Source organism: Rhizobium sullae (genome assembly GCF_900169785.1).
GTDB classification, from domain to species: domain Bacteria; phylum Pseudomonadota; class Alphaproteobacteria; order Rhizobiales; family Rhizobiaceae; genus Rhizobium; species Rhizobium sullae.
In genome coordinates this window covers 1-57,515 of the sequence record NZ_FWER01000011.1, presented here as the reverse complement: position 1 = coordinate 57,515, position 57,515 = coordinate 1, and the positions used below count along the sequence as shown (strand labels likewise).

The following is a 57,515-nucleotide window of genomic DNA, read 5'->3' as shown; positions in this document are numbered from 1 at the left end:
ATCCCCGGCAAGCAGATGTCGATCGACGCCGATCTTTCGGCAGGCATCATCGACGAGAAGGAGGCGCAACGCCGCCGCAAGGAGCTGGAAGAGGAAAGCTCCTTCTTCGGCGCCATGGACGGTGCCTCCAAATTCGTCCGCGGCGATGCGGTTGCCGGCCTTATCATCACCTCCATCAACATCTTCGGCGGCATCATCATCGGCTATTTCCGCCACGGCATGCCGATCTCCGAAGCAGCCGATGTTTTCGTCAAGCTTTCGGTCGGCGACGGTCTGGTCGCTCAGATGCCGGCCCTCATTGTCTCCCTGGCCGCTGGCCTTCTCGTTTCACGCGGCGGCACCGTTGGCTCGACGGACCAGGCCGTCGTCAATCAGCTGAGCGGTTATCCGCGTGCACTTTCAGTCTCAGCCGTGCTGATGGCAGTCCTGGGTCTGATGCCCGGCCTGCCGATGCTTCCGTTCCTATCCCTCGGCGGCCTTATGGCATTCGGCGCATGGTTCATCCCGCGTCAGATCGAAGCGGAAAATAAGGTCCGCCGCGAGCAGGAGGAAAAGAAGGTCGTTCAGACCAAAGAGCTCGAAAAGGACTCCGTCAAATCGGTCTTGCGCACCTCGGAAATCGAACTCGCGCTCGGCAAGATGGTGTCGACCCGCCTCCTCGGCGCGCATCAGGAACTCGCCTTCCGCGTCGGCAAGATGCGCAAGAAATTTGCGACCCAATACGGTTTCGTCGTTCCGGAGATCAAGGTCACGGACGATATCAACATTCCCGAAAAGTCCTACCAGATCCGCATCCACGGCACGACGGTGGCGTCGAACGCACTGCGCGTCGGCGAAGTCTTGGTCGTCACCGGCTCCGGTCGCAAGCCGCGCATTCCCGGCGACGAAATCCGCGAACCGGCCTTCGGTATGCCTGCGGTTTCCATTCTTGAGGCTTTCGCGGAGGACCTGAAACGCGAAGGCTTCCAGCCGATCGACAACGTCTCGGTGGTCCTCACCCACATGAGCGAGGTCATCCGCAACAACCTGCCTCAGCTTCTATCCTACAAGGACGTGAAGGTGCTGATCGATCGTCTCGATCCCGAATACAAGAAGCTCGCGGACGAGATCTGCACCTCGCATATGTCCTATTCGGGCCTGCAGGCCGTCCTCAAACTGCTCCTCGCCGAGCGCGTCTCGATCCGCAACCTGCATCTGATCCTGGAAGCCGTGGCCGAGCTTGCTCCACATGTCCGAAAGACGGAACAGATCGTCGAGCATGTGCGCATCCGCATGGCACAGCAGCTCTGCGGAGACCTGGCGGACAACGGCGTATTGCGCGTCCTGCGGCTCGGCAGCAAGTGGGACATGGCCTTCCACCAGGCCCTCAAGCGCGACAACAAAGGCGAGGTCGTCGAATTCGACATCGACCCGCGCAGCCTTGAGGAGTTCAGTGAGCAGGCAACGAAGGTTATCCGTGAATTCATGGATCGCGGGTTGCCGTTCGCCCTTGTCACGTCGCCGGAAACACGCTCCTATGTGCGCATGATCATCGAACGGCTGTTCGCCACGCTTCCGGTTCTCTCGCACGTCGAACTTGCCAAGGGCATCGAGATAAAGATTTTGGGCTCTATTTCATGATTTCCGACCCGCAGGGGACTGTCCTGGCGCTCTTTCTGGTTTTCTGCCGCATTGGCGGCTGTATCCTTGTGATGCCGGGCTTTTCTTCAGCGCGCGTGCCGGAATTGCTGAGAGTCTTTGTCGCCGGCGGCCTGTCGATCGCCGTGCTGCCGGTTCTTTGGGATACGGTCTATCCGGCAGTCAGCAATACCGGCGCGACCTATATCGGGCTCATCGTCAGCGAATCGCTGATCGGCGTCATGTACGGCCTGCTGGCACGTTTTTACACGCTCGGCTTTCAGTTCGCCGCCAGCATCATCGCCATGATGGTCGGATACACCTCGCCGGGGGCGTCGGATATCATCGAAGATTCGGTGGAAACGAGTCTTTCCGGCTTCATTACGTTTGCGGGAATGATGATCCTCTTCATGATGGACTTCCATCACGTCGTGTTCCGGGCGCTGATCGATTCGTACACGACGATGCCCTTCGGCGGCATCGCAGATATGCGCGCCAATCTGATTTCGCTCACCGATACGCTGCAATCGACGACCTACATCATGCTCCGGCTCGCAAGCCCGTTCCTCATCTATAGCATGATGTTCAACGTCTCGATCGGCTTCATCAACAAGCTGGCGCCGCAGATTCCGGTTTATTTCATCTCGACGCCCTACATGCTGCTTGGCGGCCTGTTCCTGTTTTATTTTGCGGTTGCCGCCTTGATCAGCCAGTACGCGCAGTCCTTCCCGAGCGTATTCATCGGAAGGTAGCGTGGATGACGGACAAAACGCGTTCCGAAAAACTGAAGCGGCTCGTCGCAGTCCAGCGGCATCTGGAGCAGATGGCGGAATACGACCTTGCCGAAACGAGCCGGCAGCGCACCGAGGTCAACCAATCGATCGACAACGTCGTCACGGCGCTCGGCTCCTTGGATCCCGTCCATCGCGCTTTTTCGCAAAGCTATGCCGATCGCTTCGAGCGATTGAGCACGAAGGACAAGCAACTGACCGGCATGCAGCAGCTGCACGAGATGCGCCTGCAGCGCGAGCGGGCAAAGGGCGACCGGCTGGAAGAGGGCATGAAGGAAGCCCTTGAAGCCGAAAGGCGCGAGGCCGATGACAACGCGGTCTACGACGTCATCGATCAGAAATTTGCAACACCAGCCTCCAGCAAGCTTCAAAAACCATAATCCCTACAACTTAATTTAGAGGATTGTGACATTGGCTATTTCACCCCCGAGTGATCTGGTCCTGGATGTTGTCAAAGCCGCCGACCCGATGGAGGTTCAGGTGGCCCAGGAAAAATTGAAAGCGAGCCGCGCCGCGTTCCGCGCAACGAGCCTTACCGAAAACGGCGACGGCTTCTCTGCTAAGGTCGACGTGCTTGACGGCGCCACCGCGAAGACCGGTCTCGACAACGTCAAGAATCGCGCCAAGACCGAAGAGATTCCGGAAACCTACCGGAAGTTCGAGGCCATGGTGCTTCAGAATTTCATCAAGAACATGCTGCCCAGCGACAGCGAGCAGGTTTACGGCAAAGGCGCCACGGGCGACATCTGGAAGGGCATGATGGCCGAGCAGCTCGGCAACGTGATCTCCGAAGGTGACGGCGTCGGCATAGCCAAGCAGATGTATAACGAGGCTCTTCGCAAGAAGGAAGGCGCCATCGTGAACGCGTCGGCGGACCAGGATGACCGCAAGGTCGCCTTCAGCATGATCGACGAGTTCCAGCGCAAGACATTCGGCACGCCGACGGCGGATGCCAAGATCAATAATGAAGCATAGCCGAGGATAAAATGGAAATCATCTCGAACGAATATCGTATCAAGTCGGTCCTCGGCCGCCTGGAAATGATCATTGACAACGAGAACACGCGGATCGGCAGCGACCCGCAATTCGATCTCAAGGTCTCGAATGCGCATAAGAGCCGCTGCCTTTATGAGCTGTCGACGCTCTTTCGCGATACGGATCCGGCCGAGCTTGCCGCGTCGCATCTCGAACAGCTTCACGGGCTGAAGCAGAAGCTGACGCTCAACGCCCGGCGCGTTGAGGCGCATCTCGAAGCCGTTCGTGCGGTTGCCGACCTTCTGAAGAACGCCGTTCAGGATGCGGACGCCGACGGCACCTATTCCCAGGAACAGTTCGTCGCGCGTGATGCCTGATGGTGAAGCTCGTCCTGACAGGCATGTGGGTCTGCGCCATCACGCTGGCTTCGGTCTATTTCTCCGTGAAACTGGCGACGGCGCCGGCGCCGCCGGCTGACGATTCGAAACAGGGCCAGCTCGAGCTTGTTAAGGGCGAGACGATTACCGTTCCGATCATCGGCGATGGTGCGGTGACCGGCTATTTCCTCGGGCGGGTGTCCTTCATGATGAACAAGGACACGGTGAAGGGAATGACCCTGCCACTGACCGAAATGACGACCGACGAGCTCTTTACCCTGCTCGTCGGCAACAAGATGGTCGATATCAGCAAGCTGAAATCCTTCGATCCCCAAGCCTTCCGCGAGGCGATCAAGAAAGGCATGAACGAGAAACTCGGCGGCGAATATGTCTCCGAGGTCATGCTGGAGCAGCTCGACTACCTTTCCAAGGACGACGTCAAAGCCAACGCCTCCGGTCAGCAGAGGAAAACGGCCGATCCGGTCAAGATCATCGAGCCCCCGCCGCCTGAAGCTGCGGCGGCCGCTGCCCACTAGTCTCGCCGGCTTCGCCTGCGCCGTTCACGTGAAGTGCAAAGCCGGACGCGCCCGGTTCGCCCAGCTCGGGGCGGAGCTGCATGCTGGGGATCAGATAGTCTCCGCCATTCTGCTGCCGGTAAGGGATGGGCAGGGTGGACTCGAGCGTGCGCATCCTCTCGCGCAGGTGCTCGGCGGCGCGCTCGAAGCCGGCCTCGTCGAGACGATCGACCCTGTAGGCCACGAAAGGCGGAAGGACGTCATAGCCCGGGTAATAAAGGATCCCGTGATTGATCGGGAACAGCAGGTCGTCGATCGGCCCGTTGACGCCGCGGGCCGAGTAATGCTCCTCCCAGCCGCCGGCGGTTACGATCAACATCGCCCGCTTGCCCGCCAAAGTTCCTTCGCCGTAGCGATCGCCCCATCGGTTGTCGCTGTGCTCGCCGACGCCATAGGCGAACCCATAGGCATAGACCCGCTCGACCCAACCCTTGAGGATGGCCGGCATGCTGAACCACCAGAGTGGAAACTGGAGGATCAGCATATCGGACCATAGAAGCTTATCGATCTCGATCTTGACGTCTTCCGTCAGCTCACCGGTTTCAAAGGCCTTCTTGGATGCCGCAACCGGAATGAACCGCGTCTCGGATGCCAACGACGGAAAGTCGGCGCGGTCGACCTCGGATTTCCAGCCCTTGGCATATAGGTCGGACACGCGCACCTCGTGGCCTTGGGCCTCGAGCTCCTTGATGGCGATGTCGCGCAGCGCACCGTTGAGCGAGCGCGGTTCGGGATGAGCGAAGACAAGCAGAACTTTCATGGTCAGTGATCCTGTGAGTGTGAGAACTGGCTCATAGGTAGACAGGACATAAACCATCCAGTAGATGTTCATAATGCATAAGATTATGCCGAATAATGGATAATTCAGACGTCACATTGGAACGTATGCGCACATTCGTCCGCGTTGCCGAGCGTGGCAGCCTGTCGGCAGTTGCGCGCGAGTTCGGCGTCGGTCAGTCGACTGTCACGCGGCATTTGCGGGAGCTTGAAGAGGCCGTCGGCGTGCCGTTGCTCAGTAGGACCACCCGGCGTGTGACGCTGACAGACGAAGGCAGCCGTTATTATGCCAATAGCCTCCAGATTCTGCGCCTTGTGGAACGGGCCGGCGATGAGGCGCGGGGGACGCGCGGCGCGCCGGCCGGCACGATCCGGATATCCTGTACCGCGGCTTTCGGGGTTCTGCACGTCAGCCGGCTGACCTTCGCGTTTCAGGACCGCTATCCAGATATAGGGATCGACCTCAGCCTCACCGATGAGCGCGTCGACCTTGTGCGGGAAGGCGTCGATATCGCGCTTCGGTTAGGCCCGCTCACCGACAGTTCCATGAAGCTGCGGGCGCTCGGCCAGTCGCGGCGCTTACTGGTCGCAGCGCCGGACTATCTGGCAGCGCGGGGCAGGCCTGCCGTCCCGCAGGATTTGTCCGCCCATGAGGGCATCCGCATGTCGAACGTGGCGGGCAGCGACACGCTTGCCCTGCAAGGACCAAGCGGCGAGCGCCATGTCGTGCCGTTCGGCGGTCGCTTCCGGGTCGACCATGGGCTCGCAGCGCGCGAGGCCCTCGTCGCCGGACGCGGCATTGCACCCGCCCATCGGTGGCTTGTCGATGACCTCCTGGCAGCCGGCCGGCTTGAGGCGATCCTGCCGGACTATTCGCTGCCGCACATCCCGCTGAGCATGCTGATCGTTCCGGAGCGGGCAGGCGTCGCCAGAGTCCGGCTGCTGGTCGATTTTCTCGTCGGGCAGATTGGCGGCATTCCGGGGATCGGGAAGCCGCAGCCGGAGCGTTAATCGGTGTGCATCGATAGCGCCTCAATACAGTTTTGCTTTGGCGCATAAATTTAACAAAACCTTGACGGCAGCAGCGAAATTCGAGCGACTTTCCTAAAGGTTGCTTGAAACAGACCTGCTATAGCTCGCTTCATAGGCTTGGCGCAGCATTCGGGACTTGCGGCGGCGGGCGGGACGCTGCTGGTTCATGAAACCTGCTGGTGCAGAATGGATCTTATGTTTTCCGGGATGCTGGGCGCATGAAGCACCCCTGGCTGGAGGTTGGAATGAACCTGATCGCGAATTTCGCGGTTCTCGCATCGCGCCGCACGATCTTCGACGTGCCGGTATGCGACCTCGGATGGGACGACGCGCTCGTCTTCATCAACGAGCTTGCGTCGCTTCCTGTCGGCCAGACCGTCATTTCCTTCGTCAATGCTCACAACATGCTGATGACGCTGCGCGATGGTGAATACCGGGATATCCTCCTGCAGAATCTCGTTCTGCCGGACGGCATCGGCATGAACATCGCTTCACAGATAGCGCACGGCGCTCCGTTTCCTGCCAATCTGAATGGAACGGACTTCGTTCCCGCGTTTCTGACCTATATGGAAAATCCGCGCCGTGTCGGCTTGATCGGCGGCCGGCGCGAGGTCGTCGAAAAGGCGGCGGCGAATCTCCGCAAGCATGCGCCCTGGCACGAATTCGTGGTCGTTTCGGACGGTTATTTCGACAAGGCAAACCCGGCGGAGCTCATTGACGAGGTCGGGCGCCAGAAGCTCGACATCCTGATCATCGGCATGGGAACACCGCTGCAGGAGAAGTGGGCGCATCATCACATTCGCGCCGATCACGCCCGGCTTGTTCTGACTGTCGGGGCGCTTTTTGATTTCATCTCGGAGGCTGTTCCCCGCGCTCCGGAAACGGTTCGCGTGATGCGTCTGGAATGGGCTTACCGTCTGCTGCAGGAGCCAGCCAGGCTGTGGCGGCGCTATGTTCTCGGCATCCCGGTTTTTCTGTTTTACGTGATGCAGTACCGCTTCAACCGCCGCGAGCGCATCCTTAGCCAGGTGGGCAGCAACGTTCCCTTGCCCTTACCGCAGGAGCAGAACGAGGCAGCTCACTGAAACCCTGCTTCTTGCCTCGCACGGTTAACCATTTCTTTGCCATGAATATTTAGAGTGCCTTAATCATCCGCTTCCTGCGGACAGGTGACTCGGCTCGTGCGCATGAGATAATGGCGTCATGTATGACAGCAGGTTAAGAAGCAGCACTCAGGGACGGTCTGCAGCGACGATGCGTGTCGATGTTCGAGGCCGCGATCTCGACACCCTGCCGATTCGCCCCTCGGAGGCCGAACTGCTGAAGGTGATCGGGAAAGCACTCGAAGAGCAGCGCCAACAGCGGAGCGCACTGCCGGAGCCGCCGCATCTGGTCGACCGCATCGAGACAATCCTCGGAACCCGGCCGCATGCCGCAAACGATGTCCGTCCCCCAGAGCCGCCGCAGCCCAAATCATCTGCGCCTGTCGACGTCCGGCCGGTAGATGAAGCAAATCTCAACGCGCGTCCCGTCCGTCGCCGCAGTTTGACAAAGCCGATCGGCGCGATCGCCGTTGCTGCCTCGATCGGCGCGGGCGTTCCCTTGCTGATGCCGGCGGAACCCGCGCATTATGCGGCGGAGGCGGCATTTCATGTGCAGGCGGACAATGCGGAGCGCGGCGCCATGACCGCGGCAGCCGTGAAACGCCTGCTTTCCGCCCGCACCATGTCTGCTGCCGTCGGAGCTTTGAAGCTCGATCGCGATCCGGAGTTCACTGGCAGGCAATCCACGATCGGCGTCGCGCTCGATCTCCTTTCGGGCAGCGGCGCGGCGGCCGACTCGGCGTCGCGCGCGGAAGCGGCTCTTGCGGGAATGGTCGAGGTTAATGCGGATGGAACGCAGGGCACAGTCCGTCTGAACGTCACGACGGCCGATAGCGCCAAGTCTTCGCGTATCGCTTCCTGGCTTTCCGGTATGCTGACGTCCGGCGGCACTCCTGTATCGGCGGAAGCAGGTGCCGGGTTGCGCAAGGCCTATGACGATGCGAAGGCGAAACTGGCCGCCTTCACCGCAAGCAGCGGCGAAGGCAACGTCAAAGTCGCAAGCGACCTTCAGCAGCGCATCAACCAGCTTGACGCCGATCTTAAGATCGCCGAGCAGCGAATCGCGCTTGCCAAGCAAGAGGCCGATCGCCTGAAGGCGGCCAAGCCCGGCGATGTGCTAAATGGCTCCTTGGCGCTCGAAGCGATCTCGCCGGCGCTGCAGGACGCGCGCGACAAATACGTCACCGAGAAGGCGACGCTGTCGCTGCTTTCGACCGAGCTCGGCCCGCGCCATCCGCGCCTTCTCGGACAGCAGGCTGTCGTTGATGGCCTCAAGGACAAGGTCACGAAAGAGTTGGCGCGTCAGGCACAGGAGGCAAATGCCGCTCTCAAGGCCGTCGCGGAAGCACGAAAGACGCTGAACGATCAGCGCAATGCGCTGATCGCTCAGAGCCGGGACACCGGCGTCGATCTCGCGAAGCTGACGGAACTGCGCGACAAGACGGAGGCGGCGAGATCGCGGATGGCGGATGCCGTTACGGTGACGGCTTCCACCGCCGCTCCGATCACCGCCGTGAAGCCGATAGAAACCACTACCGTTGTTGCCGGCCCCGGACTGCTGGTTCGCTCCGCCGCCGGGATTGCACTCGGAATGGCGATCGGTCTTGCGGGCATGCTTGGTTTCCGCCGCGTGCGACGGCGCCCCGTACCTGTAGCGGAGACGCTAACGGTCCCGGAACAGCCGGAGGCGATAGCCGGCGAACTCGAACTGCTGCGCGATCGACCCGCCGGCCTGCGCGACAGGCTGCAATCCCACGGCGCAGACTTTCGTTGATCCCTGCCGCGGCATCATGGCTCTTGCATTTGCCGCTTTTAAACAGGATACGGCGTTCTGAGGCAAACAGCGCGGCTGGCGAGAGCCTAGCTTGCGCGCGACGCAGGGCAGGAGAATCGCGTGACGACAGTGATCGATGGCAAGCAGGTAGCGGCTTCGGTAATCGAAACGGTAAAGATGGCGACGGCTTCGCTGGAAAAGCAGAGCGGCGTGAAGGCCGGCCTTGCCGTGGTGATCGTCGGCGACGATCCGGCAAGCCATGCCTATGTCAGCTCGAAGAGCAGGATGGCCAAGGAATGCGGCTTCAAGTCGGTGCAGCACACGCTTTCGGTCGAGACGACGCAGGAAGAGCTTGCCGCACTCGTTTCGTCGCTCAACGCCGATCCCTCAATTCATGGCATCCTCGTGCAGCTGCCGCTGCCGAAGCATCTGAAATCCGAGCCGATCATCCAGTCGATCCTGCCGGAAAAGGATGTCGACGGATTGCACGTCGTCAATGCCGGAAAGCTTGCAACCGGCGACCTTGAAACCGGCCTCGTCTCCTGCACACCGGCTGGCGCGATGGTCTTCGTCCGCCGCATGCACGGCGAGGACCTGTCCGGGCTGAACGCTGTCGTCATCGGCAGGTCGAACCTCTTCGGCAAGCCGATGGCGCAGTTGCTGCTCAATGCCAATGCGACGGTGACGATCGCTCATTCGCGTACCAAGGATCTACCCGCCGTCTGCCGCAATGCCGATATACTGGTGGCCGCCGTCGGCCGCCCCGAGATGGTCAAAGCCGATTGGGTAAAGCCCGGCGCTACCGTCATCGACGTCGGTATCAACCGCATTGCCGCGCCGGAAAGGGGCGAGGGCAAGACACGGCTGGTCGGCGATGTCGCCTTCGAGGAAGCATCCAATGTTGCCGCGGTGATCACCCCGGTTCCAGGTGGCGTCGGTCCGATGACGATCGCCATGCTGATGGCCAATACCGTCATTGCCGCGCATCGCGCAGCCGGACAGACACCGCCGACGTTCTGAACCTATCGCGGGGCAGGGCCGGTCGAGGCCCTGACGACCAGCTCAGCTTTCCACAGCTCCTGCTCCGGAAAGGAGCCGGCCTCTTTGACGGTGCCGATCAGGCGCTGCGCAATGCGGGCGCCGGCGGCACGAAGGGACGAGCGCGTCGTCGTCAGCGGGACCGAAAAGTTCTCCGGCTTCAGAAGCGGCAGCTCGTCGTCATGGGCGATGAGCGAGATATCCTCACCGAGCTTCAATCCGGCCTGGTTCAGGGCGCGGATCGCGCCGAGTGCGAGCACGGTGCTGGAGCAGAGCAGGGCGGTCGGAGGCTTCGGAAGCTGCAGAAACTGCTCCATCGCGATCAGCCCCTGCTCGTCGGTCATCAGCGAGTGGCTGACGCAGGTTTCGGCGAGCGTCAGCCCACGTTCGGAGAGCGCCACGGCGACGCCATTTTTCCGTCGGATCGCAAAATCGAGATGCTCAGGTCCGTTGATCAGCGCGAACCGCGTGTGACCAAGCTGCAGCAGCAGTTTCGCCGCATCGTAGAAAGCGGCCTCGTTGTCGACATCGAGGTAGGGATAGTCCGGCTCCGATCCGAACGAACGGCCATGGACGATGAACGGCATCGCCAGCGATTTCAGCATCACAAGCCGCGGATCATGGGCGCGCATATAGGCGACGAAAAGCGCATCGACATTGCCGCTGATCGCCAGGCGGCGCAGCGCTGCCACTTCATCGTTCGGGTCCGAGGGCATGATGACAAAATGAAAGTCCTGCCGGACGGCTTCCTCGCCGAGGCCGGCCAGAAATTCGCCGAAATGGACGTCTGAATGATGGCCATGCGCCATCGGCATCACCAGTCCGATCGAGCCCGCCTTACCGGTCGCAAGACGCTGAGCCGCCTTGTTTGGCCGGTATCCGGTTTCCTTCACAGCGCGCAGCACCCGTTCGCGCGTTACCTCGCTGACTTCAGGATAGCCATTGAGCGCGCGGCTGACGGTCGTCTGCGAAAGACCAAGCAATTCCGAGAGCTGTTTGAGATTCACCGGCCGCGTTTCCTCCTCAGCGCTTACACACCTCCCATGTGTGCCCAAAGCGCTTTCAATTATGTATCAGCTATGGCGCTTGACTCAAGAAAAATCGCTCCATATTCCCCTTCAGGTGCCGCCGCAATGGGCAATCAAAGCGTCTCATTCCGCGGTATTTTGGAAATGGCTTGACTCTTTTCTGCCGAAAGTGAAATGAGTGTCAAAGCGCTTTGAAAATTCGCTCTCGGGAGGTTGGGAAGCGCCGTTGGGATTGTGATGGGAGGTTGATCACATGAAGAAGATTCTTTTGATGGGCGTTGCCGCGGCGGCGCTGGTTGCCGGGGCAGCTTCTGCTGCCGACCTGAAGTTTCCGCCCGGTCAGGATACGAAGTTCAACTGGAAGAGCTATGACGAGTTCAAAGCTGCTCACGCCGATTTGAAAGGTGAGCCGCTGACGATCTTCGGGCCGTGGCGCGGTGAGGACGAAGCCTTCTTCCGCAGCATTCTCGCTTATTTCACCGAGGCGACCGGCGTTGATGCCACCTATTCGTCCTCCGAAAACTACGAACAGCAGATCGTCATCGATACGCAAGCGGGCTCGCCGCCGAACGTCGCGATCCTGCCGCAGCCGGGCCTTCTCGCCGATCTCGCCAGCAAGGGGCTCCTGACGCCGCTCGGAGAGGAGAATTCCAAGTGGGTGAAGGAAAATTACGGCGCCGGCGATAGCTGGGTCGGTTACGGCACCTACAAAGGCAAGGACGGCAAGGACGGCTACTACGCATTCCCTTACAAGGCCGACGTGAAGTCGCTTGTCTGGTACGTTCCGGAAAACTTCAAGGAAGCCGGATACAAGGTTCCGACCACGATGGAACAGCTTCATGACCTGACGGACCAGATCGTCAAGGATGGTGGCGTTCCGTGGTGCATCGGCCTCGGCTCCGGCGGTGCGACGGGCTGGCCGGCAACCGACTGGATCGAAGACCTCATGCTGCGCATGCAGAAGCCGGATGTCTATGACAAGTGGACTACGAACGAAGTGAAATTCACCGACCCGGCGGTCATTGCCGCGATCGATGAATTCGGCAAGTTCGCCAAGAACGCGAGCTATGTCGATGGCGGCGTTGCCGCCGTTGCTTCGACCGATTTCCGCGACAGTCCGAAGGGTCTCTTCGCCGTTCCGCCGAAGTGCTATATGCACCATCAGGCTTCGTTCATCCCCTCCTTCTTCCCGGAGGGCACGAAGCTCGGCCAGGATGCCGACTTCTTCTACATGCCGACCTTCGCAGCGCACGCCGATCTCGGCAAGCCGGTTCTCGGTGCCGGCACGCTCGTGTCGATCACCAAGGACTCGAAGGCCGCTCGCGCATTCGTCGAGTTCCTGAAGACACCGATCGCGCATGAGGTCTGGATGGCGCAGTCGAGCTTCCTGACCCCATACAAGGGCGTCAGCACCGCGGCCTACGCCAACGAGCAGATGAAGCGCGAAGGCGAGATCTTGACGACGGCCACGACCTTCCGGTTCGACGGTTCTGACCTCATGCCCGGCAAGATCGGCGCAGGCGCCTTCTGGACCGGCATGGTCGATTTCGTCGGCGGCAAGTCTGCGGAAGACACAGGCAAGGAAGTCCAGGCCGCCTGGGATGCCATCAAGTAATCATCGATAACCGGTGCCGCGGGGGAAACCCGCGGCATTGCTGGTATGATGGCCGGAGCTGTGGGGGTCCGGCCAACGCCGGATACTGTGATCAAATGCAACAAAGAAGTTGACGGTAACTGGTGCCAGCCCTTCAAGATAGTCAGGGGTAGCACGGGAGGGACGAATGCTGTCGCAGATAGTTTCCGCGTTGGGCGTTGTGGTCGTGGCGGTATTCGCCTGCTCGGCCTACTTCTATTTCTCGAACAAGATTCTGGATCTGGCGCTGCCAGTCAAAGACGGCGGCATGCGCGCGGCTACGCGCAATCTTAACCGCCGCGCGATGATCCGCCCATGGCTCTTTCTCGGCCCGGCGCTGTTTCTGCTGATCGTCTATCTCGTCTATCCGGTCATCGCGACGCTTATTTTGTCATTCTATGACCGTTCCGGCTCGAGTTTCGTGGGCTTGGCCAATTATCAGTGGGCCTTCGGCGACCGCGAATTCCGCCAATCGATTTTAAACAACATCCTCTGGCTCGCCGTCGTTCCGGCCGCCTGCACGTTCTTCGGCCTGGTCATCGCCGTCATGACCGACCGCATCTGGTGGGGCAATATCGCAAAGAGCATCGTCTTCATGCCGATGGCAATCTCCTTCGTCGGCGCCTCGGTCATCTGGAAGTTCATCTATGAATATCGCGGCGGCAACGACGTCCAGATCGGCCTCCTGAATGCAATCGTACAGCTCTTCGGCGGCACGCCGGAGGTTTGGATATCCGTTCCTTTCTGGAACAATTTCTTCCTGATGGTAATCCTCATCTGGATCCAGACCGGTTTTGCGATGGTCATTCTCTCGGCCGCCCTTCGTGGCATACCGGAAGAAACGATCGAGGCTGCCGTCATCGACGGCGCCAATGGGTGGCAGATTTTCTGGCGCATCATGGTGCCGCAGATCTGGGGCACGATCGCCGTCGTCTGGACCACGATCACCATCCTCGTCCTCAAGGTTTTCGACATCGTCCTGACCATGACCAACGGTCAGTGGGACTCGATGGTACTCGCCAACCTGATGTTCAACTGGATGTTCCGCGGTGGTGGCGACTCCGGCCGAAGCGCAGTCATCGCCCTCATCATCATGCTGGCCGTGACGCCGATCATGGTGTGGAACGTCCGCCGCGCGAACCGCGAACTCGGAGGCAACTGAGATGACATTGTCAGCACGCTTCCTCAAGATCGGCCCGGCGCGTCTCTTCGTTCACGTCTGCGTCCTTCTGATCGTCATCATCTGGCTGATCCCGACGCTCGGCATCTTCGTCAGCGCCGTACGCGATAAGGACCAGATCGTCGTTTCCGGCTGGTGGACGGCCTTTGCCGGCTCGACACGCACGGTTGCCGCCCGTGTCGGTACCGCCGACCAGCAGAAACAGGAAGGCGCCACCTACGTCATTTCCGGCAATCTGCTGGAGGGACAGGATGGTCGCTCTTTGAAGGCTTTCGGCACACGCATCCAGCAGCCGTCAGCCTACCAGGCGGGCGAGACAGCCAATCTCGGCGAAGGCCTCAGCCTCCAGGTCAATGAGGACGGCACTTATCGCTATATGAAGAACGCCGCCTTCACGGATGACGACGCCGGCCGCCGCGTCTATGTCGCGGTTTCCACGCCGCCCGAATTCACGCTGCAGAATTACAAGACCGTGCTCACAGGCGAGGGGATAGGCCAGTCGTTTATTAACTCGCTGACTGTGACCATTCCGGCAACCATTATTCCGATCCTGATTGCCGCCTTCGCGGCATACGCCCTGAGCTGGATGGAATTCCCGGGCCGTGCCTTGCTGATCGCCCTCGTCGTCGGCCTTATTGTCGTGCCATTGCAGATGTCGCTGATCCCGCTGCTGCGTCTCTACAACATGGTGGGCTCGGCTTTCGACGTTCCGTCGAAGACCTATCCCGGCATCTGGCTGGCACACACGGCCTTCGGCATGCCGCTCGCCATCTTTCTGCTCCGCGCCTATATCGCAGGGCTGCCGAAGGAGATCATCGAATCGGCGCGCGTCGATGGCGCAAGCGACTTTGAGATCTTCGTCCGCATCGTTTTGCCCCTATCCTTTCCCGCGCTCGCGTCTTTCGCGATCTTCCAGTTCCTCTGGGTGTGGAACGACCTGCTTGTCGCCATGGTCTTCCTCGGCACCGATCGGCAGCACCTCGTGCTAACCGGCGCGCTGAACGCGCTGCTTGGCTCGCGCGGCGGCAACTGGGAAATCCTGACGGCGTCCGCCTTCGTTACCATCGTCGTGCCGCTGCTCGTGTTCTTCGGGCTACAGCGCTATCTGGTACGCGGGCTGCTTGCGGGTTCGGTCAAGGGGGGCTGATCCATCCCAACACGACACATCCCACAGGAACACACATGAGCATAGCATCCCAATCCACTCTGACGGTCGATAAGGACTGGTGGCGCGGCGCGGTAATCTATCAGATCTATCCGCGCTCCTTTCAGGATTCGAACGGCGACGGCATCGGTGACCTGAAGGGCATCACCGCCCGTTTACCGCATGTAGCAAGCCTCGGCGCTGACGCGATCTGGATTTCGCCCTTCTTCACCTCGCCGATGCGCGATTTCGGCTACGATGTCTCGGACTACGAGAACGTCGATTCGATCTTCGGCACGCTGGTGGATTTCGACACGATGATAGCAGAGGCCCATCGCCTCGGCATCAAGGTGATGATCGATCTCGTCATTTCGCACAGCTCGGACCAGCATCCGTGGTTCGCCGAAAGCCGTTCCAGCAAGACGAATGCAAAGGCGGACTGGTATGTCTGGGCGGATGCCAAGCCGGACGGCACGCCGCCGAACAACTGGCTGTCGATTTTCGGCGGCTCGGCATGGGCGTGGGATCCGCGGCGCATGCAGTATTATCTGCACAACTTCCTGACCTCGCAGCCGGACATGAACCTGCACAATCCGGAAGTGCAGGACCGGCTGCTCGACGTCGTCCGCTTCTGGCTAAAGCGCGGCGTCGACGGCTTCCGTCTCGACACGATCAATTTCTATTTCCACGACCAGCAACTGCGCGACAACCCGGCTCTGCCGCCTGCACGCCGCAATGCTTCGACCGCGCCGGCGGTCAACCCCTATAATTTTCAGGAACACGTCTACGACAAGAACCGCCCTGAGAATATCGCGTTCTTGACGCGTTTGCGCGCTGTCTTGGAAGAGTTTCCAGCAATTGCAGCCGTCGGCGAAGTGGGCGATAGCCAGCGGGGCCTGGAGATCGTCGGCGAATACACGTCCGGAAACGACAAGATGCATATGTGCTATGCCTTCGAGTTCCTCGCTCCCGATCCGCTTTCCCCGGAGCGTGTCGAGGAGGTGATGAAGGATTTCGGCGCCGCCGCGCCCGATGGCTGGGCCTGCTGGGCATTCTCCAATCACGACGTCATGCGTCATGTCAGCCGCTGGGGTTCGCTCGTCGCCGATCATGACGCATTTGCCAAGCAATATGCCTCGCTGCTGATGACCTTGCGCGGCTCCGTCTGCCTCTATCAGGGCGAGGAGCTCGGCCTGACCGAAGCCGATCTTGCCTATCAGGACCTGCAGGACCCCTACGGCATCCAGTTCTGGCCGGAATACAAGGGACGCGACGGTTGCCGCACGCCGATGGTCTGGGACTCGCAGGTTTCCCAGGGCGGCTTCTCAACCGTCACGCCGTGGCTGCCGGTTCCGGTCGAGCATATCCTGCGCGCCGTCAGCGTGCAGCAGGGCGACGAGAATTCCGTGCTCGAGCACTACCGCCGCTTCCTCGCCTTCCGCAAGCATTACCCGGCTTTTGCCAAAGGCGAGATCGAATTCGAGCAGCCGCAAGGTGATGCGCTTGTCTTCACACGCAGACATGGCAACGAGCAATTGCTCTGCATTTTCAACATGAGCCCGGTCGAAGCTGCCGTAACATTGCCCGCAGGCGATTGGCAGACATTGACGGGGCATGGGTTCACCAGCAATAACTACGGCGGGAAGATCGATATTCCGGCTTGGGGGGCACACTTCGCCCGCCTCGCGTAAGGATCAGAGGGAGGCATTCGATGACGGGACTGACGCTTAAGGAAATCCGCAAATCTTATGGATCGGTGGACGTGCTGCATGGTATCGACCTGGAGATCAATCAGGGTGAGTTCATCGTCTTCGTGGGACCGTCCGGATGCGGCAAGTCGACCCTGTTGCGGATGATAGCCGGCCTGGAGAACATCACCGGCGGCGACATGTATATCGACGGCCAGCTCGTCAATGACGTGCCGCCGTCGAAGCGCGGCATCGCCATGGTGTTCCAGTCTTATGCGCTCTATCCGCACATGACGGTTTACGACAACATGGCCTTTGGCATGAAGATCGCCGGCGAAAGCAAGCAGGAGATCGACAGGCGGGTGAGGGCCGCTGCCGAAAGCCTGCAACTTACCAATTATCTCGATCGCCTGCCGAAGGCGCTTTCCGGTGGCCAGCGCCAGCGCGTTGCGATCGGCCGCGCCATCTGCCGCGATCCGAAGGTCTTCCTTTTCGACGAGCCGCTGTCGAACCTCGACGCCGCGCTACGCGTCGCAACCCGCATCGAGATCGCCCGCCTCAACGAGCAGATGGCCGATACGACGATGATCTACGTCACCCACGACCAGGTCGAGGCGATGACGCTTGCCGACCGTATCGTCGTGCTATCGGCCGGCCACATCGAACAGGTAGGCGCGCCGCTGGAGCTCTACGAGCGTCCGGCAAACCTCTTCGTCGCGAAGTTTATTGGCTCTCCGGCCATGAACATCATTCCCTCGACCGTCAGTGAAGCGGGTGCCACCACGACGATCACGCTGACAGGCGGAAAGTCCGTCACGCTCGACATTCCGACCGCCGCTTCCGAAAAGGGCAAGACGGTAAGCTTCGGCGTGCGCCCCGAAGACCTTCAGATCGCCAATGGCGACGACTACATCTTCGAAGGCAAGGTCTCGATCGTCGAAGCGCTCGGCGAAGTCACGCTGCTTTATATCGAAGGCCTGGTGCCGGGAGAACCGATCATCGTCAAGCTTCCGGGCATTACCGACATCAAGAAGGGGCAGAACATGAGGTTCGCCGCCGATCGCTCGAAGCTGCATCTTTTCGATGCGGAAGGCCACACTTACAGAAAGTAGGAAGCCATTTTTGGGCGCTTCTTTTGTGAGCGCCGGAAACGCCGCGATCATCACCTTCTGTTAAACATCCGCTGCTAGCTTCGCCTTATAGTTTTAAGGGGAATTAGGGTCGTGGGTGCATCCAATCCATTGCCTCCAGGGCATTTTCTGAACAAGGAAGAATCCTTCATGTACGACCGCGAACAGCGGTTCAAAATGGAGGATACGATGAACGCGGCGCGAATCGAATATACCGAGAAGGGCGTCATGCACATGGCGTCTCGGCGCTGCGATATTATCCGAATCTCGATGAGCAGCGCGGTCCTTGCGATCCTGACGCAATTCACTCTGCCGAAGCAGTTTTATCTGGATATTCCGGACGCGCGCATCACCAAGGTCGGCTGCATGCTGATGCGGGTGAATACCAACAACACCATCGAAGTTCGCTTTCTGCGCCTGCTGACGCAGAAGGAGATGAACAAGATCTTCGTCTACAGCACGCATCCGGCGCACCGCGACTACGTTCTCGACGTCCGCGCCTGATCGGACGGCACTGGAATTAAAAAAGCCCGCGAGCGCGGGCTTTTTTGCGTTAGTGGAAGAGGACGCTGGCGCCGTGGTCCGAGGCGCCGACGGCGCGGCGGAACGGGGCGAAGAGCTCGCGGCCCATGCCGAATTCGTTGTCGGAGAGGTCGGCCGTCACCGGCTCGCGGTCTGCGAGGGTGGCGGCATCGACGAGGACTTCCAGCGTGCCGCGGATCGCATCGAGCCGGATGATGTCGCCGTCCTGGATGCGGGCGATCGGCCCGCCTTCGACGGCCTCCGGCGTGACATGGATCGCAGCCGGCACTTTGCCCGACGCACCGGACATGCGTCCGTCCGTCAGCAGCGCGACGTGGAAACCGCGGTCCTGCAACACGCCGAGCGGTGGCGTCAGCTTGTGCAACTCTGGCATGCCGTTCGCCTTCGGACCCTGGAAGCGGACGACCGCCACGAAGTCGCGGTTGAGCTTGCCTTCCTTGAAGGCGTCCTGCAGTTCCTGCTGACTGTGGAAGACGATCGCCGGCGCTTCGATGATATGGCGGTCCGGCTTTACCGCGGAGATCTTGATGACCGCCTTGCCGAGATTGCCGCGCAGCATCTTTAGGCCGCCATTCGCCTGGAACGGCGTTTCAATGGTGGCGAGCACCTTGGCATCGTGGCTCTTCAGCGGCGCCGGTTCACGAACTATCGTTCCGTTGTCGCCGAGGCGGACGTCGATCGTGTAGGCTTCGAGACCTTGGCCGGCAACAGTGCGCACGTCATCGTGCAGCATGCCCTTCTTCAAAAGCTCTTTGATGAGGAAGCCCATGCCGCCTGCGGCGTGGAAATGGTTCACATCCGCCAGACCGTTCGGATAGACGCGGGCAAGCAGCGGGATTTCCTCGGAGAGCTCGGCGATGTCCTGCCAGGTAAGCTGGATGCCGGCAGCGCGCGCCATGGCGACGAGATGCAGTGTATGGTTCGTGGAGCCGCCGGTCGCATGCAGGCCGACGACGCCGTTGACGATGGAACGCTCGTCGATCATTTCACCGGCCGGCGTGAATTCGTTGCCGAGCGCGGTGATCGCCAGCGCGCGCTTTGCCGCCTCGCGCGTCAGCGCTTCGCGCAGCGGCGTGCCCGGATTGATGAAGGAAGAGCCGGGCAGATGGAAACCCATGATCTCCATCAGCATCTGGTTCGAATTCGCAGTACCGTAGAAGGTGCATGTGCCCGGGCCGTGATAAGATTTGGACTCTGCTTCGAGGAGCTCGGCGCGGCCGACCTTGCCTTCCGCATAGAGCTGGCGAACACGCGACTTCTCGTCATTGGGAAGCCCGCTGGTCATAGGCCCTGCCGGAACGAAGATCGAGGGCAGGTGGCCGAAGGAAAGCGCAGCAATCACCAGACCCGGCACGATCTTGTCACAGACGCCAAGGAAGAGCGCTGCGTCGAACATGTTGTGCGATAAACCGATGCCTGCAGACATGGCAATCAGGTCGCGGGAAAAGAGGGACAGCTCCATGCCCGGCTGGCCCTGCGTGACGCCATCGCACATGGCAGGGACGCCGCCGGCGACCTGGGCAATGCCGCCGGCTTCCGCCGCAGCTTCGCGGATGATCGCCGGATAGGTCTCGAACGGCTGATGGGCTGAGAGCATGTCGTTGTAAGCGGTGATGATGCCGAGATTGGGCACGCGATCGCCCGCCAGTGCATCCTTCTCGGCGGGGGAACAGATCGCAAACCCGTGCGCGAGGTTGGCGCAGCCGAGGATCGAGCGGTTCACGCTCTTGGAAGCTGCGGCGCGCAGGCGCTCCAGATATCGTTCGCGCGTCGGTTTCGATCGTTCGACGATGCGGGACGTGATCGCGGAAATGCGTGCGTTAGCGGACATGGGAGGTATCCTGCCTTAGTTGCTCTCAAGTTTTATGTTCGCCGGCTCTGCCTTACGGCGCCCAGTAGATTTCGACCGGGGAAGCCGCCCGGCGAAGAACGGCCCGGATCGGCATCTCTGCGTCTTCTCCGGCATCTTCCGCTTTCGCCAACGTATCCTTCTTGCCCGCGCCTTCGATGTGAAGCACCAGGAGCGCGGCATCCTGAAGGCTGGAGAAGGTGAAGGTCAGGCGCGGCTCGCCGGCGCCTTTGGCTTCCATTGTGATGATGCCACGCGGCGTTGCCAGATCGAGTGCGGCAGCAAGGTTGCTGCCGCCGGGAAAGAACGATGCGGTGTGGCCGTCGCCGCCCATGCCGAGGATCACCACGTCGAACGGGTTGCTGATCGCTTTCGTCTCGGCAGTCGCGAGCTTTGCCGCATATTCGGCAGAGTCCGTCTTCTGGTAGAGCGGCACGAAGCGCGCTGCCTTCGCCTTGTTCTGCAGCAGGTTGTTCGCGACCAGCAGATGGTTCGAACGTTCATTGTCCGCGGGAACGAAGCGCTCGTCAACAAGCGTGACCGTCACCTTGCTCCAGTCGAGGCCGCGGGTGGAGAGCTCCTGGAAGAAGGCTTTCGGGGTCGAACCGCCGGAAACGGCGATGCTGGCCACTCCGCGGGCCGTGATCGCTGCAGAAAGCCGCTCCGTCACCTTGTCTGCAAGGCTGCTTGCGAGTTCCGCGGCATTGGTAAAAGCATGCAAGGTGGCTGCCATCGCTCGCGATCCTAGATGTTGTCGTGCCAGGTGCGGCCTTCACGCTCAATGAGCGCGATGGCCTGGCTCGGGCCCCAGGTGCCGGCGGTATAGCCCTGAACGAGCTGGCCGGTCGTTTCCCAACCCTTGAGCATCGGGTCGACCCACCGCCACGCGGCTTCAACTTCGTCGCGGCGCATGAAGAGCGTCTGGTTGGAACGGACGACGTCCATCAGCAGGCGCTCGTAGGCGTCCGGATTGCGCACGTTGAAGGCTGACGCAAAGCTCATGTCGAGCGAAACGTTGCGCAGGCGCATGCCGCCGGGGCCGGGGTCCTTGATCATCAGCGATTGCTTGACGCCTTCGTCCGGCTGCAGGCGGATGATGAGCTGGTTCTGGTTGATGCGTCCGGCCGCCTGATCGAAGATCGCGTGCGGGATGGGCTTGAAGGTGATGACGATTTCCGACATGCGGCCGGCAAGGCGCTTGCCCGTGCGTATGAAGAAAGGAACGCCTGCCCAGCGCCAGTTGTTGATTTCGGCCTTGATGGCAACAAAGGTTTCGGTGTTGGAAACGCCGCCTTCGAGCTCTTCCAGATAGCCCTTGACCGGGCCACTGCCAGAAGCGCCGGCGCGATATTGGCCGCGAACCGTTACCTGCTCGACATTCGACGAATCGATCGGTTTCAGGGCACGGAGTACCTTCAGTTTCTCGTCGCGGACAGCTTCGGAATCCATCGACGACGGCACCTCCATGGCTGTCAGGCAGAGGAGCTGCAGGATGTGGTTCTGCACCATGTCGCGCAATGCGCCGGCAGTGTCGTAGTAGCCTGCGCGTCCCTCGAGGCCAACAGCTTCGGCAACCGTGATCTGCACGTGGTCAATGTAATTGGCGTTCCACAGCGGCTCGTAGAGGGCGTTCGCAAAGCGCAGCGCCATCAGGTTCTGCACCGTTTCCTTGCCGAGATAGTGGTCGATACGGAAGATCTGCTCTTCCTTGAAGGCGCGGCCGATCGTGTCGTTCAGCGACAGCGCCGAGGAAAGGTCGCGGCCGATCGGCTTTTCGACAACGATGCGGGTCGACTTGGTGATCAGCTTGTGGTCGGCGATCTTCTGGGAGATGTCGCCGAAGATGCCGGGTGCGACGGCAAGATAAAAGGCACGGACGCGGTCCTTGCCCTCGTCCAGCAGCTTCTTCAGCTGATCCCAGCCGCCGTCAGAACGCGCGTCGACGGGGACGTAAAAAAGGCGCCTGCAGAATTTCTCGACTTCCGCATCGTCATATTCGCCCTTCTTCAGATGCTCCTTGAGGGCATCCTTGGCGAACTTGCGGTATTCGTCGTCGGAAAGCGGGCTGCGCGAAGCGCCGATAATGCGCGTCGGCTCGGTGAACTGGCCCTCGATCTGGCGGTGATAGAGGGCGGGAAGGAGCTTGCGCTCGGCAAGATCGCCGCTGCCGCCGAAGACGACATAATCAAAGGGTTCGACGGGAATGATCTGGCTGCTCATGAGCTCTTCTCTCAATCAGGCTGGTTGCGGCCGTTTTAATCTAATCGATTTAAAAAAGCCAGTGTGCGATGCAATGAATCTGTCCGGTCCCGGTTTTAAAGCGAATTGCCCCGGGAGGAAATCCCGCAATCGTCCCTAAAACTTGTCGCGCAGCGCGAACCACGACAAGGCCAGGAAAAGCAACGGTGCGCGCATTGCCGCACCACCGGGAAACGCCGGAATATCGAGCGCCTTGAAGAGCTCGAGATCGGCGGACTTTCCAAGCACCGTTTCTGCATAAAGTTTGCCGCAGTAATTTGACAGCATCACTCCATGGCCCGAATAACCACCGATCGAGGTAACGCCCGGCATCACTTCGCGCACGAAGGGCTGGCGCGGCATTGTTATGCCGACACTGCCGCCCCAGGCATGCGTGATCTTGATGTCCTTGAGATCCGGATAGATTTCGGCGATCTGGCGGCGGATATGTTCGCTAATTTCGCGCGGATTGTCGGCGGTATAGGCTTCGCGGCCGCCGAAGAGCAGCCGCCCGTCTTTGGATTTCCGGAAATAGCGCACGACGAAACGCGAGTCGGCGACGGCCTCCCCGCCGGGAAGCACGGCGGGATATTTGTCGAGCGGCACGGTTGCGCCGATGAACGAGCGGATCGGCATGACATGGCTTGCCGTTACCGGCTCCAGATTGCCGATATAGCCGTTGCAGGCAATCAGCGCGCGGCCGGCGGTGATCGTGCCCTTCGGCGTTTCGATCGTCACCTTGCCGCTGCCCTGGCGGATTGCGGTCGCCTTGGTCATCTCGAAAATCTGCGCCCCCGCATTGGCCGCAACGCGCGCCAACCCGATCAGCAGCTTCAGCGGATGAATGTGGCCGGTGCCGGTGTCGCGCACGCCGCAGTAGTAGCGCTTGGAGCCAAGGCGTTCCTGCGTCTCTTCCCTGTCCATGAATCGCAGATGTGGATAATCGTAGCGCAACGCGGCAATCTCGGCATTCTCGTAATAGTAGCGTTTGTAGCGTTCCTTGTGCGAGACGTTCATCTGACCGGGCATGAATTCGATGTCGATCTGATGCTCGGTCGCAAAATCGAGCAGGTGTTTCTTGGAAGCCTCCGCAAGATCGAAGAGTGCCTTGGAACGTTCGTAGCCGATCTTCTCTTCCAACTCCTCCGGCCACGAGCGCTGGCCGGTGCCGAGCTGCCCGCCGTTGCGGCCGGATGCCCCGTCTCCGAAACGGCAGGCATCGATCAGCATGACCGAAACGCCGGCATTCGCCAGATTGTATGCCGCCTGCAAACCGGTATAGCCGCCGCCCACGATGGCGACGTCGCATGTCTTCGATCCGTCGAGCTCCGGATAGGTCGGCCGCTCCCCCACCGTCGCCTGATACCAGGAAACGCCGGGCGCGATGGGGCTCTGCCAGTTTTCTTGCACCGTCATGAGGTGAGCCTCCTCACACGTTGAGCAGCAGGAATTCGCGTTCCCAGGGGCTGATCACCTGCATGAAGGTTTCGAACTCTCCCCGCTTCACGCCTGCATAGAGGCCGATGAATTCCTTGCCGAAGACCTCCTCGAATGCCGGTTCATCTTCCATCAGGGCAACGGCTTCGAGCAGGCCGCGCGGAAGGTCGATCGACCCTTCGTTGGCGGCGTCCTCGGTCGGTGCCGTGGGCTCGATTTCCTTCATGATGCCGAGGAGACCGGATGCCAGCGACGCGGCCAACGCCAGATAAGGGTTAGCATCCGAGCTCGGCAGACGGTTTTCGACACGCCGCGCCTGCGGGTCGGAAACCGGCACACGGAATGCCGTGGTGCGGTTGTCGTAACCCCAGGCGTTGTTAACCGGGCAGGACATGTTCGGAGCGAGGCGCCGGTAGGAGTTGACGTAAGGCGCGAGCATCACAAGCGCGCTCGGCACGTATTTCTGCATGCCGCCGATGAAGTGGAAAAACTCTTTCGACGCCGATCCGTCGGGATTGGAAAAGACGTTCTTGCCGGTCTCGATATTGACGACCGACTGGTGGATATGCATCGCCGAGCCCGGCTGGCCCTGCATCGGCTTCGCCATGAAGGTCGCGTAGATATCGTGCTTCAGCGCCGCCTCGCGGATCGTGCGCTTGAACATGAAGACTTGGTCGGCAAGCTCGATCGGGTTGCCGTGGCGCAGGTTGATCTCCAGTTGCGCCGGACCCTCTTCGTGGATCAGCGTATCGATCTCTAGGCCCTGCTTCTCGGAGAAGTGGTAGATGTCGTCGATCAGTTCGTCGAATTCATTGATGCCGGCGATCGAATAGCCCTGACCGCCGAGGATCGAGCGGCCTGAGCGGCCCTTCGGCGGGCGCAGCGGATAGTCGGGATCGTCGTTGTTGGCAACGAGATAGAATTCGATCTCCGGTGCGACAACCGGCTTCCAGCCGCGTTCGGCGTACAGACCCATGATCCGCTTGAGGAGGTTGCGCGGCGTATAGGGGACCTCCTCGCCTTCCGAGTTGACGATGTCGCAGATCACCTGCGCCGTTGGGTCCGTCTCCCAGGGAACGACAGAAAGCGTCGAAAGATCGGGCATCAGCTTCAGGTCACTGTCGCGCGGCTCGTAGCGGAAGCTCTCGGTCTCCTCGGGATATTCGCCGGAGATCGTGTGGCGATAGATCGCCGAGGGCAGGGCGAGCGACGTATTGGAGGTGAATTTCGAGGTCGGCATCATCTTGCCGCGCGGAACGCCGGCGAGGTCGGGAGTGATGCATTCGATGTCCTCGATGCCGCGTGTGCGAAGCCACTGCGCCGCTTCCTTCCAGTTTGCCACACCGCGCGAAGATCCGGGATCCGGGGGAATTTTCGTAGAGGCAGGCACGTTTCTAGCAGGTTTCAGCGTCGTCTTTTTTGGTGACATGACACACATGTTCGCGGTTGATCGGAAGGTCATCATAGCCGGAGTTTGGCAATTGGCGAGGGGCGGCAGCGTTGACTTTCGCCATTCGATAGAAAAAGAAAGCCCATTCACGGAAGGAAAATGGTTTGAGACTGAAGAGCGACGTGATCGTCATAGGCGCGGGCGCCGCCGGAATGATGTGCGCCATCCGCGCCGGGCAGCGCGGCCGCTCAGTGGTCGTGCTCGATCACGCGAAAGCGCCGGGCGAGAAAATCCGCATCTCGGGCGGCGGCCGCTGCAACTTCACCAATATCAATGCCGGCCCGAAGAATTTCCTGTCGGCCAATCCCCATTTCTGCAAATCCGCGCTCGCCCGCTTCACGCCGGCCGATTTCGTCGCCATGGTCGACCGATATGGGATTGCATGGCACGAGAAGACCCTCGGCCAACTCTTCTGCGATGACAGCGCCAGGGATATCATCCGCATGTTGCTCGACGAGATGCAGGCGGCAGGCGTACAACTGCGGTTGCAGACCGAAATCCTGGCCGTCGAAAAAGGCATCGACGGCTTTCGCGTCAGGACATCCGACGACGAATACGAGTGTACTTCGCTCGTCGTGGCGACCGGCGGCAAGTCGATACCAAAAATGGGGGCAACGGGCTTTGCCTACCGCATCGCCGAATTGTTCGGTCTCTCTTTGGTCAAAACGCGCCCCGGTCTCGTCCCGCTGACGCTTGATCCCGTCTTGCTGGAGAGCATTGCGCCGCTATCCGGCATCTCGGCGCCCGCCGAAATCCGGCATGGAAAAACCGGCTTCCGTGAAGCCCTGCTCTTTACCCACCGCGGTCTCAGCGGCCCGGCGATCCTGCAAATATCCTCCTACTGGCGGGAGGGAGACGAGATCGCCATTGGTATCGAGCCGGATGTCGATCTTCTTCTGCATCTAAAGAAAGCCAAGCAACTAAACGGCCGTCAGTCGGCCCAGACGGTGCTCGGGGAAATTCTGCCGAAACGGCTGGCGCAATATCTGACGGAGCGCGAAGGCATATCAGGCAACATGGCCGACCTCTCCGACAAGGTGCTCATCCGTCTTTGCGATGCAGCACAGAACTGGAAGATCAAGCCTTCCGGCTCCGAAGGTTATCGCACCGCGGAAGTGACGCTCGGCGGCATCGATACCGCCGGACTCGATTCCCGTACGATGCAGGCAAAAGGCGTGCCCAGCCTCTATTTCATCGGTGAATGCGTCGACGTGACCGGATGGCTCGGCGGCTATAATTTCCAATGGGCCTGGGCCTCGGGCTTTGCCGCAGGCGAATCCTTGTAGGGACGAATCTGGGGAACGGGATTCAAGACTTCTTAAGCACGGTGCGCCATCGTGTCCCAATGGCCGTATGGAAAGAGCTTCCTAAATTAAGCTTTACCGGCAAGCCGTTTTGGTGGATTGTTGAGTCTTGAAGGAAGTGAGGTTCTACGCATGAACAGGAACACACAACGCGCCCGCGCCATTGCAATCGCTCAGGCAAGACCTGATACAAAGCTCGCGGCCGTCCGCTTCCTCATGCTCGCGACCGGCGCAACGGCCGCACTTGTGGCCCTCCTGATCGCTCACGCCGTTTAAGGCATTTCCTTCGTCATACTTTTTGAGGTTTGCCCTTGCGCGGCAAACCGGTTGCGCGGACGCCCGCCATGCAACGATGGGATTTCGATTGCATCAGCTTATACGAAAATTAAGATATCCTCTGCCACATTCACCGCGAATGTTTGGGCATCGCCGCATTCTGCTTGCGATGATTTGGCAATGATTGCCGCCTGACCCCCCTCGGGTTTCCCCAGTGTCTCACAGTCAGCTCGATGTACTCGGCCGGCGCCGATTTCAGCCGGTGGGAGGAGTGGTGTATGGAAGGCCGGTATCGCCATGTTTATTGACAAGATTCTTTCGCGCTTCAAGATCAAGACCAAGGTCCTGATCTTCGTCCTGCCTTTCGTGGTCGCCATTTCCGCCGTTGGCCTGACAGGCCTCTATGCTTCCGGCCTGCTGCAGGGCCGCATGGAGATTTCGAACAGCGTTCTCCAATCGCTGAGCGGCTTCAAGGATCTCTATGGTTCGATGGGCGATTTCCTGCAGGTTACCAACCAGGAAGCGCGCGACAAGCTCTACGCCGACATCAAGACGCAGCAGGATACGCTGAAAGCCACCCTGGACCAGATCGGCGACAAGGACGGCCGCGAAAACCTGCAGGCCGCGTCAAACGGCACGGCTGGGATTGCGGATACCGTCGGCAAGCTATGGACTCTTCATGAACAGGAGCTGGCGCTCCGCAAGTCGATCGACGACGCACGGAAGACGCTGATAAGCAGCCGGTTCAACGTCAATTACGACGCACAGCAGCTCCAGGAAAATATCCGCAACGATGAAGGCAATGCCACCGCGACGCTCCGCGCCGCAGACCGGCTGTTGAAGGGTGGCGATACGCTTGCCTCCGTCATGGCAGCCTTCAACAAGGCGCAGGCGCCCGCCGACAAGCTGAAAGTCGTCACCGACGCGATCCCGCAGATCGCCAAAGCGCAGCGCCTCATCGAAATCTCCGTCCCGCAGAACCAGAAGAGCATGACGCAGTCGATCGCCCAGACGATCAGCGACCTCAAGACGCAGGCCGCGGCACCTGATGCAGCGACCGACGAAGCGATAGCCAACCTTGGCCGCCTCGTTTCTCGCTTCCGCCAGATGTCGACCTATACGCAGCTGACGGCGACGCAGATGATGCGGGAAGCGACGACGACGTTCGTCGAACTCGACGGCCGCATTGCTCAGACGAACTCCGTTCTAGAGGATACTCGCCGCCTCGAGACCTCCATCTATTCGCTGCAGCTGGTGCTCGGCGACTTCACCGCCAAGCCGAACCCGGACAACCGCGTTCGCCTGCATCAGGAAATCACGACGCTTGGCACCAACCTCAACACATTGCTGGCAAGCGCCAAGGGCATGGACTTCGCGGAAGACATCGTTGCCGTCATGTCGCCCGCACTTGCTTCCATGGACAGCGACGGCGAAAAGCTGGTCGCGACGATCGCCCAGCGTACTACCGACTATGCAGCCGCCCGTCAGCAGCTCGACAGCGTCTGGGGCCAACTCACCACCTTCGCCGAGCTGCAGAAGCAGTCGGCCGGAACTGAGCGCACGCAGGCAAACAGCATCTCCGTTCTGACGACCGGCCTCGGCATCCTCGTTTCGATCATCGGCGGCTTCGCCCTCGTGCTGACGCTGCAGCGTCCGATTGGCCAGATCACGGCCGCCATGCGCCGCATCGCCGACGGTTCGTTGGATACCAGCATTTCCGGCGAAAAACGGTCCGATGAGATTGGCGACATGGCCCGCGCCCTCGGCATTTTCAAGGAAAATGCGATCTCGAAGATCCGCATCGAGGAAGAGAGCGAAGAAGAGCGCGCGGCTGCCGAACAGGAACGCCAGCGCAACGATGCCGAAAAGCGCGAGATGGATCGCCAGATCGAGTTCGCCGTCAACGAGCTTGCGGCCGGCCTTGAGCGGATGGCGCAGGGCGACATCTCCACCACGATCGAAACGCCTTTCATCGGCCGCCTCGAGCAGCTGCGTCAGGACTTCAACGGTTCGATGCTGCGTCTCCAGGCAACGATGAGCCAGATCCGCGACAATGTTGAAATGATTCAGGGCAACGGCAATCAGATGGCGCAGTCCGCCGAGGACCTTGCGAAACGGACGGAGCATCAGGCTGCCTCTCTCGAGGAAACGGCTGCGGCCGTCGATCAGATCACCGTCACTGTCCGTTCGTCGGCAGAGCGTGCCAAGGATGCCGACCAGATCGTTCGCCAGGCCAAGCGCAGCGCCGACGACTCGGCAACGATCGTCAGCAATGCCATCGATGCGATGACCCGCATCGAGGACGCGTCCCGCAAGATCGAGCAGATCATCGGCGTCATCGACGAGATCGCCTTCCAGACCAACCTCCTGGCGCTGAATGCCGGCATCGAAGCCGCACGTGCCGGCGACGCAGGCAAGGGCTTCGCGGTCGTTGCCATGGAAGTCCGTGAACTGGCGCAGCGCTCCGCCGCTGCTGCAAAGGAAATCAAGGGCCTGATCAACAAGTCGACGACGGAGGTCAGCTCAGGCTCGCAGTTCGTTCAGGAGACCGGCACGGTGCTTGCCAAGATCAGCGCCCAGATCGTGACGATCAGCCAGCATGTCGAGATGATCGCCCGCGCAAGCCATGACCAGTCGAGCGGGCTGCAGGAAGTCAACTCGACCGTCAATCAGATGGACCAGATGACCCAGCAGAATGCCGCGATGGTCGAAGAGACGACCGCCGCAAGCCGCGAGCTTGCCGGTCAGGCGGATGCGCTCCTCGGTCTCGTCCAGCAGTTCAAGATCGACGGCGAAAGTTCCGAGGCGGCGATCTACCGCGCGGCATAATCGGCATCATCTTGCATTTCGCGAATCGGCTCCGGCTTCCGGGGCCGCTTTCCTATGGTTGCAATTTGCTGTGCCGGTCTACGCATTCCAGAACCTTGCCAGTTGTTACCCAGCAGGCGAAAGGGGACGCTTCCTTTGAAGAAGCCGGAAACCGAGGAATTCCTTAACGCTTTTAGCCTATTCTTACTATAGTTGTATTCACCGGAGGCCTTCATGCCGCGTTTCTTTTCGACGTCCATCGTGCGTCAGGTTGTTGCGATCACGCTCGCTCTGCTCGTCGTCAGCACCGCCGCGATCGTCGCTGTCACCTATCACAATCTCAGCCGCGACGTGATGGAAAGCGCCGTTTCGGACGCAAAAGGCGCAAGCCGCACCATGGCGGTGCTTTATGGTGCCGTGGATGCGAATGCGGCTGTCGGTGTCACGGGTGACGAACTTCTCTCCGTGACGGAAGATGGCATTCTCGAACTCAAGGATCACGCTCTCGTCGATCGCACGGCCCAATCAATTGCCGGCGTTGCAACAGTCTTTCAGAAGCAGGGCAACGACTATGTCCGCGTTTCGACCAATGTGAAGAAGGAAGACGGCAGCCGTGCCGTTGGCACCAAGCTTGCCGCCGATCATCCGGCGCAGCCGGTTCTCGCAAACGGCAAGGCCTACTACGGTCCCGCGCAGCTCTTCGGCAAGAACTTCATGACCGGTTACTTCCCGGTCAAGAGTGCGGCCGGCGCCAATGTCGGCATCCTCTTCATCGGCATTCCGATGGAGGTCTATTTCGCCCGCATCAATCATCTGCAGACTATGGTTCTCGGCGCCGGCGCTGCCGTCATGCTGCTTGTCGGCATGCTTGCCTTCTTCGCGATCCGCGCGTCCGTGAGGCCGCTGCTTGCGCTGACGGAAACGGTCCACTCGATTTCCGCCGGTAAACTCGACAGCACGATCCCCTGTCTTGAGAAGAACAACGAATTCGGCGAGATCGGCCGCGCCCTGGTTGCCTTCCGCGACAGCGCCCGCGCCCGGCAGGATCTCGAGACGCAGGCTACGGAACAGCGCGCGCTGAGCGAAGCCGAGCGTGCCCGCAACGATGCCGATAAGCGTTCGCTCGATGGTCAGATCGACTTCGCCGTGAACCAGCTTGCAGCTGGCCTCGGGCGCCTCGCCCAGGGCGATGTCTCAGAGACGATCGAGACGCCGTTCGTCGGCCGGCTGGAGCAGCTTCGGGTCGACTTCAACACATCGCTTGTCCGCCTGCAGGATACCCTCGTGAAGATCCGCGAGAACGCCAATGCCATCCAGCGCAACAGCGGAGAAATGCTGACTTCTGCCGGCGAGCTTTCGAAGCGCACGGAAGCGCAGGCGGCAAACCTGGAAGAAACGGCGGCTGCCGTCGAAGAGATCACCGTGACCGTTCGCTCGTCCGCTGAGCGCGCTCGCGAAGCCAACAACGCCGTCACCGCCACGAAAAAGACTGCCGACAGCTCCGGAGTGGTCGTCAGCGACGCTGTCGCCGCAATGGGCCGCATTGAGCAGGCGTCGCGGCAGATCGAGCAGATCATCGAAGTCATCGATGACATCGCCTTCCAGACGAACCTCCTGGCCCTCAATGCCGGTATCGAAGCGGCGCGCGCCGGCGAGGCGGGCAAGGGCTTTGCGGTTGTCGCTCAGGAAGTCCGCGAACTCGCGCAGCGCTCGGCCGATGCCGCCCGCGAGATCAAGGGCCTGATCGAGAAATCCAGCGAGGAGGTCACGGTCGGCTCTGCGCTGGTCCAGAAGACCGGCAGCGTGCTCGCTTCGATCAGCGAGGAGATCATTGCGATCAGCAAACACGTCGAAACCATCGCCACCGCGAGCCAGGATCAGTCGGCGGCGTTGCAGGAGGTCAACGGTTCGGTCAATGCCATGGACCAGATGACCCAGAAGAACGCTTCGATGGTCGAGGAAACCACACAGGCAAGCCGTCAGCTCGCCGACGAGGCCGACACGCTGATGAGCCTGCTGCAGCAGTTCCGCATCGAAGCGTCGGTACAATCTCACGGCCGGGCAAGGCGGGCAGCCTGATGGGGCCTGCAGCTTGATGGTATGGAGGATCGCGCCGGTAACGCGCGGTCCTTTTGCTTTTTTGCGCCGATGCTGTTGAGCCACCTGCCAAAGCTAACGATAGGCGAGCTTCCAAAATCCCGGTAGAATTCGTCCTCAGTCCTGGCACGTTTTTGGATGGGCTGGCAGCTCTGCGAAAGGCCGAGGAAACTGGCAATCATGATCTGATCGATCATTGTGATGTCCTCCATTAAAAGACATCCTTTCAAATACACATCAAAAATCGCTTCATAAACATCGAAGATCCGGCTATGTTTTTCATCAATGAAAAACGCCGCATGGGACTCCTATCAGCTTTTTTTGCAGGTCGCGCGCCTCGGCGGGCTGACCGGCGCGAGCGCGGCGACCGGCTTGAGCCCAGCCACGATTGGACGCCGCATGCTTGAGCTGGAACAGGAAACGGGGCGGATGCTTTTCGCCCGCAGCCAGACCGGCTACCGCCTGACGGCCGATGGCCAGATCCTCCTCGACCACCTTCAGGAGATGGAAGCCGCTGCCCGGAAGGTGGATGCCTGGCGCCAGGCAGGCGAAGGAGGCGTAACGGTAAAGATCGCAGCCGGAACCTGGGTTGCCTGGATGCTGACCGAAAACTTCTCCGCGATCCGCATGCCTGCCGACGGTTTCATCATCGCGCTGACGATCGGCGAGGCGCGCGCCAATCTCGCCTACCGCGAGAGCGATATCGGCATTCGCGCCTTCGAGCCGGACGAATCCAATCTCGCTGCTCGGCTTTTGGGGGAAGTCGCCTATGCCGTCTATGTCCGGCGCAATGCCGGCGAGGTCGAAAACCGCTGGATTGCGGTCGCCGAGGATGATGCCATTTCCGCCTATCTCCGCTGGCCGCACCGCCAGGCGTCGGAGCCCATCGTTGCGACGGTCAACAGGCCGCGTTCGCTGCCGGACCTCGTCCGGGCCGGTGCGGGAAAGGCGGTGCTCCCCTGCTTCGTGGGTGATCTCGATCCGGAGCTGCAGCGGCTCGGCGGCGAACTGACGGAGTTGCGCCACCGGCAATGGATCGTGTTGAACAACGAGGATCGCCACCGCCCGGAAATCCGCACCGTCGCCGACCGTATGACAAAGCTGCTGAAAAGCTATGCTGATCTGTTCGCCGGAAAGCGCGCCAGCCGCAGCTGATTCTACGGCATCAGACGTCTCACGAGCGCGACCTGGCTGTTCACGCCGAGCTTGGAATAGATGTTCTTCAGATGCGTCCGGGCCGTCTCGTAGCTGATGCCATGCAGCCTGGCCGCCTCGCGCGGCGAAAGGCCTGCCGCGATGGAGGAGGCGATCCGCAGCTCGGCTGCGGTCAGTTGCTCCTTTGCGGACAAACGGTCGTTCAGTTCAGGGCATGCCACGGGCATGCGCTCGATGATGAGTGCCGCCGTCGGCCCCTGCAGGAACTCGGTCATCAAATCGGACGTAAGGCGCACGAGCGTGCATTTGAACGACGCGCAGGAAGACCTGAATCTCGCGATGAACGGTTCTGCCGCGGCGGGAGCGCGGTAGCGTGAAGCGGAGGTAAGACGCTCGAGGAAATCCCGGTCGCTGCAGACGAGATGTCCTGTTGGCGTGACACTGATCCCGGCATCTTCGGCGAACATCTGTTCCGCGGCAAGGTTCATCGACCGGATCTGGCAGCCTTCGCCGATATAGACGAGGCCGACACCGATGGCGTCGAACAGCGAACGGCCCGTCTCATTGCTCGCTTTTTCCCTGCGCATGAAATCGAAGGCTCGTTGCAAATGCGGTGCGAGTTGTGTCAGGAGATCCGCGTTGAGGCGATTGAAGCCGGTGTCGGTGCTCGATGTCAGAGTCGAGAGATTGAAGGACCTGCTGTTCTCGCGCAGAATCGTCACGCCGACGCTGCTCCGGCAACCGATGCTGCGCAGATACTCGTTGTAGAATTCCGTCTTGACGAGTTCGGCATGCGGCAGCATCTGGTCCGCGATGACGCCGAGGCCGACCGGCCGGACGGCTGCCTTCGGCATCCACGGGTTTACGGTGCAATAATACCGGTTGTAGTCGTCCAGACTGGAGCCGTCCAAACCTGAGCATAGCGAAAAGGCACCGGCACCCGCGACGCTGTCGTGATAAAAGAGCGTCGTCTTCGCATCGGGCATCCTCGTGTTGAGGGTGTCGAGGAAGTCCTGCCAGTCCGTTTCGCCAAACAATGCGCCGTAGACCAGGTCAGTGAGAGATTCGAGATTGGCATGCGTCGTGGCGGGCATCAGACATCTCATATGAGCGGATGCTTATTATGCCCGCCTTTCATGACAGTGACAATTACGTCGAATAACGCAGATGGCGGCGCCGCGGCACCGCCATCTTTGATCCCTACATCCTGTTGGCGACGATGACAGGGATCAGGAGATCGCCCCAATTGCCGTCTCCGCCATGGTGGCGGGCGGAGCGCACGAGCTCGACCGAGACCCCGGCCTCGACGGCCTTCATGACGGACTGGTTCAGCCTGTGCAGATCGTTTGCGAGCATGCGGATCATCGTCTGCTGATCGGCGCTCATGCTGGAGGATTGTTCTTCCGCTCTTTCGCGGACACGTGCGATGGAAGCCATGGCCTTTTCTCCTTTGGTGTGGCTACTCGGCTGCGGGTTTGAACTGTGCATGTTCGGTCGATTCGTTCATGGCAGTGGTCGAGGACTTGCCGCCGGTGATGGCGAGCGATACGGCATCGAAATAGCCGGTGCCGACTTCGCGCTGGTGCTTGGTCGCGGTGTAGCCCTGTGCCTCGGCGGCGAACTCCGCCTGCTGCAGTTCCGAATAGGCCGCCATCTGCCGGTCCTTGTAGCCGCGTGCCAGTTCGTACATGCCGAAGTTCAGCTGGTGGAAACCGGCTAGCGTGATGAACTGGAACTTGTAGCCCATCGCGCCGAGCTCCCGCTGGAACCTGGCGATCGTCGCGTCGTCAAGGTTTTTCTTCCAGTTGAACGACGGCGAGCAGTTGTAGGCGAGCAGCTTGCCGGGATGGACCTTGTGCACGCCCTCCGCAAAGCGCCGCGCCTGCTCCAGATCCGGCTTGGACGTTTCACACCAGATGAGATCGCAATGCGGGGCGTAAGCAACCGCACGGGCGATGCAGGGATCGAGGCCATTGCGCACCTGATAGAAGCCTTCGACCGTGCGGCCGGCATCGTAATCGACAAAAGGCTGGTCGCGCTCGTCGATGTCCGAGGTCAGAAGCTTGGCCGCTTCCGCATCCGTGCGGGCAATGACGAGGGTCGGAACACCCATCACGTCTGCGGCAAGCCGCGCCGCGTTCAGATTGCGGATGTGCGCCGCCGTCGGGATCAGCACCTTGCCGCCGAGATGCCCGCACTTCTTTTCCGATGCCAGCTGATCCTCGAAGTGGACACCGGCAGCGCCGGCCTCGATATAGGCCTTCATGATCTCGAAGGCATTGAGCGGTCCGCCGAAGCCGGCTTCAGCATCGGCAACGATTGGCGCAAACCATGTTTCGACGGAAAGTTCGCGGTCTTCCGATATCTCGATCTGGTCGGCGCGCTGAAGCGTGCGGTTGATCCGCTTGGCGAGCTCCGGTCCAGCATTGGCGGGATAGAGCGATTGGTCGGGATACATCGCCGAAGCCGTATTCGCATCGGCTGCGACCTGCCAGCCGGAGAGGTAGATCGCTTTCAGCCCGGCACGGACCATCTGCATTGCCTGATTGCCCGAAAGTGCACCGAGCGCATTGACGAAATCGTCCTGATGCAGCAGTTGCCACAGCCGGTTCGCCCCCATCTCGGCAAGCGAATAGCGGAGTTCGACGGAGCCCCGCAATCTCTTCACGTCCTCGGGCGAATAGGGTCGCTCGATACCGTCGAAACGGCCTGCCGGCGCATTGCGGATAAGCTTGTCAAATTCTGTCACGATTTCCTCCTTCTCGATGAATGTGCCTCATTCGGCTGTGTGACATAATTTACAAAAATCCTCGAAGCCGCCAGAGAAAGCTTGATTTTTGGGAGGAAATTGAGGTTAGGTTGCGGGAGCATTTACAGGGTAAGTTTGTAAATCTGTAAATGCTTGTAAATTCATGTCGATCTAGGAGGTGTCGAATGGTCGAGCGGAAGATATTCGCCGGTCCGAAAGTTCGCCGCATTCGCAACGGCTTGGCGATCACCCAGACGGCGATGGCCGAGGGATTGGGAATTTCGCCATCCTACCTCAACCTGATCGAGCGCAATCAGCGGCCATTGACGGTGCAACTCCTCTTGAAGCTCGCGTCGGTCTACAAGGTCGACCTGGAGGAACTGCAGAGCGAGCCCGGAAACAATCTCGCCCAGCTGCGTGAAGTCTTTGCCGATCCGTTGCTTTCGGGCGAACTACCCGGAGACCAGGAACTCATCGAAGTCGCCGAAGCCGCACCCAATGCTGCAAGCGGCGTCGTGAAGCTCTATCGTGCCTATCGCGAGCAGGCTGCGCGACTCTCCGACTTGACAGTCCTGATGGCTGGCGACGGACAGGCTCCGGCCGCCGGCGCGCGGCTGCCGGCAGATGAAGTGCGCGACGTGCTGGAGCGCCGTTCTGCCTATTTTGGCGCGCTTGAAGAGGCCGCTGAGGCTTTCTTCGTCGCTCTGCCGGCGGGTGAGCGCGCGCAGGTCCTTAAGGGCTGGTTGCAGAAGGAGCACGGCATCAGCGTCCGCATCCTGCCGGTGCATGTGATGCCCGATCTGCGCCGCCGCTTCGACCGGCATTCGATGCGGCTTTTCATTTCGGAGCGCCTTGCGGCGTCCGATCAGATCCAGGAAGTCGCCGTCGAGGTCGCGACGCTCGCGCTTCGCGAAGCCATTATGCGAGAGCTGGAAACACTCAACCTCTCGACGCAGGAGGCGAGGCGCATTGCCCGCTTCGAGCTCGCGCGTTACGCAGCCCTTGCGCTGATGATGCCTTATGACGCGTTTCTCTCCGCAGCAAAGACATCGCGTTACGACATCGATATTCTCTGCGCTCGCTTCGGCTGTTCGTTCGGCCAGGCTGCGACACGGTTGACGATGCTGCAGCGACCGGCGAACGCCAGCGTTCCGTTCTTTATCATGGAGATCGATACCGCGGGCCATCGGCTGCGGCGGGGCGGAGCGGCAGGTTTTCCGCATGCCCGCTTCGGCGGCGGCTGTCCGAAGCTCAACATCCATCCTGCCTTTCTCCAGCCGGGCCAGGTTCTGGCCGAGGCTGCCGAGATGCCGGATGGCTCCGCTTATCTTACCATAGCGCGGACGCTCGAAGGGCCGCATGCGCCCTTTGGCGAACGGGTCCGGCGTACTGCAGTTCTGCTCGGCTGCGACATCGCGTTCAAAGACAGCACGACATATGGCCAGGCCCTTTCTGAGACCCCGCATCCGGTGGCAATCGGGCCGGCCTGCCGCCTCTGCGAAAGGAAGGGCTGTCTTGCGCGTGCCGAGCCGCCTGTCACTCGCCCGCTTGGCTTAGATGAGATGGTGGCGGGGCTCGGTGCCTTCGATTTTCAGTGATCGGTGAAATCATTGAGAGTGCAGGATTTTGCGCTTGTCGCCTCACAGAATCCTTTCTACTCTAATCCAAAATCCAGAGGGAAAAGGTGTCCGGGGTGATGCCTGCAATTGCCAATAATAAGAACGGACAGGAGATAATATGAGGTCAAGAATCGCAAGACTTGCGGCCACGGCCGTCGTTGCCGTTTTCGCTGCGGCGCCGGGCTTCGCGCAGGAGCGCGTCGTCAACGTCTATAACTGGTCGGACTATATCGACAGTTCCATCCTCGAGGATTTCACCAAGCAAACCGGCATCAAGGTTGTCTACGACACCTTCGATTCCAACGAGACGCTCGAGACGAAGCTTCTTGCGGGGGGCAGCGGCTATGACGTCGTCGTGCCGACCGCGGACTTCCTGCAGCGCCAGATCCAGGCCGGTGTTTTCCAGAAGCTCGACAAGTCGAAGCTGCCGAACATTTCCAACATGTGGGATGTGATCCAGCAGCGCACGGCGCAGTATGATCCGGGCAACGAGTACGCCATCGACTACATGTGGGGCACGAACGGCATCGGCTACAACGTCAAAAAGGTTGCCGAAATTCTCGGGCCTGACGCCACGCCGGGGCTCGAAGTGATCTTCGATCCGAAGGTTGCCGAGAAGTTCAAGGATTGCGGCATCTATCTGCTCGATGCGCCGAAGGATGTCCTTTCTGCTGCCTTCCAGTATCTCGGCGTCGATCCGAACACGACCAGCGCGGATGACTTCAAGAAAGCTGAGGACTTGATGACCTCCATCCGTCCTTTCGTCCGCAAGTTCCACTCGTCCGAATATATCAATGCGCTCGCCAACGGCGACATCTGCATCGCCTTCGGTTATTCCGGCGATATGCTGCAGGCCCGCGACCGCGCTGCCGAAGCCAATAATAATGTCGAGGTCAACTACTCGATCCCGTCTCAGGGCGCCCAGATGTGGTTCGACATGATGGCGATCCCCGCCGATGCGCCGCATGCTGCCGAAGCGCACGAGTTTCTGAACTACATCATGAAGCCGGAGGTCATCGCCAAGGCGACCGACTATGTCTTCTACGCCAACGGCAACAAGACTTCCCAGCAGTTCATCAGCAAGGACGTGCTCGAAGATCCGGCGATCTATCCGACCGAAGACGTGATGAAGAAGCTCTTCACGGTCTCGCCCTGGGAGCCGAAAACGCAGCGCACCGCGACCCGGCTCTGGACGAAAGTCGTCACCGGCCAATAAGGAAATTCAGGCCCGGACGGAAACGCCCGGGCCTTTTCTTGACGGCTGCCGGCTGTGGGCAGGGCCGGTTCTCAAATCATGTCTCGGGGAACCAAATGAAGTCACTTGGCAATATTCGCCGCACCTTCGCGCCTTGGGCCGATCCGGCTTCCAAACCGTTTATCTCCTTCAAGAACGTGACGAAGAAGTTCGGCGATTTTACCGCCGTGAATGATCTGTCGCTGAATATCTATCATCGCGAGTTCTTTGCATTGCTTGGTGCATCGGGTTGCGGCAAGTCGACACTGTTGCGCATGCTGGCGGGCTTCGAGCAGCCGACCTCCGGCGAAGTGATCCTCGATGGCACGAACCTGGCAGGTACCCCGCCCTACAGGCGGCCCGTCAACATGATGTTCCAGTCCTACGCGCTCTTTCCCCACATGACGGTAGAGAAGAACATCGCCTTCGGCCTTCGCCAGGACGGCATGCCGAAGGACGAGATTATCGAGCGCGTTTTGCAGATGCTGAAGATGGTGAAGTTGGAGCAGTTCGCCTCCCGCAAACCGAACCAGCTTTCCGGCGGGCAGCGTCAGCGCGTGGCGCTCGCCCGCTCGCTCGCCAAGCGTCCGAAAGTGCTGCTGCTCGACGAACCGCTCGGCGCGCTCGATAAGAAGCTGCGCGAGGAAACGCAGTTCGAGCTCATGGATCTTCAGCAGAATCTCGGCCTCACCTTCGTCGTCGTGACGCATGACCAAGAAGAGGCGATGACGATGGCGGATCGCATCGCCGTTATGAGCCACGGCAAGGTCGTCCAGGTGGCGACGCCGGCGGAAATCTACGAGGCGCCGAACTCGCGATTCGTTGCGGATTTCATCGGCGATGTGAACATCTTCGACGGCCAGGTGACCGCCGCCGAAGGCGACACAGTCGAGATTGCGGTCGAGAGCGGCTTTACCATCAAGGTCGCGACATCTGACAAGCCTGCAAAGGGCAGCAACGCCGGCTTTGCGGTCCGTCCGGAAAAACTGAAGGTGCTCCGTCATCCGCCGCCAAACCCATCCGTCAATGCGGCTTCCGGTGAACTCTGGGACATCGGCTACCTCGGCGACATGACGGTCTTCCACGTCAAGCTGAAGAGCGGCAAGGTCGTGAAGGCCTCCTCGCTCAACGCGCAGCGCGCGGTCGACGATCCCTTCACATACGATCAGGAAGTCTGGATCTCCTTCGCCGATGATGCCGGCGTGCTTCTGAGGGATTGATCCATGGGCAAGCTCGGTTCCGCGATCTACAGCCGCCTTGTGATCATCATTCCCTATGCCTGGCTGCTCATCTTCTTCCTCGCGCCGTTCTTCATCGTCTTCCGCATCTCGATGTCGACGACGGCGATCGCGATGCCGCCCTATATGCCCGTCTTCTCGCCCGGCGACGGCTGGGCCGGCTTCTGGGACAAGGTATCGACCTTGTCCTTCGACAATTACAGCTATCTCATCGATGATCCGCTGTATTTCAACGCCTATGTCTCGAGCGTCGTCATTGCCGGGATTTCGACTTTTCTCACACTGCTCATCGCTTATCCGATCGCCTATGGCATGGCGCAGGCCCCGCGCAGCATTCGCCCGACACTGCTCATGCTCGTTATCCTGCCGTTCTGGACGAGCTTCCTGATCCGCGTCTACGCCTGGATCGCGATCCTGAAGCCGGAAGGCTTGCTGAACCAGGTGCTGCTCGCCAGCGGCATCATCGACAGTCCGCTCATCATCCTGAACACCAACATCGCGGTCTATATCGGCATCATATACTCCTACCTGCCGTTCATGGTGCTGCCACTCTATTCCTCGCTGGAGAAGATGGACGGCACCTTGGTCGAGGCCGCGCAGGATCTCGGCTGCCCGCCGATCACGGCCTTCTGGCGCGTCACGTTCCGACTGTCGCTACCCGGTGTTATCGCCGGCTGCATGCTGGTTTTCATCCCGGCCGTCGGCGAATTCGTCATCCCCGACTTGCTCGGCGGATCGCAGACGCTGATGATCGGCAAGACGCTTTGGAGCGAGTTCAATTCGAACCGCGATTGGCCGGTCTCCTCCGCGGTGGCGACGATCCTGCTTTTGATCCTGGTGATCCCGATCGTCTTCTTCCAGAACGCGCAAGCCAAAGCCGACGAGCAGGGGAGGTAAGCCATGCTGCAATGGACCCGCTTCAATATCGTCTCGATCACGCTCGGCTTTGCCTTCCTCTATCTGCCGATCGTGCTGCTCGTGATCTTCTCGTTCAACGAGTCGAAACTCGTCACCGTCTGGGGCGGCTTCTCGACGAAATGGTACACGCAGTTGCTGTATAATCAGGCGCTGCTCGATGCCGCCTGGGTGACGGTGCGCGTCGGCGTGCTCTCCGCCACGCTGGCGACGGTTCTCGGCACGCTCGCGGCGCTCACGCTCGTGCGCTATCGGCGCTTTCGCGGCCGCATGCTTTTCTCAGGGATGGTCTACGCGCCGCTCGTCATGCCGGAGGTGATTACGGGTCTTTCGCTGCTCCTGCTCTTCGTGGCGATCGGATTTGACCGTGGCTTTTGGACGATCACGCTGGCGCATACGACGCTGACGATGTGCTTCGTGGCGGTCGTCGTGCAGTCGCGCTTGGTGAGTTTCGATCATTCGATCGAAGAAGCGGCGCAGGACCTCGGCGCTCCGCCGGTTCGGACTTTCTTCGAGGTGACGCTGCCGATCATTGCGCCTGCCGTCTTCTCTGGCTGGATTCTGGCCTTTACGCTGTCGCTCGACGACCTTGTGATTGCGAGCTTTACGTCAGGTCCGGGCGCCACGACCCTGCCGATGCGAATTTATAGCCAGGTCCGTCTTGGCGTGACCCCTGAAATCAACGCGGTCTGCACGATCCTGATCGGCGTCGTGACGGTTGGCGTCATCTGCGCCTCGATCGTAACCAAGCGCCGCGAGGTGCAGCGGGAGCGCGATGAGCGTACGGCGGCGAACGCCGCCTGAATCACTGGACGCCGGGAGCCTGCTGATCGATCACCGGCACCGGCGAAATCACCGGATTCGGCCAAGAGCCGCCGACGAAGAACGGCAGGGGCGGCAATTCTGCCGTTTTGGCGGCATCCGTCGCCTGCAGCGATCCGGAAAGGGCCAGTCCGTTGGATTCATATGGGATGATGCCCGAAAGGGTCAGCGTCTCGTCTGCGCCTTGAACGCTGACGCCGCGAAGCTCCGCCGAGCCATCCGCGAGGGTAGCGCTTATGTCGATACGGTTGAAGTCGAATGCCCGGCCCGAAACGGCACTCAGCGGGAAGAATTTCTGCAGCGCGGCCTGGCTTCGGATGGCTTCGGCGTCAAGACCGGCAATCGAGCCCGCGTTGCCATGGAACGTCAGCTGTCCGCTCACGTCGGCAGCGCCTGCCGTCCAGATTGGCTTGCTGGTTTTCAGCGAAATGTCGAGCGATCCGCTCGCGAGCGGTAGCGGACCCTTCAACTGTAGCCGCTCGGTCAACCCCGCAAAATCGGCGCCGCGGATCAAAACTTGCAGCTTGCCGCCGCCGTCGAAGTCCCCGCGCATTGCCTCGAGATGCGCAGTCATTTCGCCGCCTTCGAACTGGCTGTCGCCGATATCGAATTTGGCCTCGTTGCTGGAAACGATGATGCTTGCCCCGACATCGGAGAGCTGGAAAGGCGGAAGCTGCATTCCCTTGGCGGAAAGCCTGAGGTCGACATCAAGCTTTTGCAGCGGACCGCCGTCTTCCGGCGCGCCTGCCTCGCCAGCGGCCAGACGAAGGGCAAAGGCGTCGAAGAAGGGCTTGAGGTTCATATGGTCGAAGGCCAGCGTGCCGCCGAGCTTTGCCCGCGCGTTCGTGCCAACGGAAATGTCCATGACGCCGGTCGCATTCGCATCGTTGAGCCCAAGCGCGACTTCATTGAAGCGCAGTCCATTGGCGGCGGAAAATACATCGCTCTCGATCGAAAACGATCTCAGCGTCTCGATGCCCGGAATAGATTTGCCGGACCAGGCCAATAGCGCTGGCAGGTCCGGAATATTGACCGCCGTGTTGCCGGACAGTCCGGCGAGGCTGGAGATACCGCCAATACCGGTGAATTCTGCCGTTATGAGCCTGGAGGTGAGCGCGGTTTTGATCTGAGCAACCTTGCCGCCGAAAATCAGCAGCGGGCTGTTGGAAGAGAAGTCGAGCTTCAGGTCTTCGCCGCTCGTTCTCGCGATCAGCACCGCCGTCATCTGGCTTGAAAGCCGCGGCCAGGTGATATCGGCGGTTACGCCTTCGAAATGATAGGTCTTGCCGCTCGCAAGATCGGCGACATTGAGCGTGCCGTCCTCGACGGTGATTGCACCGATGGTTGCGTCGAGCCTTTGATCGAGGATTTCGGTACCGCCTTCCTGGCGCGCGCCGTCGATCGCCTTCGCAAGCTGCCCCGCATAGGTCCAGTCGATCAGCCCTTGCTGGTCGCGCGTAAGGGAAAGATTGGGGCGCAGCAGATGGAACTCGTGAAAGCTGGCACGGCCGCGAATGGCGTCGATGAGGCTGAAATCGGCCGAAAGGCTCTCGATCGTGCCGAGCAGCTTGTTGCCGCTGCCTTCAGGCTGCCGGATGGTGATCTCATTCAACCTGATGCGCGGCGTCGGCCAGAATTCCAGGACTGGCGTGCCCTTGATTTCGGCCTGATAGCCGGTCCATTTCGACACGACGTCCTCGATGCCGGAGCGCACCAGCCCGCTCGAAACGAGGTAGGGGGCTGCGACGCGCAGCGCCACGAAAACGATAGCGGCAACAAGGAGAAGGCCAGTTGCAACCCGCGCAAACCCGGGCAGCCAGCGGGAAACGGGTATCATCTTGCGCCGCCATTTTGGTTGTCTTGACGTACCCATAAGCTCCGCCAGTATTTTCAGCTGCTTATCCGTTATGTGCTGATTTCGCCGGATATATGAAACGGCGGATAGATGCAAATCCGGAGAGCCGCGTCCGGGGCGATGCACACTTTATAATGCGGTGCAGCATGGTATATAGCAAATAATAGGGGAGGAGATTGAATGAGTGATACAGTGCCGCTTTGGGTACCTTCGAGAGAGTCGATTGAAGCAAGCCCGATGCATGCCTTCATGCAGCGCTGCAACGCCGAGTTTGGTCTGAAGCTCGAAACCTATCCGGACCTTCACGCTTGGTCGATCGCTGAGCGCGAAAAGTTCTGGACCTCGGTTTGGGCATTCTGTGGCGTGAAGGGGGAGCAAGGCGCACGAGCGCTCGCCGATGGCGATCTCATGCTCAAGGCTCGCTTCTTTCCTGATGCGAAACTGAATTTCGCCGAGAACCTGCTATCGAGCGAAGGGCCGGCTGACGCAATCGTCTTCCGCGGCGAGGACAAAGTCGAATATCGCTGGTCGTGGGACCGGCTCCACGCGCTCGTATCACGGCTGCAGCAGGCCTATCGCGCGCTTGGTATCGGCGAGGGGGATCGCATCGCCGCGATGATGCCGAACATGCCGGAAACGGTCGCCTGCATGCTGGCTGCCGCTTCGATTGGCGCCATCTGGTCGTCCTGTTCACCGGATTTTGGCGAACAGGGTGTCCTCGACCGCTTCGGTCAAATCGGCCCCAAGCTATTCATTGCCTGCGACGCCTATTGGTATGGTGGCAAGCTGCAGGACGTTAAGGCGAAGGTTGCTGCGGTCGCAAAGAGCCTCGGCGCTCCGGCGGTGGTTGTCCGCTATGCCGGCGATGCCGCAGCGGTTGCGGGCGAAACGCCCAAATCAAAGACGCTGGAAGAATTCATTAGGCCGTACCAGCCCAAAGCCGTCGAGTTCGTGCGGCTTCCTTTTGAGCATCCGCTTTATATTCTCTTCTCCTCCGGCACCACCGGCGTGCCAAAATGCATCGTTCATTCCGCCGGCGGCACGCTGCTGCAGCATCTGAAGGAGCATGTGCTGCATTGCGGTTTGAAGCGGGGCGAAAAGCTCTTCTATTTCACCACATGCGGCTGGATGATGTGGAATTGGCTGATGAGCGGCCTTGCCACCGGCGTCACGCTCTGCCTGTTCGACGGCTCGCCCTTCGCGCCGGACGGCAATGTGTTGTTCGATTATGCGCAGGCTGAAAAATTCGCGGTCTTCGGCACGTCCGCAAAATATATCGATGCGGTGCGCAAGGGCGGGCTGACGCCGCGGACCACCCACGATCTTTCGAGCCTGCGTCTGATGACATCCACGGGATCGCCCCTTTCGCCCGAAGGCTTCACCTTCGTCTACGAGGGCATCAAAGAAGACATCCAGCTGGCCTCGATCTCGGGCGGCACGGATATCGTCTCCTGCTTCGTGCTCGGCAATCCGCTGCAGCCTGTCTGGCGCGGCGAAATTCAGGGAGCGGGCCTCGGCCTTGCCGTCGACGTATGGGACGATGAAGGCAAGCCCGTCCGCCAACAGAAGGGTGAACTGGTCTGCACTAAGGCCTTCCCGTCGATGCCGGCCGGCTTCTGGAACGATCCGGACGGCGCGAAATACAAGGCGGCCTATTTCGAGCGCTTCGACAATATCTGGTGTCATGGCGATTTTGCCGAATGGACCGAGCATGGGGGTCTCGTCATTCATGGCCGCTCCGACGCGACGCTGAACCCCGGCGGTGTGCGAATCGGCACCGCCGAGATCTACAATCAGGTCGAGCAAATGGAGGAAGTGGCCGAAGCGCTCTGCATCGGCCAGGATTGGGAGGACGATGTGCGCGTGGTGCTTTTCGTTCGCCTCGCGCCTGGTGCGTCCTTGACGGACGAACTCGTCAAAGCCATCAAGAGCCGCATCCGCACCGGCACCTCGCCGCGCCATGTGCCGGCGAAGATCATCGCGGTCCCTGATATTCCGCGCACCAAATCCGGCAAGATCGTCGAGCTGGCGGTGCGCGAGGTCGTGCATGGCCGGCCGGTGAAGAACAAGGAGGCGCTCGCCAATCCCGAGGCGCTCGACCTGTTCGTCGGGCTCGAGGAATTGCGCTTCTGACTTCAATCAAATGCAGTGGAAACTACAAGCTTTCACCGTTCATAGCTTCATCGGCCAGAAACCTTTTATTAAGAAAGGTTTGTCAAAGGTAAAGGTAACTTAGGGCTGCAAATGAACAACGCGGCTTGGGGGCCACCGGGCTCCCCGAAACATGATGTTGATCGACTAAGATCTTGTTGAACAGCACCAAACTCCAGGCAGCCTTTCTCGGCTGCCTTTTTTGATTCAGCCTGCCAGCACGCGCTGCGACGGGAAGGTGACCTCCACAAGCGTGCCCTCGTTCGGCGCCGAATTGATCGAGAAGATCGCCCGGTTTGCATCCACCATCGCTTTGGTCAGCGGTAGGCCGAGACCCGTGCCGTCGCCGCGGTGGCGCGACTGCGTGGAAACCTGCCGGAACGGCTTCATCGCCTGGTCGAGTTCGCTGCGCGTCATGCCGATGCCGGTATCGCGCACGCGCAGCACGACGCTGCCACTGGCTTCATACGACGTCGATACGACGATCTGGCCGCCCGACGGGGTGAAGCGGATGGCGTTGGAAAGGATGTTGAGGGCGATCTGCTTGATCGAACGGAGATCGGCAACGACATTCGGAACCGACTGCGACAGCGCCGTTCGGATGATGACGCGCTGGCCGTTCGCCTGCGGCTGGACCAGCGCCACGGCTTCCGAAATCGCCTCGTTGAGGCCGACGGATGCGAAATCGAGATCCATCTCGCCCGCTTCGATCTTCGAGATATCGAGCAGGTCGTTGACGATATCGAGCACATGGCGACCGGAGCGGCCGATGTCGTTTGCATATTCGATGTAGCGCGGATGGCCGATCGGCCCGAAGCGCTCGCTCGCCATCATGTCCGAGAAGCCGATGATGGCGTTGAGCGGCGTGCGGATTTCGTGGCTGATACGCGCCAGGAAATCCGTCTTGTGGGCGTTCGCCGTTTCAGCGGCGCCCTTGGCATTGCGAAGCTCGTCCTCGGTGCGCTTCCACTGCGTTATATCGCGGATGACGGCGCAATAACCGCTGGAGGAGGTCAGCCGGCCCATAGTCATGAACAGCGGCACGAAGCCGCCGGATGACTCACGCCCGATCACTTCGCGCCCGTCGTTCAGAACGCTGGCGACGCCATGGCCGGAAAGGCCGTTCAGATAGTCGAGCACCGCCTTCTGGCTCTCATGCGCGAAGAGCATCACGAAGGGCTTGCCGCGTGTTTCTTCCTCATCGTAGTTGAAAAGCGCGCTCGCCGAGCGGTTCATCGAACGGATGTCGCCCTCGGCGCCGATGACGACCACGCCGTCCGTCGCCGTCTCCAGGATGGAGCGAAGCTCTTCCACCTCGATCTGCAGTTTGGCAACCTTCTCGACCATGCGGTCGGAGCGGCTGTCCAGGCGTGCCTCTTCGTTCTGGGCCGGCGCCACGTCGCTGCCTTCGACCGGCATCAGCGCAAGCATGAGTGCGCTGGATTCTTCCCAGCGGATCGATTGAAGGCGGGCGGTGACCGGCATAAGTGTGTCGTCGGCCCTAACGAGCATCATTGCGCCCGGGCGTCCGGCTTTTTCGTCCAGGTCGCGGCGCTGCAGCAGCGCGTCGATCCCGCCGACATCGCTGAGATCCTCAAGGGACGCATAGCCGGTCAGGCGCATGAATTCGGGATTGGCATGGATCAGCGCATCGCCAGCATGGACCAGCACGGCAACCGGCAACTGGTCGACGGTGTCGGCCGATAGCCCGTCCGTCATCTTCACCCGCGGCGGAATGGCGCTGTGCAGCACTTCGATCGGGCTGAAGGTTTCGTGTAGGCCTTCGGTGGCATCGTCCTCGTCCAGCTCGGACGGCTGAGTCGCCTCATCACCTTCGTCAGCAGATTCCGCCGTATCGGCCGGTTCTTCGGCGGCAATCGCACTCTCGAAGACTGGCTCGTCCGGTTCGCCTTCGGTAGGCTCCACCGGTCCAGCAGCAGCCGCGCCCTCTGCGGGTGCGGGCTCCTCGTCGCGAACGCCGAAAGCTTCCAGCCGCTTGGCGATCTCGCGGAAGTTTGCCTGCTCTGCCGCGCTCAGCGTCGGACCCGCGCCATGGAGTTGAATGATCTTGTCCGTCAGCCGCCGACTCGGCGTTTCCACGACACGCAGGGCTGGCCGCTCTTCGCGAGGCTCGGCTTCGGAGGCTGCCTCGGGCTCAAGTGCGGCGGCCGGCGCTTCCGGCTGAGGCTGCACGTCAGATGCTTCTGGAGCAGCCTCTTCCGCAGATTTTTCCGGCGGCTGGTCGTGGCTGGTCGGGTCGCGGCCGGCGGCATCCGGGCCGAGGGTCAGGCCGAGCGCCAACGGATCCTCGGTCGTGTCGGACAGCCGGACAACACCGAAGCCGCGGAAACCGTCGAATTCCCGGTTGCGCGTATAGGTAGGCAGCGCGGCGAGATCGACCGGAACGATCAGGCTCGTTCCCTCGATCGGCCAATGGATTGTCTTGCCGGACCATGTGTCCCGGCGTTCGAGCGCGTCGGCGATCTTCCCTTCGGGATCGAGATTGAAGAGCGCCGAAATGTCAGAGAAGGCCGCGCCGATGATATTGGCGGCGTGCGGACCGACGGCATCTGCGAATTCGCCCGACACTTCGCTGAAGTGGCCGTCAGCATCGATCTTCCAGACAAAGCGCGTCGCCCGGCTGTTCGGCTTGAACTTAAAGCCCTCGGATACAGGCTTGCCCTCAGCCCTGTCTTCGCCGCCGGGTTCGGTTCCATGCCCTGGATTGTTTTCGGCAGGCTCGGCCTCGATCAGCGCTGAGGCGGGTTCCGTCCCGGTCTCCAGCTCCGCCGTATAGTCTGCGACGGGCTCCGCCTCATCTACAGGAGGTCGTTCCGGCTCGGATAGGATAAGCTCCTGCTGCTCCTCATGGTCGGTGACTGGCTCATCCGCCGCTTCCGCTGCACTCTCGGCTTCCTCGCCGTCGACACTCTCCAGCGCCTCTTCCACATCCTCGATGTCCGCAACAGCATCGAGCGCGTCGGCGAATTTCGCGCCCTTCGGCTCATCGATATGGTTAACGGCGGCTGTGGATAACGGTTCTTCCGGCGCTGCCGCGTCGATCGGGTCAAGATGGCCGAGCACGGTTTCGACGGCGAAGAGAAGATTCAGCGCCGGTTCGTCGCTGAGCTTACCGACGGCAGCGGGCAGGTAACCCTTGCCGGTGGCGACCGGCCGCTTGACGAGCCGGTCGGGATGGGTGCCCGCCAGACCAGTCAGCGCCTTCGCCGTCTGTTGGGTGATGCCGAGCGACGCAAAGCCGGGCGAGGAGGCAATGACTTCGCCTTCCGCGCCGATCACGGCCATGTGCGTATCGGGATCGTCGAGCCCCTCAAGCATTCGCGCTGCGGACTCCGCGGCGGAAAGCGGCTTTGAGGAAACGGGGACCGAGAACAGAATGGCGCGCTCGCCGGAGGAGAGCCCAATCAGTTCGGCTGTTGCCTGCGCCGGCGCCCGCTGGAAGCCTTTGGCAATCCGGATCATCAGGTTCCTGCTATCGCCGACCGCGGCGAGTTGGCGGGCCGTGGTCTCGATCTGACGGAAGGTGATGTCGGCGCGGTTCACGCCCTGATCGAGAAGATCATAGACCGCCGTCTGGCCGAAGAGTTCCGCGCCGGCGCCGTTGGCCCAGAGCAAACGGGAAAGGTCGGCCGAGAAAAGCAATAACGCTTCGCCGCGCGAAAAGCGTTCCCGCACCCGCTGATGCACGGCGATGTCGATGAACGGGTACTGGACTGCGGGCATGTCGGAACCTTGTCCCTTTCGGCCTCTTCAAGTTAACAGTCTATTAATAACGATGAGCCGGAAACGGGTCCAGCTTGGGGGTTGGATTTCGGGCGGAAAGGTTAATTCGTTGTGCGGCGCACAAATTATGTTGCAATGCACAATAAACTTGCCTATATAAGATACATCCAAACTACGCAGGCGTTATCCGCCTGAACCCAAGGAGCTTAATTCGATGGCTAACATAAAGATCGACGACGTTTTTTCAATGTCCTCTTTCGACCCGTCCAAGTTCACTGAATCCTTCCGCGACTTCACTGAAAAAGGCGCCCAGCAGTCGCGTGAAGCCTATGCAAAGATGAAGGCCGCTGGCGAAGATGCCGGCAAGACCCTCGAAGCCACGGTTCAGACCGCGCAGGCCGGCACTGTCGAAATCGGCCTGAAGGCGATTGACGCGCTCCGCATAAACGCTGAGAATTCGCTGTCGCACATGGAAGCGCTGCTCGGCGTGAAGTCGATTGCAGAGCTCGTCGAACTTCAGACCGCTTTCCTGCGCAAGCAGGCGGAACTGACCGTTGAGCAGGCGAAGTCGATGCAGGAAACCTCCAAGCAGGTCGCTGAAAAGCTCGCAAAGCCCACCAAGGAAGCTGCCGAAAAGGTCATGGCCTCCTTCAAGGTTGCCTGATCCGCGACCGGTGCGACAAAACAAAGGGCTGGACCGCATGTCCGGCCTTTTTGTACATTGAGCGGAGATAGGGCTTGAATTAATTTCCAAGTCCTCGTATGTGACCCCCGTCGCGCCGGGCGCGATTTGTGCGGTTGTAGCTCAGTTGGTTAGAGCGCAGGTTTGTGGCACCTGAGGTCGGTGGTTCGAGACCACCCAACCGTACCATTCCTCTCAAAACGAATTCAGCATATCGAGCCATTCGGCTTATCGTTTGCTGACCATTGCCCTCCGGCATGTGCCGCCTATCTACTCCCGGCAACGCAGGTAAACTTTGTGTTATATTGCGTTGCAAAATGTGAGCGGGAGTGTCATTTTGCGCCGGGGGTTACATCAAGAGTGCTTTTAGAAGGAGACTTTAATGTCCATTTCTCTCAAGAATCTGGATGGATCCAAAGCAACGGTGGTTTCAGCGATCAACGTTGCCGCCGAGGTCAGGAAAGCGCGCGAAGCCGTAGGCTACAGCGTCGATGACCTAGCGGTCACCTGTGGCCTCGTCACCAATGAAATCATCGAAATCGAAAATGGGGAAAATGCCGATCCCGCAAAGCTGCGGCGCATTGCTGCCGCCCTGCAGGTTCCGCCGTCCGACTTCGTTCCTATGTAAGATGACAATGTGAACGAACTAAAAAGCCGGTCAGATTTTGACCGGCTTTTTTCGTGTGGCTTTGCGCCATGCCATCCGAAATGATGGAACCTGCCCATCCCTCCGGCCGTTCTACAGACTGACGGGAGAATGAGGATGCCGAAAACCTTTCTTTACGGTGCGACCAAGGTCGAGGAGACGAACGGCGCCCAGGCGGTCGCTAGCCTCGAACAGTTTCGGTGGAAGAGCCGGGTTCTGGTCATTTTCGCCGACAAGGACAACAGCCGCGCCGCCCGTCAGGAAAACCAGCTGCTTGCCGATCGCACCGGCCTGGAGGAGCGCGATATGGTCGTTCTCAAGGTTTCCGGCAGCACGGTCAAGCCGATCTTCGGCGGAGGCGGCAATCTGAACGAGAAGGCGCTTCGAAAGGAGCTCCATGCTCCCGAGGCCGGCGAATTCGGAGCTGTCTTGGTTGGCAAGGATGGAACGGTGAAACTCAAGGTGAGCGAGCCGGTGAGCAACGGCGAACTTCTTGCCATCATCGACAGCATGCCGATGCGTGCGGCCGAATCCCTGAAACCCGACAAATAAGCAAATAGAAGACGGAAGGAGCAGGATGTCCGTTCCCAACGAACCCATTCCCGATCAGCCGCCGATGCCCGGACCTGGCTGGAAACCGGAGCCGCCCGTCAAGGAGCCCGATCCCGATCGCCTGCCGGACGAGACGCCCAATCCCAATCCGGACGAAAACGAAGAGCCTCCAAAGCAGGCCGGCGGTCAAAGGAATATCTGCCGTTCTGCGCCGACCAGTTCCTGAAGAAAGTCGGCGACAGTGCGCACGCGCACCAGATCGCGGGCGCTCTCGTGGTAGGTCGTCCAGTAGGCGCGCCGGATCGAGACGTCGGGCAGGATACGAACCAGTTCGTCATACTGCCGGGCGATGTAGTCGTGCAGGATGCCGACACCAGCCCCGGAGCGCACTGCCTCCGTCTGGCCGGTCGCCGAGGAGATCTCAAAGCCAGCGCTCCAGTTGCGCATGACCTCGCCGGTGAAATTCAGAGATTGAGAAAAGAGCAGGTCCTCCACATAACCGATGCGGCGATGCTGCTTGAGCGCCTCGTTGTTGTCGGGCAAGCCGTTGAGTTCGGCGTAGCGGCGCGAGGCATAGAGCCCCAGCGTATAGTCGGTCAGCTTCGAGGATACGAGGCGACCCTGTTCGGGCCGTTCCAGCGTGATGGCGATGTCCGCCTCGCGTTGCGATAGTGAGAAAGAGCGCGGCACTGGCACCAACTGGATTTTCAGCTCCGGATGACGCTCGATCAGCCGTCCGATACGCGGGGCCAAAAAGGAAACGCCGAAGCCGTCGGGCGCCCCGACGCGGACCGTGCCGGCGATAGCCGTGTCGGTGCGACCAAGGTTAGCCTGCGCGGCGAGCATTTCCGTCTCCATCCGCTCAGCCGAAGCGAGGAACACTTCGCCTTCGGCAGTCAGCTCGCAGCCATTGGTGCGGCGGGTGAAGAGCCGAGACTTCAGTGCCCCCTCGAGCGACGTCACGCGCCGCGAGAGGGTGGCGTGGTTGAGCCCCAGCCGCTTGGAGGCGGCAAGGATCTGCCCCGTTCTGGCTACGGCGAGGAAGATGCGGACGTCGTCCCAGTTCATGTCCTTAAGTCCTTGCTGCCCGAGTCCCGAACCTACGTCGCCAAATGATCGCCGGTCTTACCGCGCAGAATGATGGGATCGACATCAATGAGTGACAGCGACGTGACCATGTGGGCGGTCGACGTCTTGTACCTGAGGAAATGCGGCGTCTGGAGATGCGCTTCGTAGTCCTCCTGGCTGGCATAGACTTCGAAGATGCAGATTTTTTCTGGACGATCCTTGATCGAGACCGCGTATAAGGTCAGCACGCCTTGTTCGGACGCGACCGACGCCTCGATTTCTTCAGCCAGGAGCGCACGATAGGCATCGAGCTGGGCGAGGTCTATCTCCAGTTCCGCCATTCTCACGACACGTTTGCCGCTCATCGATGGACGACCCTCCTCTTGAGTTCAGCCTCTTGCGCGCGGCTGTCCAGGGTTGCGCCTTGGAGAAGGCCTGCTGGAGGAGTGCTCGCACGTTATGGCTTCGATTTTTGCACAACGGTTGCTTATCGCAATGCATTGATTTGTGCAAATTGAAGTGCGATTGTGGCGCTATCAAGGGAATTCAAGAGGAGGCACATCCATGTACGAGATCGGTCATTTCATTGGCGGCAAGCATGTTGCGGGCAAAAGCGGCCGCAGCAGCAACGTCTACAATCCGGCCACCGGCGAAGTTCAGGCAACCGTGGCGCTCGCAAGCGTCGAGGAAATCCGCGCCGCGGTCGAAAATGCCAAGGCGGCGCAGCCGAAGTGGGCCGCAACTAATCCGCAGCGTCGCGCCCGCGTTTTCTTCAAGTTCGTGGAACTCCTGAACAAGCATATGGACGAGCTTGCCGAACTGCTCTCCAAGGAGCATGGCAAGACCGTCGAAGACTCCAAGGGCGATATTGTCCGAGGTCTTGAAGTCTGTGAATTCGTCTGCGGCATTCCGCATCTGCAGAAGGGCGAATTCACCGAAGGCGCAGGCCCGGCGATCGACATGTACTCCATCCGCCAGGCCGTCGGCATCGGCGCCGGCATCACTCCGTTCAACTTCCCGGCCATGATCCCGATGTGGATGTTTGCCCCCGCAATTGCTTGCGGCAACGCCTTCATCCTCAAGCCCTCCGAACGTGATCCGTCCGTTCCGCTGCGTCTTGCCGAACTGATGATCGAAGCCGGACTTCCGGCAGGCATCCTGAACGTCGTCAACGGCGACAAGGCCGCCGTCGATGCGATCCTGACGGACCCGGATATCGGCGCCGTCACCTTCGTCGGTTCCACGCCGATCGCCCGTTATGTCTATGGTACGGCCGCCATGAACGGCAAGCGTGCCCAGTGCTTCGGCGGCGCCAAGAACCACATGATCATCATGCCGGATGCCGACATGGACCAAGCCGTCAACGCGTTGATGGGCGCAGGCTATGGTTCGGCGGGCGAGCGCTGCATGGCGATCTCGGTTGCCGTTCCGGTCGGCGAGGAAACCGCAAACCGCCTCGTCGAGAAGCTGACGCCGAAGATCGAGTCGCTGCGCATCGGCCCCTACACCGATGAGAAGGCCGACATGGGGCCGCTTGTCACCAAGGAAGCCTATGCCCGCGTCAACAGCCTGATCGATCGCGGCGTCGAGCAGGGGGCGAAACTCGTCGTCGACGGCCGCGGCTTCAAGCTGCAGGGTTATGAAGACGGCTATTTCGTCGGCGGCTCGTTGTTCGACCACGTCACGCCGGACATGGACATCTACAAGACCGAAATCTTCGGACCTGTGCTTTCCGTCGTCCGCGCTCATAACTACGAAGAAGCCCTGTCGTTGCCGATGAAGCATGAGTATGGCAACGGCGTTGCGATCTATACCCGCGACGGCGATGCCGCCCGCGACTTCGCTTCGCGTATCAACATCGGCATGATCGGCATCAACGTCCCGATCCCGGTTCCGCTTGCCTATCACTCCTTCGGCGGCTGGAAGGCCTCGAGCTTCGGTGACCTCAACCAGCATGGCACGGACTCGATCAAGTTCTGGACCAAGACCAAGACCGTCACCGCCCGCTGGCCGTCAGGCATCAAGGACGGCGCCGAATTCGTCATGCCGACGATGAATTAGGATCGAAAAGCAGATCAATACCGATTGGGGGCCACGGCCCCCAATTTTACGATTTTAAGTTGTTAAATTTGTTAACGCGTGCTTCTCGACTTGAGGAAGAGTGGCGAGTTTTCGTCCAGACGCCCGATTGGACCGAATGCCTTTGCGCTTCCGGACGGCAATATCGTCATCACGGGCGAACTCGTGGAATTGGCAGGCGGCGACACTGAAATGATTGCTGCCGTTTTTGCCCATGAAATCGGCCATATCGAGCATAAGCCACAGCCTGTGCCAAACCTATCGCGCCGCCGGCGTCGCGGTCTGGTGATGCTGGTCCCTGGCGACGTCGGATCAGACCTTGACCGGGGGCGGATTGCTGGCGCTTTCCTACTCGCGATCCGCCGAAGGCGAAGCCGATCGCCGGTCCCTCGATCTCATGAGGAAGTCCGGCATGGACCCCCGGCCGCGATCGCGCGCTTTTTCGATACGATCGAGACGAAGCTCGGTGACCACTCCAAAACCAGAATGCTTTTCCACGCATCCTGTGCGCGTGACAGGAAAGAAGCCATCCCGAAATAAGCCGGAGACGCCGACTGAAATCGGACGGCAGCGGCCAGCGGCACAAACGTGAATGCAAATTTCATATTTTGGAATTGTTCAAAACTAGGAAAGCCACTATATAGCTTCCATACGGGCATTGAGCCCACACGATTCAGGAGAACGGCATGCGATTGACGAAGCAGACCAACTATGCGGTTCGCATGTTGATGTATTGCGCTGCCAATGAAGGGCGTCTGAGCCGGATTCCCGAAATTGCCAAGGCGTACGGGGTTTCTGAACTCTTCCTGTTCAAGATTCTCCAGCCGCTGAACAAGGCGGGCCTTGTCGAAACAGTTCGAGGCCGCAACGGTGGCGTCCGACTTGGCAAACCGGCGAAGGAGATCAGCCTTTTCGACGTCGTCAAAGTCACCGAAGACAGCTTTGCGATGGCCGAATGCTTTGAAGACAGCGCAGCCGAATGCCCGTTGGTCGACAGCTGCGGTCTGAACTCGGCGCTTCGCAAAGCGCTCAACGCCTTCTTCGACGTGCTGGCCGAATATTCGATCGACGATCTCGTGAGGGCGCGGCCGCAGATCAACTTCCTCCTCGGCCTGACCGGTGAGGATTACCGCAAGCCCGCAATTAGCGTTCCGGCTGCTTAACCTCCGGCACGTAATAGTCGAATATACGCAAGAACCGCAGTTGCAACATGCAACTGCGGTTCTTGCGTTTTCGGCCTGCCGAATTGAATGCGGAGAGGCTTTTTGCGTATCCAAAAAGCGCGAAATTATACCAAAAGCGACAAAAGTTCAGCCTCATTCGCCCGATTATTTCCAAATGAGGCCGATTTTTGACGGAAAATTTCTAAAGTTGTCCAACTGGAAAAATTTTCTGCGGATACCGTTGCTTTCAGCAAATAAATATCGTTCCATCGGCCCGCTGATCGGGAATATTTGTGCTCGATCTCCAAAGATCAAAAAAGAACAAACCTGGGAAACAAAATTATGAAAAAGCTCTCCGTCCTGCTGGCAGCGACGGCCCTGGCTTCGGTCATGGCGACGTCGGCCTGGTCAAAAACCCTTGTCTATTGCTCTGAAGGTTCGCCGGAAGGCTTCGATCCGGGCCTCTACACCGCCGGCACGACCTTCGATGCGACCTCGCGCACGGTCTACAACCGCCTCGTCGAATTCAAGCACGGCAGCACCGAGATCGAGCCGGGTCTCGCCGAAAGCTGGACCGTTTCCGATGATGGTATGGTTTACACCTTCAAGCTGCGGCCGGGCGTCAAGTTCCAGACCACTGAATTCTTCACGCCGACGCGCGATCTCAACGCCGACGACGTCATCTTCTCCTTCGAGCGCCAGCTAAAGGCCGACAATCCGTGGAACAAGTATGTCGAGGGCGGTTCTTATGAATACGCCGCCGGCATGGGCTTCCCGGAGCTCATCAAGTCCATCGAGAAGGTCGATGACCTGACGGTCAAGTTCACGCTGACGCACTCTGAAGCACCCTTCATGGCCGATCTTGCCATGGACTTTGCGTCGATCCTGTCGAAGGAATATGCCGACAAGCTCGCAGCCGACGGCAAGATGAACCAGATGAACCAGATGCCACTCGGCACCGGTCCGTTCACCTTCGTCGCCTACCAGCCGGATGCCGTCATCCGCTACAAGGCCAACGAGAGCTACTTCAAGGGCAAGGAAAAGATTGATGATCTCGTCTTTGCGATCACCTCCGACGCTGCCGTCCGCGCGCAGAAGCTGAAGGCCGGCGAATGCCACATCATGCCGTACCCGAATGCTGCAGATGTCGCCGAACTGAAAAAGGACGAGAACCTGACCGTGCTTGAAGAAGCCGGCCTCAACGTTTCCTACGTTGCCTACAACACGCTGGTCCCACCGTTCGACAAGGTTGAAGTCCGCAAGGCTCTCAACATGGCGATCAACAAACAGGCGATCATCGATGCCGTCTTCCAGGGCGCTGCAGCGGTTGCCAAGAACCCGATCCCGCCGACGATGTGGTCGTACAACGATGCCGTCGAAGACGACAAGTATGATCCGGATGCGGCAAAGAAGATGCTTGCCGATGCCGGCGTCAAGGATCTCAAGATGAAGCTCTGGGCGATGCCCGTCTCGCGTCCGTACATGTTGAACGCCCGCCGCGCGGCTGAACTGATGCAGGCTGACCTTGCGAAAATCGGCGTCGACGTCGAGATCGTCACCCATGAATGGGCCGAATACCTGAAGCTCTCGTCCGCCAAGGACCGTGACGGTGCCGTCATCCTCGGCTGGACCGGCGACAACGGCGATCCGGACAACTTCATGCACACCCTGCTTGGTTGCGATGCTGTCGGCGGTAACAACCGTGCGCAGTGGTGCAACAAGGAATTCGACGATCTGATGATCAAGGCCAAGACGACGGCCGACGTTGCAGAGCGCACCAAGTTCTACGAACAGGCACAGCTGATCTTCAAGAAGGAAGCTCCCTGGGCAACGCTCGATCACTCGCTCGTCTTCATCCCCGTCAGCAAGAAGGTTTCCGGCTTCGTGCAGGATCCGCTCGGCTACCACCGCTTCGACGGCGTCGACATTTCCGAATAACAAGAACTATGCAAGAATGCCCGGTGAAAGCCGGGCTGGCC

At 60.2% G+C, this 57,515-nt stretch carries 50 protein-coding genes, 1 tRNA gene and 1 pseudogene (1 of these 52 running past the window's edge); 38 read left to right on the top strand and 14 right to left on the bottom strand.

All coding sequences use genetic code 11. The features are described from left to right. The 6 genes in view from flhA to BN1800_RS11685 are tightly spaced (at most 31 nt apart) and all read left to right on the top strand, a layout consistent with a single transcriptional unit that may run on beyond the window. A protein-coding gene (flhA, locus tag BN1800_RS11710) for a flagellar biosynthesis protein FlhA (protein WP_027509900.1) crosses the window boundary here: on the top strand, window positions 1–1,620 show its 3' portion. It extends 468 nt beyond the left edge of the window; only the last 1,620 of its 2,088 coding nucleotides appear in the window; its start codon lies off the left edge, out of view; it ends in the stop codon at window positions 1,618–1,620. Next, on the top strand, window positions 1,617–2,369 hold the full coding sequence (locus tag BN1800_RS11705; protein WP_027509901.1) for a flagellar biosynthetic protein FliR: 753 nt from the start codon (window positions 1,617–1,619) through the stop codon (window positions 2,367–2,369). The genes flhA and BN1800_RS11705 overlap by 4 nt, the downstream gene beginning before the upstream one ends. 5 nt (window positions 2,370–2,374) lie before the next feature. Continuing rightward, window positions 2,375–2,788, top strand: coding sequence for a hypothetical protein (locus BN1800_RS11700; RefSeq protein WP_086997636.1), 414 nt, complete (start codon window positions 2,375–2,377; stop codon window positions 2,786–2,788). 31 nt (window positions 2,789–2,819) lie between these two features. Further along, a complete protein-coding gene (locus BN1800_RS11695; RefSeq protein WP_086997633.1) occupies window positions 2,820–3,383 on the top strand; it encodes a rod-binding protein in 564 nt (187 codons plus the stop codon). Window positions 3,384–3,394: 11 nt separating this feature from the next. Beyond that, window positions 3,395–3,760: a hypothetical protein gene (locus tag BN1800_RS11690; protein ID WP_027509904.1), complete on the top strand. Its 366-nt coding sequence runs from the start codon at window positions 3,395–3,397 to the stop codon at window positions 3,758–3,760. Continuing rightward, window positions 3,760–4,296, top strand: a complete 537-nt coding sequence (locus BN1800_RS11685; protein WP_086997630.1) for a hypothetical protein — start codon at window positions 3,760–3,762, stop codon at window positions 4,294–4,296. Before BN1800_RS11690 ends, BN1800_RS11685 begins: the two co-directional genes overlap by 1 nt. Here BN1800_RS11685 and BN1800_RS11680 read toward each other — a convergent pair. Continuing rightward, on the bottom strand, window positions 4,250–5,095 hold the full coding sequence (locus tag BN1800_RS11680; RefSeq protein ID WP_086997627.1) for an NAD(P)H-dependent oxidoreductase: 846 nt from the start codon (window positions 5,093–5,095) through the stop codon (window positions 4,250–4,252). The two genes, BN1800_RS11685 and BN1800_RS11680, sit on opposite strands and share 47 nt — an antisense overlap. A 95-nt stretch (window positions 5,096–5,190) precedes the next feature. Here BN1800_RS11680 and BN1800_RS11675 point away from each other — a divergent pair, with 95 nt between their 5' ends. From BN1800_RS11675 to folD, 4 genes are all read left to right on the top strand, one after another. Beyond that, window positions 5,191–6,123, top strand: coding sequence for a LysR family transcriptional regulator (locus BN1800_RS11675; protein WP_086997624.1), 933 nt, complete (start codon window positions 5,191–5,193; stop codon window positions 6,121–6,123). Between the two features lie 266 nt (window positions 6,124–6,389). Then, complete coding sequence (locus BN1800_RS11670; RefSeq protein ID WP_086997622.1) at window positions 6,390–7,229, top strand: WecB/TagA/CpsF family glycosyltransferase; 840 nt, start codon at window positions 6,390–6,392, stop codon at window positions 7,227–7,229. 118 nt (window positions 7,230–7,347) lie between these two features. Continuing rightward, the gene (locus BN1800_RS11665; protein WP_086997618.1) at window positions 7,348–9,021 is read left to right on the top strand and encodes a GumC domain-containing protein; all 1,674 of its coding nucleotides are present in this window, start codon (window positions 7,348–7,350) and stop codon (window positions 9,019–9,021) included. 120 nt (window positions 9,022–9,141) lie between these two features. After that, the gene (folD, locus tag BN1800_RS11660) at window positions 9,142–10,041 is read left to right on the top strand and encodes a bifunctional methylenetetrahydrofolate dehydrogenase/methenyltetrahydrofolate cyclohydrolase FolD (protein ID WP_086997615.1); all 900 of its coding nucleotides are present in this window, start codon (window positions 9,142–9,144) and stop codon (window positions 10,039–10,041) included. 2 nt (window positions 10,042–10,043) lie between these two features. Here the strand turns inward: folD and BN1800_RS11655 are convergent, their stop codons facing one another. Continuing rightward, window positions 10,044–11,066: a LacI family DNA-binding transcriptional regulator gene (locus BN1800_RS11655; RefSeq protein WP_086997612.1), complete on the bottom strand. Its 1,023-nt coding sequence runs from the start codon at window positions 11,064–11,066 to the stop codon at window positions 10,044–10,046. A 274-nt stretch (window positions 11,067–11,340) separates the two neighbouring features. On the opposite strand from BN1800_RS11655, the gene BN1800_RS11650 reads away from it, so the two are divergent. From BN1800_RS11650 to BN1800_RS11625, 6 genes are all read left to right on the top strand, one after another. Next, window positions 11,341–12,702 (top strand): ABC transporter substrate-binding protein, encoded by a 1,362-nt coding sequence (locus tag BN1800_RS11650; protein WP_027509911.1) that lies wholly within the window; start codon window positions 11,341–11,343, stop codon window positions 12,700–12,702. 166 nt (window positions 12,703–12,868) lie between these two features. Next, window positions 12,869–13,882, top strand: a complete 1,014-nt coding sequence (locus BN1800_RS11645) for a carbohydrate ABC transporter permease (RefSeq protein ID WP_027509912.1) — start codon at window positions 12,869–12,871, stop codon at window positions 13,880–13,882. Window position 13,883: 1 nt separating this feature from the next. Beyond that, window positions 13,884–15,047, top strand: a complete 1,164-nt coding sequence (locus BN1800_RS11640; protein WP_086997609.1) for a carbohydrate ABC transporter permease — start codon at window positions 13,884–13,886, stop codon at window positions 15,045–15,047. A gap of 35 nt (window positions 15,048–15,082) precedes the next feature. Continuing rightward, window positions 15,083–16,735 (top strand): beta-galactosidase BglA, encoded by a 1,653-nt coding sequence (gene bglA, locus BN1800_RS11635; RefSeq protein WP_086997606.1) that lies wholly within the window; start codon window positions 15,083–15,085, stop codon window positions 16,733–16,735. A gap of 20 nt (window positions 16,736–16,755) precedes the next feature. Beyond that, on the top strand, window positions 16,756–17,844 hold the full coding sequence (locus tag BN1800_RS11630) for an ABC transporter ATP-binding protein (RefSeq protein ID WP_027509915.1): 1,089 nt from the start codon (window positions 16,756–16,758) through the stop codon (window positions 17,842–17,844). Window positions 17,845–18,012: 168 nt separating this feature from the next. Next, window positions 18,013–18,366, top strand: coding sequence for a hypothetical protein (locus BN1800_RS11625; protein WP_037141864.1), 354 nt, complete (start codon window positions 18,013–18,015; stop codon window positions 18,364–18,366). A 49-nt stretch (window positions 18,367–18,415) separates the two neighbouring features. Here BN1800_RS11625 and edd read toward each other — a convergent pair whose 3' ends face one another. The 5 genes from edd to BN1800_RS11600 form a co-directional block, all read right to left on the bottom strand. After that, complete coding sequence (gene edd, locus BN1800_RS11620) at window positions 18,416–20,236, bottom strand: phosphogluconate dehydratase (protein WP_086997602.1); 1,821 nt, start codon at window positions 20,234–20,236, stop codon at window positions 18,416–18,418. 52 nt (window positions 20,237–20,288) lie between these two features. Continuing rightward, window positions 20,289–20,987, bottom strand: coding sequence for a 6-phosphogluconolactonase (pgl, locus tag BN1800_RS11615; RefSeq protein ID WP_086997599.1), 699 nt, complete (start codon window positions 20,985–20,987; stop codon window positions 20,289–20,291). Between the two features lie 11 nt (window positions 20,988–20,998). Next, window positions 20,999–22,474, bottom strand: a complete 1,476-nt coding sequence (zwf, locus tag BN1800_RS11610; RefSeq protein ID WP_027509919.1) for a glucose-6-phosphate dehydrogenase — start codon at window positions 22,472–22,474, stop codon at window positions 20,999–21,001. Between the two features lie 135 nt (window positions 22,475–22,609). Further along, entirely contained in the window at window positions 22,610–23,908 is a 1,299-nt protein-coding gene (locus BN1800_RS11605) for an NAD(P)/FAD-dependent oxidoreductase (RefSeq protein ID WP_086997596.1), read from the bottom strand. Between the two features lie 13 nt (window positions 23,909–23,921). Further along, window positions 23,922–25,358: a glutamine synthetase family protein gene (locus tag BN1800_RS11600; RefSeq protein ID WP_027509921.1), complete on the bottom strand. Its 1,437-nt coding sequence runs from the start codon at window positions 25,356–25,358 to the stop codon at window positions 23,922–23,924. Window positions 25,359–25,531: 173 nt separating this feature from the next. Here BN1800_RS11600 and BN1800_RS11595 point away from each other — a divergent pair, with 173 nt between their 5' ends. The 5 genes from BN1800_RS11595 (at window position 25,532) to BN1800_RS11575 (ending at window position 33,019) form a co-directional block, all read left to right on the top strand. Then, a complete protein-coding gene (locus BN1800_RS11595) occupies window positions 25,532–26,665 on the top strand; it encodes a BaiN/RdsA family NAD(P)/FAD-dependent oxidoreductase (RefSeq protein WP_244564483.1) in 1,134 nt (377 codons plus the stop codon). A gap of 150 nt (window positions 26,666–26,815) precedes the next feature. After that, on the top strand, window positions 26,816–26,959 hold the full coding sequence (locus tag BN1800_RS41365) for a hypothetical protein (RefSeq protein WP_167333897.1): 144 nt from the start codon (window positions 26,816–26,818) through the stop codon (window positions 26,957–26,959). 297 nt (window positions 26,960–27,256) lie between these two features. Beyond that, window positions 27,257–29,788, top strand: coding sequence for a methyl-accepting chemotaxis protein (locus BN1800_RS11590; RefSeq protein ID WP_086997589.1), 2,532 nt, complete (start codon window positions 27,257–27,259; stop codon window positions 29,786–29,788). Between the two features lie 213 nt (window positions 29,789–30,001). Further along, window positions 30,002–31,846: a methyl-accepting chemotaxis protein gene (locus BN1800_RS11585; RefSeq protein WP_086997586.1), complete on the top strand. Its 1,845-nt coding sequence runs from the start codon at window positions 30,002–30,004 to the stop codon at window positions 31,844–31,846. Between the two features lie 303 nt (window positions 31,847–32,149). Further along, window positions 32,150–33,019, top strand: coding sequence for a LysR family transcriptional regulator (locus BN1800_RS11575; protein ID WP_086997583.1), 870 nt, complete (start codon window positions 32,150–32,152; stop codon window positions 33,017–33,019). A gap of 2 nt (window positions 33,020–33,021) precedes the next feature. Here BN1800_RS11575 and BN1800_RS11570 read toward each other — a convergent pair whose 3' ends face one another. From BN1800_RS11570 to aceA, 3 genes are all read right to left on the bottom strand, one after another. Next, window positions 33,022–34,113 carry a helix-turn-helix transcriptional regulator gene (locus tag BN1800_RS11570; RefSeq protein WP_027509926.1) on the bottom strand — a complete coding sequence of 364 codons (1,092 nt, stop codon included), beginning with the start codon at window positions 34,111–34,113 and terminating at the stop codon, window positions 33,022–33,024. A gap of 106 nt (window positions 34,114–34,219) precedes the next feature. Beyond that, on the bottom strand, window positions 34,220–34,456 hold the full coding sequence (locus tag BN1800_RS11565; RefSeq protein WP_027509927.1) for an SMc00767 family acetate metabolism repressor: 237 nt from the start codon (window positions 34,454–34,456) through the stop codon (window positions 34,220–34,222). A 22-nt stretch (window positions 34,457–34,478) separates the two neighbouring features. Then, the gene (gene aceA, locus BN1800_RS11560; protein WP_027509928.1) at window positions 34,479–35,768 is read right to left on the bottom strand and encodes an isocitrate lyase; all 1,290 of its coding nucleotides are present in this window, start codon (window positions 35,766–35,768) and stop codon (window positions 34,479–34,481) included. 185 nt (window positions 35,769–35,953) lie between these two features. On the opposite strand from aceA, the gene BN1800_RS11555 reads away from it, so the two are divergent. From BN1800_RS11555 to BN1800_RS11535, 5 genes are all read left to right on the top strand, one after another. After that, window positions 35,954–37,366 (top strand): helix-turn-helix domain-containing protein, encoded by a 1,413-nt coding sequence (locus BN1800_RS11555; RefSeq protein ID WP_086997580.1) that lies wholly within the window; start codon window positions 35,954–35,956, stop codon window positions 37,364–37,366. A gap of 139 nt (window positions 37,367–37,505) precedes the next feature. Then, window positions 37,506–38,603, top strand: coding sequence for a polyamine ABC transporter substrate-binding protein (locus BN1800_RS11550; protein WP_027509930.1), 1,098 nt, complete (start codon window positions 37,506–37,508; stop codon window positions 38,601–38,603). Window positions 38,604–38,698: 95 nt separating this feature from the next. Next, window positions 38,699–39,841 carry an ABC transporter ATP-binding protein gene (locus tag BN1800_RS11545; RefSeq protein WP_027509931.1) on the top strand — a complete coding sequence of 381 codons (1,143 nt, stop codon included), beginning with the start codon at window positions 38,699–38,701 and terminating at the stop codon, window positions 39,839–39,841. A 3-nt stretch (window positions 39,842–39,844) separates the two neighbouring features. After that, a complete protein-coding gene (locus BN1800_RS11540; RefSeq protein WP_086997577.1) occupies window positions 39,845–40,756 on the top strand; it encodes an ABC transporter permease subunit in 912 nt (303 codons plus the stop codon). Between the two features lie 3 nt (window positions 40,757–40,759). Beyond that, entirely contained in the window at window positions 40,760–41,578 is an 819-nt protein-coding gene (locus BN1800_RS11535) for an ABC transporter permease (RefSeq protein ID WP_086997574.1), read from the top strand. Window position 41,579: 1 nt separating this feature from the next. On the opposite strand, the gene BN1800_RS11530 is transcribed toward BN1800_RS11535, so the two are convergent. Beyond that, window positions 41,580–43,469 carry an AsmA family protein gene (locus BN1800_RS11530; protein WP_086997572.1) on the bottom strand — a complete coding sequence of 630 codons (1,890 nt, stop codon included), beginning with the start codon at window positions 43,467–43,469 and terminating at the stop codon, window positions 41,580–41,582. A gap of 162 nt (window positions 43,470–43,631) precedes the next feature. Between BN1800_RS11530 and BN1800_RS11525 the strand changes: the two genes are divergently transcribed. Then, window positions 43,632–45,584 carry an acetoacetate--CoA ligase gene (locus BN1800_RS11525; RefSeq protein WP_086997569.1) on the top strand — a complete coding sequence of 651 codons (1,953 nt, stop codon included), beginning with the start codon at window positions 43,632–43,634 and terminating at the stop codon, window positions 45,582–45,584. A gap of 225 nt (window positions 45,585–45,809) precedes the next feature. On the opposite strand, the gene BN1800_RS11520 is transcribed toward BN1800_RS11525, so the two are convergent. Then, entirely contained in the window at window positions 45,810–49,346 is a 3,537-nt protein-coding gene (locus BN1800_RS11520) for a sensor histidine kinase (protein ID WP_086997567.1), read from the bottom strand. 214 nt (window positions 49,347–49,560) lie between these two features. Between BN1800_RS11520 and BN1800_RS11515 the strand changes: the two genes are divergently transcribed. The 5 genes from BN1800_RS11515 to BN1800_RS42325 all read left to right on the top strand — a co-directional run bounded on the left by BN1800_RS11515 (window position 49,561) and on the right by BN1800_RS42325 (window position 51,452). Further along, a complete protein-coding gene (locus tag BN1800_RS11515) occupies window positions 49,561–50,010 on the top strand; it encodes a phasin (RefSeq protein ID WP_086997564.1) in 450 nt (149 codons plus the stop codon). A gap of 130 nt (window positions 50,011–50,140) precedes the next feature. Beyond that, window positions 50,141–50,217: transfer RNA gene (locus BN1800_RS11510), tRNA-His, on the top strand. A 193-nt stretch (window positions 50,218–50,410) separates the two neighbouring features. Beyond that, a complete protein-coding gene (locus tag BN1800_RS11505; protein ID WP_027509938.1) occupies window positions 50,411–50,656 on the top strand; it encodes a helix-turn-helix domain-containing protein in 246 nt (81 codons plus the stop codon). 135 nt (window positions 50,657–50,791) lie between these two features. Next, window positions 50,792–51,226: a DUF4174 domain-containing protein gene (locus BN1800_RS11500; RefSeq protein ID WP_086997561.1), complete on the top strand. Its 435-nt coding sequence runs from the start codon at window positions 50,792–50,794 to the stop codon at window positions 51,224–51,226. A 25-nt stretch (window positions 51,227–51,251) separates the two neighbouring features. Further along, window positions 51,252–51,452 carry a hypothetical protein gene (locus BN1800_RS42325; protein WP_027509940.1) on the top strand — a complete coding sequence of 67 codons (201 nt, stop codon included), beginning with the start codon at window positions 51,252–51,254 and terminating at the stop codon, window positions 51,450–51,452. Here BN1800_RS42325 and BN1800_RS11490 read toward each other — a convergent pair. Together BN1800_RS11490 and BN1800_RS11485 are read right to left on the bottom strand one after the other, a co-directional pair. After that, a complete protein-coding gene (locus BN1800_RS11490; RefSeq protein ID WP_027509941.1) occupies window positions 51,413–52,294 on the bottom strand; it encodes a LysR family transcriptional regulator in 882 nt (293 codons plus the stop codon). The genes BN1800_RS42325 and BN1800_RS11490 overlap by 40 nt on opposite strands. A gap of 32 nt (window positions 52,295–52,326) precedes the next feature. Next, window positions 52,327–52,659, bottom strand: a complete 333-nt coding sequence (locus BN1800_RS11485; RefSeq protein WP_086997558.1) for a putative quinol monooxygenase — start codon at window positions 52,657–52,659, stop codon at window positions 52,327–52,329. A 199-nt stretch (window positions 52,660–52,858) separates the two neighbouring features. Between BN1800_RS11485 and BN1800_RS11480 the strand changes: the two genes are divergently transcribed. The 6 genes and pseudogenes from BN1800_RS11480 (at window position 52,859) to BN1800_RS11465 (ending at window position 57,474) form a co-directional block, all read left to right on the top strand. Then, window positions 52,859–54,355, top strand: a complete 1,497-nt coding sequence (locus BN1800_RS11480) for a CoA-acylating methylmalonate-semialdehyde dehydrogenase (RefSeq protein ID WP_086997554.1) — start codon at window positions 52,859–52,861, stop codon at window positions 54,353–54,355. Between the two features lie 78 nt (window positions 54,356–54,433). Next, window positions 54,434–54,553, top strand: a pseudogene (locus BN1800_RS43880) (hypothetical protein); the annotation flags it as partial. Window positions 54,554–54,692: 139 nt separating this feature from the next. Next, on the top strand, window positions 54,693–54,965 hold the full coding sequence (locus tag BN1800_RS43875) for a M48 family metalloprotease (protein ID WP_425298996.1): 273 nt from the start codon (window positions 54,693–54,695) through the stop codon (window positions 54,963–54,965). Between the two features lie 94 nt (window positions 54,966–55,059). Beyond that, complete coding sequence (gene rirA / locus BN1800_RS11470; protein WP_086997551.1) at window positions 55,060–55,536, top strand: iron-responsive transcriptional regulator RirA; 477 nt, start codon at window positions 55,060–55,062, stop codon at window positions 55,534–55,536. Window positions 55,537–55,576: 40 nt separating this feature from the next. Further along, window positions 55,577–55,882, top strand: coding sequence for a hypothetical protein (locus tag BN1800_RS40270; RefSeq protein WP_143533950.1), 306 nt, complete (start codon window positions 55,577–55,579; stop codon window positions 55,880–55,882). After that, window positions 55,879–57,474 carry an ABC transporter substrate-binding protein gene (locus tag BN1800_RS11465; RefSeq protein ID WP_086997548.1) on the top strand — a complete coding sequence of 532 codons (1,596 nt, stop codon included), beginning with the start codon at window positions 55,879–55,881 and terminating at the stop codon, window positions 57,472–57,474. Before BN1800_RS40270 ends, BN1800_RS11465 begins: the two co-directional genes overlap by 4 nt. Window positions 57,475–57,515 lie beyond the last annotated feature (41 nt).

Coding starts and splice junctions, on each gene's coding strand:
- BN1800_RS11650 (WP_027509911.1), top strand. CDS start 11,341: ATGAAGAAGATTCTTTTGATGGGCGTTGCCGCGGCGGCGCTGGTTGCC.
- BN1800_RS11480 (WP_086997554.1), top strand. CDS start 52,859: ATGTACGAGATCGGTCATTTCATTGGCGGCAAGCATGTTGCGGGCAAA.
- BN1800_RS11680 (WP_086997627.1), bottom strand. CDS start 5,095: ATGAAAGTTCTGCTTGTCTTCGCTCATCCCGAACCGCGCTCGCTCAAC.
- BN1800_RS11565 (WP_027509927.1), bottom strand. CDS start 34,456: ATGGCTTCCATCGCACGTGTCCGCGAAAGAGCGGAAGAACAATCCTCC.
- BN1800_RS11550 (WP_027509930.1), top strand. CDS start 37,506: ATGAGGTCAAGAATCGCAAGACTTGCGGCCACGGCCGTCGTTGCCGTT.
- BN1800_RS11555 (WP_086997580.1), top strand. CDS start 35,954: ATGGTCGAGCGGAAGATATTCGCCGGTCCGAAAGTTCGCCGCATTCGC.
- BN1800_RS11575 (WP_086997583.1), top strand. CDS start 32,150: ATGAAAAACGCCGCATGGGACTCCTATCAGCTTTTTTTGCAGGTCGCG.
- BN1800_RS11665 (WP_086997618.1), top strand. CDS start 7,348: ATGTATGACAGCAGGTTAAGAAGCAGCACTCAGGGACGGTCTGCAGCG.
- BN1800_RS11465 (WP_086997548.1), top strand. CDS start 55,879: ATGAAAAAGCTCTCCGTCCTGCTGGCAGCGACGGCCCTGGCTTCGGTC.
- BN1800_RS11585 (WP_086997586.1), top strand. CDS start 30,002: ATGCCGCGTTTCTTTTCGACGTCCATCGTGCGTCAGGTTGTTGCGATC.
- BN1800_RS11535 (WP_086997574.1), top strand. CDS start 40,760: ATGCTGCAATGGACCCGCTTCAATATCGTCTCGATCACGCTCGGCTTT.
- BN1800_RS42325 (WP_027509940.1), top strand. CDS start 51,252: ATGTCCGTTCCCAACGAACCCATTCCCGATCAGCCGCCGATGCCCGGA.
- pgl (WP_086997599.1), bottom strand. CDS start 20,987: ATGGCAGCCACCTTGCATGCTTTTACCAATGCCGCGGAACTCGCAAGC.
- BN1800_RS11485 (WP_086997558.1), bottom strand. CDS start 52,659: ATGAGCGGCAAACGTGTCGTGAGAATGGCGGAACTGGAGATAGACCTC.
- zwf (WP_027509919.1), bottom strand. CDS start 22,474: ATGAGCAGCCAGATCATTCCCGTCGAACCCTTTGATTATGTCGTCTTC.
- BN1800_RS11630 (WP_027509915.1), top strand. CDS start 16,756: ATGACGGGACTGACGCTTAAGGAAATCCGCAAATCTTATGGATCGGTG.
- BN1800_RS11605 (WP_086997596.1), bottom strand. CDS start 23,908: ATGACGGTGCAAGAAAACTGGCAGAGCCCCATCGCGCCCGGCGTTTCC.
- BN1800_RS11675 (WP_086997624.1), top strand. CDS start 5,191: ATGGATAATTCAGACGTCACATTGGAACGTATGCGCACATTCGTCCGC.
- BN1800_RS11545 (WP_027509931.1), top strand. CDS start 38,699: ATGAAGTCACTTGGCAATATTCGCCGCACCTTCGCGCCTTGGGCCGAT.
- BN1800_RS11670 (WP_086997622.1), top strand. CDS start 6,390: ATGAACCTGATCGCGAATTTCGCGGTTCTCGCATCGCGCCGCACGATC.
- BN1800_RS11690 (WP_027509904.1), top strand. CDS start 3,395: ATGGAAATCATCTCGAACGAATATCGTATCAAGTCGGTCCTCGGCCGC.
- BN1800_RS11490 (WP_027509941.1), bottom strand. CDS start 52,294: ATGAACTGGGACGACGTCCGCATCTTCCTCGCCGTAGCCAGAACGGGG.
- BN1800_RS11625 (WP_037141864.1), top strand. CDS start 18,013: ATGTACGACCGCGAACAGCGGTTCAAAATGGAGGATACGATGAACGCG.
- BN1800_RS11705 (WP_027509901.1), top strand. CDS start 1,617: ATGATTTCCGACCCGCAGGGGACTGTCCTGGCGCTCTTTCTGGTTTTC.
- BN1800_RS11525 (WP_086997569.1), top strand. CDS start 43,632: ATGAGTGATACAGTGCCGCTTTGGGTACCTTCGAGAGAGTCGATTGAA.
- BN1800_RS11540 (WP_086997577.1), top strand. CDS start 39,845: ATGGGCAAGCTCGGTTCCGCGATCTACAGCCGCCTTGTGATCATCATT.
- rirA (WP_086997551.1), top strand. CDS start 55,060: ATGCGATTGACGAAGCAGACCAACTATGCGGTTCGCATGTTGATGTAT.
- BN1800_RS11530 (WP_086997572.1), bottom strand. CDS start 43,469: ATGGGTACGTCAAGACAACCAAAATGGCGGCGCAAGATGATACCCGTT.
- BN1800_RS11515 (WP_086997564.1), top strand. CDS start 49,561: ATGGCTAACATAAAGATCGACGACGTTTTTTCAATGTCCTCTTTCGAC.
- BN1800_RS11500 (WP_086997561.1), top strand. CDS start 50,792: ATGCCGAAAACCTTTCTTTACGGTGCGACCAAGGTCGAGGAGACGAAC.
- BN1800_RS11520 (WP_086997567.1), bottom strand. CDS start 49,346: ATGCCCGCAGTCCAGTACCCGTTCATCGACATCGCCGTGCATCAGCGG.
- BN1800_RS41365 (WP_167333897.1), top strand. CDS start 26,816: ATGAACAGGAACACACAACGCGCCCGCGCCATTGCAATCGCTCAGGCA.
- bglA (WP_086997606.1), top strand. CDS start 15,083: ATGAGCATAGCATCCCAATCCACTCTGACGGTCGATAAGGACTGGTGG.
- BN1800_RS11600 (WP_027509921.1), bottom strand. CDS start 25,358: ATGTCACCAAAAAAGACGACGCTGAAACCTGCTAGAAACGTGCCTGCC.
- BN1800_RS11505 (WP_027509938.1), top strand. CDS start 50,411: ATGTCCATTTCTCTCAAGAATCTGGATGGATCCAAAGCAACGGTGGTT.
- BN1800_RS11570 (WP_027509926.1), bottom strand. CDS start 34,113: ATGCCCGCCACGACGCATGCCAATCTCGAATCTCTCACTGACCTGGTC.
- BN1800_RS11645 (WP_027509912.1), top strand. CDS start 12,869: ATGCTGTCGCAGATAGTTTCCGCGTTGGGCGTTGTGGTCGTGGCGGTA.
- BN1800_RS11700 (WP_086997636.1), top strand. CDS start 2,375: ATGACGGACAAAACGCGTTCCGAAAAACTGAAGCGGCTCGTCGCAGTC.
- BN1800_RS11640 (WP_086997609.1), top strand. CDS start 13,884: ATGACATTGTCAGCACGCTTCCTCAAGATCGGCCCGGCGCGTCTCTTC.
- BN1800_RS11590 (WP_086997589.1), top strand. CDS start 27,257: ATGTTTATTGACAAGATTCTTTCGCGCTTCAAGATCAAGACCAAGGTC.
- BN1800_RS11595 (WP_244564483.1), top strand. CDS start 25,532: ATGATGTGCGCCATCCGCGCCGGGCAGCGCGGCCGCTCAGTGGTCGTG.
- edd (WP_086997602.1), bottom strand. CDS start 20,236: ATGTCCGCTAACGCACGCATTTCCGCGATCACGTCCCGCATCGTCGAA.
- BN1800_RS11685 (WP_086997630.1), top strand. CDS start 3,760: ATGGTGAAGCTCGTCCTGACAGGCATGTGGGTCTGCGCCATCACGCTG.